Source organism: Rhodococcus oxybenzonivorans, from assembly GCF_003130705.1.
Lineage (GTDB): Bacteria > Actinomycetota > Actinomycetes > Mycobacteriales > Mycobacteriaceae > Rhodococcus_F > Rhodococcus_F oxybenzonivorans.
This window is the reverse complement of record NZ_CP021356.1, coordinates 229,223-286,893: the sequence shown is the minus strand read 5'-3', so window position 1 is coordinate 286,893 and position 57,671 is coordinate 229,223. Positions and strand designations below refer to the sequence as shown.

Below are 57,671 nucleotides of genomic sequence, written 5' to 3'. Positions count from 1 at the left end.
TCCCGCACCTGGTGAAAGCCACCACCGCGAGACCCTCCTCTGGCCATTCGGATTCGGTACGACCCCATTACGCGACGGCCTTGGCGATCGGATCGCGGAAGTGGTTGGTCATGTCCTGCAGGGCGGTAGTGCCTGATGCATCGACGACGAGCTCCCCGTAGTTCTGGTGAGTTCCGGACCCGATGAATGAGGCGAACTTGAGCCCTTCGGCACCGATCTGGGAAAGGGCGTCTGCACCGTCAGAGGCTGCCAAGGTGGTGAGGCTCGAGGCGAGGCCTCCAAGGTCCCCAGCCTGTGACTGCTGAGTGATCTGCTGTCCGGTCGTCGTAGACGCAGACACCGAACCGAGCTTGGACGCCTCGGTCTTCTGGCCACCGCTGAGTGTGCCCACCGCGATCTTCGCGAAGTCGAGGATGTGGGGGAGTGCGCCGAGGCCGGCTCCGATGATGTCGCCGGTCTCGATGGCGTGCCAGAGCTGCTTTTGGAGTTCGCCGGCGGTGTTGGCCAGACCGATGATGTCGAGATTCCCGACGAGGCCGACGATCATCGAGATGATCTGTGCGGCGCCGGACGGGTCGGGAATCATCGCGATTAGGGCCGCAGCCGTCTTGTAGTCGAGTCCGGCGGCGAGCTTGATGAGTGGCTCGAACAGGAGGTTAATGCGGTCGAACTCGACGTGGACAGCCTTGACCTTGGCCATCGGATCGAGACCCGGATCGAGAACAATGTGCGGGATCCGGTTGAACAAGATGTCGAGGACTGCAGGGATGTTGTTGGCGAGGTCGAATGCGTTCGTCCCGATCTGCGTGATCTGGTTGATGAGCACGCTCGGCTTGATGATCGAGAGTGCGTCCGCCGCGAGTGACAGACCATCAGCCGGAGTGGCGGCCAAGGGGGAGACCTGAGTGGACAAGGTGTCCACCGATGTCTGCAGCTGCTGCACCTGATCCGGCGTGGAGGCATTCTGAACCGTCCGCGCGATGGTGTCCGCGGCCTGAAATGCACTCCTCAGGTCGATGCCTTTGACCTTATCGATGATCTGGCCGGCGGTGTATTCGGGAGTCGAAGCGTCCGCAGTCTTGAGCGTCTGTTCCACGGCCGGATTCTGGGTTACCCAGCTGGTCGTATCGGCCACCGGAACAAGGGTGTTGGCTACATCTGTCGCTGCAGATTCCATGCTCTCCAGGTCCGGAGCGCCGGACTGCAGCTGCTGCTGCAGGGTCTCGATGTTGCCGGCCAATCCCGGAAGATTGACCTTCGAGTAGTCGGACACCAAGGCGTTCTGCAGACCCGCGGTGGTGGGCTGAGATCCATCGCTCTGCTGCGGACCGGAAGCAGTCGGAGGCTGCGCAAGCACTCGCCCAAGTCCTGCGAGCAATCCATCCTTGCTGGCGTTGGTCGAGCAGTAGAGGTCGTCGGGGGCGCAGTACGAACGCGTGACTGCAGCTGTCTTTCCGAAGCCGCCCGGCCTGGCCCCCGCGATCCCAACACCGTCGACGGGAGGACCGACGAGAGTGTTGTCGCCATTCGAACTCTGCCGTGGGTCGGCGACAAGACCGACAGCGATCAACTTCTCTGCCGGGATCGGTCCCTTGTCGTGTCCGATCAACCATGCCAAGTCGCCGGCCACGTCCGCACCCTGGCTGTAGCCGCCGAGTGCGAAGAGAGTGTTCGGGCATTGCGTTGCACGAGTCTGCATCACGCGCGCGCCGGCCGCGATGCCAGATGCCTTACTGGTGCCATAGGTCTTGCCCTTGTTGAAGGCGGACGCTTCGTACGCCGGATAGGTGATCGTGATGGAGCTGCCGAACAGCTGGGAAAGAGGATCGGTGACCTGCTTGAGCAGACCCTTCGCGACGTCAGGATTAGCGGTCGAGTCCGTTTCGAACGTTCCCGGCATCATCACCACTTCCACTGCCGGGCAGCCCGAGGATGCTGGCGCCGCCCCGGCCTGATTTGGCGACACAACCGCGATGAGCGAGGAGAGGAGTGCAGCGAGCAAGGAGGCGACGAGCAGGGCAACCCGGCCGCTGTAGTTGGCGCGACCGTCCTTAGATGTTGGCGTGTAGAGGTTCGTCATGAGTGTTCTCTTTCGTCAGCGATACAGCGCCGGCACGAGGACCCGACCGCTGTCGATATGAGTGGTGATGTCGCGGGGCAGAAAGTCAGCGACAGTGAGAGCGACTCTGCTCATCACATGCGAGGACTCGGCGAGCAGTCCGGGACGAGCGATCGTGGGGTGGGTGAGTGCAGCATCGAATCCTCGCGTCGCTTCGAGGAGCAAGGACGTTTCGGTCAGAAGAAACGCCGCCGCGATGAAGACCATGACGGTGAACAGAGGCGCGAAACTACGGGTCATCAGATCGCCGCAGTAGTCGTTGCAGCCCGACGACGACCACGTGCAAACCGGGGTCGAGAAGTCGGCTGGTTGGAGGCGACGACACTTTTACGAATGCGTGTGACCGCGCGGTAGAGCCGCTGGCGAAGCGCTGCCGGAGTCATCCCAACCTCCGCGGCAATCACGGCCAGGTCGCAATCGGTCTGCTCGAGGTATGCCCGCTGAATCAGGGTGCGATCGAGGTCGTTGATGACCTTCTTTTCGAGCGCCCAGGAGAGCAGCACCGGAGCAGAGATATCCGATTCCGGATCGTTCTCAGCACTGTCGGACTCGTCCATGACATCGGAGGCGGGGATCTCCTGGGCGAAGGTTTCCTCGCGCGTGATCTTCTTCAGCGTGTGCAGGAAGAGCGCCGCGTAGACGTTCGCACCGGACGGCCTGTAGGTGGCGATCAGAGACATGAATGTGGCCACAGTGGAGGCCGCTCTCTCATCGCACGCGTGATACCGATCGTGCCCACTGACCCGTGCGTGGCGCGTCAGGGAGATGAGCTTGCCGAGCATCAACTGCAGTAGCGCTCGCCCGGCAAGGGAGCTTCCTTCCTGATGCAGTGTCAGCAGCGCCAGAAGCACACCATCACGATCTCGGCGGTGCGCCGCGGCGAGATCGTTGAGATTCGCCACCTCCCGGAGCGCGTCCTGGCTCACCGACCACGTCAAGACTTCGGCGGCGGCTGCGGGGCGAGCGCAGAGGTACATCCACTCGGTGTTCAAGCGGCTGTACAGATTGCTCTGCGCGGTGCTGCGAACCGGCGTTGCCGATGACGCTGTGGTGGCGGTGGGTGCGTGGGTGGACGTTTCCACGATCGGTCTCCTCTGGGCGCGGGCGAGGTGGTCTCGCACCCAGTACAGCAACCGGATATTGCCTCTGACCTGCGTGTTTGTTGTTGCCGGAGGGGTGCCGTTATTGCCAGGGCGTTGTTGCCGTGAAGGTTCCGGCTGTGCGGCGGTGGGCAGGGAGTGCCCCTCACGTGCGCTCTTTCGGCTGAGGCAATAACCCCTTGGTGACGCAGAAAAAACTTCAAAAAGTTTCGCGAGCGATGTCACTCAAGCCCCCGGACCCGGATCTTCCTCCAAGTAGAAGCCCACTTTTTCTGTGTGGCGCTCTTCCACACCCCAGTCGCCAGGAGGACCGGATGCACGAGCTCGACAACTCGCTGCAAGCCCAGCTGCACGATCTCGGCTACGTGCACGCCGTCACCGAGGAGATCCGCCGAGTCGCGGCAGCCCTGGCGGTGAACCCTCTCGATGAAGAGGCGAGCACTTCGCTGTGGCTGTTGGTGTTCGTCGAAGCGCCAGCCGCGCGCGCCGCGCTGTCGCGGGCGTCCGCATTCGACATCGCGGATTCCGTCCCCGATTGCAGAACGTCCGACCCGACGACAGAAGCCGGCATCCGATGAAAATCGACCTCGCGAAAATCAACAACTTCGGCCGCAGCCCCAAGAGCAAGACCGATCCCGCGACTGAAAATAGCGTCGACTCCGTTGTCGACGAAGCCGAGGAGTTGGCGCGCGCGGAGCGCGCACAGTGGGGCCTTCGGCAGGTGTGGACCACCCGACTTCTCAAGGCAGGAATCGTCGCCGCGCTCGGCGCCGGAATAGTTGCCCTGATCCTCGTCGTCTTCGGATCCTCGCCCACCCGGAGCCTCACCGACAACGCCACCGAAGACACCGCAGACGTCGACACAATCGGTCAAGCGAAAGCCGAAGATCTTGCTCGGCAGTTCGTCGTTGCCTGGCTCCAGGCATCGCGTGGGAATGAACAAGAACTCGATCATTTCGTCTCGGGAAAACCGAGCCTTCCGAGCGCGCCGTTGTTTGCCGCGACTGATCCGGCCGTCGCGTCGATCGACTACGAGCAGAAGTCACGGACATACGCGGTGACGGTCTCGGTGTCAGTTCGAGCCGCCTCGGATGCGAATGCGGCCACAGTTCGTCGCTACTTTCAGGTGCCGGTTGTGGTCACCGAAGCGGGCGTGAGGGCCGCCGCACTCCCCGCCGAAGTAGCTGGCCCGTCGACCTCGATCGACGTCAAGCTCGGCTACAAGTACCGGGTCGCCAACCATCCCATCGCCACGTCCGCGCACGAGTTCCTGTCCGCGATGTTGACCGGCAACGGGGAAGTAGCCCGCTATCTCACGCCGGGGGTTTCGATCGCACCGATTGTTCCGGCGCCGTATCGCAGCGTGGCAATCACCGATGTCTATTCGTCGGAAGACCTGAGTGCTGCCAGTGCATCGGCACCGCTGCCTGACGGTGATGTTGTGCGCCTCCTGGTGACGGCAGCGCAGAAAGTCACCGAGGTCGATTCGGTTAGTGGGCAGTACGCGCTGACGATGACCTCCCGCGGCGGCCGGTGGGAGGTCAGCGCAATTGACGCAACGCCGTTGTACCCGCCGGCGGCACCCCGAACACCATCCTCCTCAACGACCGCACCGAGCTCGATCACACCAAGTACGGGTGCCCCGGAGTCCGCATCGTCTGATTCAGGTCAGGTTCCCGCATCGTCTGAATCAGGGCAGACTCCCGCACTTTCAGTGCCGACTGCCGGCGAGGTGCCGTTGTTTTCCCCGTCAGGAACCGATCCTCATTCATCCGGAAGGTAACCCATCATGTCCATTGCGCTCGCAGCCACCGATCCCAACAACGCGGTCCTCGCCGTAGGGCTTTTCGACAAGGCGCAGGAGTTCACCAGCGACGGCAAGCTGCTCCTCCAGTCGGCCGCCGGCTGCCTCGTTTTGTTCTTCCTTCTCAAGAATCTGATGGCCTCATTCACAGTTGCCCGACTCATCACATCCGCGCTCATCGGCGGTGCAGCACTGTGGGTCGTCTTCAACATGGACGTCCTGAAGGACTCGACAGGTGAGGAGTTGGAGAGCGCTCCCGCCGCGGTGCACCTCGTGGCCGAACCGAGTTCCGGCCTAGACCTTCGCGTGTGATCTCCGCTCGTTCGCACCGGCTGAAAGACGCTTGTCGGCAATGACCTTATTGCGCGACCGACCTCTACAAGGAGGACTCCAATGTTCGATGTAGCTAGCACTGCGGAAGCGGGTTCGCGGCTTCGCCGGCATGAAGTCACGAGTGGGCCGGTGCTGCGATGAGCGACGAGCGCACCACCGGGGAAGTCATCAAGAACTTCACCCGCGCTCGCAAGGTGCCGCAGCTGATCGGGCGTACACCTGACGGAAAGAAGCTGCCGTTCGGTCCCTATACCGTTCCGCAGGCCGTGAGCGGCGCAATCGTCGGTGGGCTCCTGTGGCTCCTGCATCCCCTGTGGCTTCGGGACAGCATTTCCTGGAACGTCGGCTTCTTCGCCTTCTGGTCACTGGGCACCGTCTTTGTCGTCGGCAAACTCCGGTTTGCCGGCCGGAGCCCCGCCTCAGTGGCACAGGGAATCTGCGCCGTAGCCTTCGCGCCGGCCGGTGCCAAGATCCAGATCAACGGCCGGCGGGTGGCCATCCGGCCACCCCACCTCGTGCGTCCGAGTGGCTACATCACTGCCGACCCCACGGCCGCCGAACTCAGCGCCATGGTCGTCCCGCAGGCCGTGCACATCGCCACCGCCGAGGTCACCGAAACCGCATCGGCGGAACCTGTCGCACCACGACCGCAGACCTCCGCTCCGGTGCCCCCACCGGCAAGCGGGCCCACCCATCGCGCCGGCCGATCGAGCGTCAAGGAACTCCTCGCTCTGGCTGCTGCAGGCACCTCCGAGTAGAAAGAGCCGCCACTATGGAACAGCCGACACTGTCAATGGCCGCGAACATCCGGTGGACGAAGTCCGGCGTTGTCTGGGCGGACTACGTGCTCACGGGCATCGACTACGGTTACCGCCCCGACGTGGACAAGCGCACTGCTCGTACCCTGCACACGATGCTCGTCCGCGCCCTTCCGGGCGAGTCACTGTTGATGGGCATCGCAGCATCGTTGAGCGCCGAAGCCGTCGTTTCCCGAATGACCGAAGGCGTCGATCTCGATGCACACCCGGACTGGGCAACCGAATGCGAAGCGACTCTCGACTCGATCGAGCTATACCGCCCGGGGCAGAGGATCTACTGGCTGAGCATTCCGCTGACCACACCCAAGGTCGTCGATCAGGTCAAGGCCGCGGCTCATTCGGCCTGGACCACACTCTCCGACTACATCGGGCTGCCGCGGACCGCAATTGATGATGAAGAGATCCGGGCCCGGGTCCGGCAGGCCAACCGGATCATGGCCGACATCCCCGGTGTCTTCGATGCGCAACCTGCCACTCCCGCTCAGATGGTGTGGCTGTGGCAGCACGCGATGACGCGCGGACTGCATGTCGACCCTGACCTGCCCGACGCAGCCGTGACGCCAGGAGCAAAGTCAGGTGCCGCCCTATCCGCATGCCGGATCGACGAGGGCGCCCAATCGGATCGAGAGAAGGCGCCGGGTTGGCGAGGCAAGGTCCCGACGTTCAGTCGGGTCCTGAAAGTCGACCAGCCATACGAATTCGTCGACCAACCTGCCTCCTACCAAGTGCTCCTCGCGCTCGCTGACACCCCCGCCGGTGGCGTCTATTTCCCCGGCTCGGAGTTCTTCACCCTCGCTGACGACTTCGGCGATATCGATGTCGATTTCGCCGTACGGCTCAAGGTCACCGCCGGTGCCGATGTCATGCGAGCGAACAAGCGCGCGCTCGAGAACCTGAAGGAGCAGTACGAACAGCGGGAAGGAGAGTTGGCCGGCGGCCAAGGTGTTCTCGACCTCGCTGCCGCCGCGTTGACCGAATACACCTCGTTGCTCGAGACGAACCGCGATGAGGTCGAGGTTGCCTGGACTGCGTTGTTCGCGGTAGGAGCTGATTCCGAGGAGCGTGCACTCGCTGATGCAAAGGCATTGGTGAAAGCGTTCGAACAGCAGGAATACAAGGTGGTCGCGCCGGTCGGCTACCAGGAAGACCTGTGGTGGGCGATGTTGCCTGGCGTTCCCACCTCGAAGATCGTCCGCGAGTTCGCGCAGATCACCACATCGACGCATTTCGCGGCGTACATGCCGTTCATTCGCAACGATCTCGGCGATGGCAGCGGTCCGCTGTTGGCACTGAACATCACCACTTCTCGGATCGGTGTGGTTCACCACGACGTCGCCGGAAAGTCCCTGCGCGACCAGTCCGGATCCTTCGCGGTCACCGGTGAGCTCGGATCGGGCAAGTCGGTCACCATGAAGGTGATCGCCGGCCAGGTCGTCGACTGCGGGGGGCAGGTCATCGGTATCGACCAAAGCGATCTCGGCGAGTACGCCAATTGGGCCCGCGCCGTCACCGAGGCAGTCGTGGTCGACCTCGTCGAACCCGAATACAGCATGGATCCACTAAGGATCTTCGAGGCCGGACTCGCAGCAGAAATGGCCCAGTCCGTGTTGTTGACACTGCTCCGGATCCAGCCTTCCTCAGACCTGGGCATCGCATTGGCGAAGGTGCTCGAGCCCGAGTACCGCGCAGAGCACCCCTACCAAGGTTTGGGCGAGCTGACCGAACACCTCCTGTCCGGTGCTTGCCCGATCGCCCACGCCCAAGATCTCGGCGAAGCGATGAACGTCTACGCCCGCCGCACCTACGCCGCGGCACTGTTCGGCAAAGATCTACCCCCGCTGCCCATTACTGCTCCCGGCATCATTTTCCGCACCCACAAGGTCGACTTGCCGACCCAGCTGCAGACCGAGAAGCAGCACCTCTATGAGAACCTGCCGCTGGAGAAGCGGTTCGGTCACGCGGTGTACACCCTGATCGCGAAGGTCGCCCGCGGACAGTGCTTCGCCGACCCCGACCAGATGGCGTTGTTCCTCGTCGACGAGGCACACCACCTCCTGGGCGCCGACGACGGAGTCGACATCGTCGAGGACTTCGTGCTGCAAGGCCGCAAGTCCTCTGCCGCCGTGGGACTCGGCGACCAGGACTGCGCGTTCGGCACCCCGAAGCTGCGCGGACTGATCAAGACCCGCATCGCGCACCGTCATACAGACGAAACCCTCGCCAAACGCGCCATTGAATGGCTCGGCCTCGACCCGGACGACTACGGACTGGTCAAGCAATACATGGAGCAGACAGCTCCGGTAACCGGAAAAGACAAGTACGTCGAACCGCACCGCCGCGGTGAAGGTTACATGCGCGATGGCAGCGGAAACGTCGGTCGTATCAAGACGCTACTGCCGGCAACCGAGTCTCGCCGAATTGCAGTGTCGACCACTCCGAAGGACAACAAGCTGGTGAAAGCATGACCGCGGCCGCGGCGTCCTCCCGTGAACGGGAGGTGGTCGGCGCCCCCGAACCCCGGGAGTACTTCAGTGTCCGCGCCGCGGCCAAACGCTCACTGCTGTGGCTTGTCACCGCATGGATTCCGCAATCCTGGCTGACCGCACTGATACACCTGACCCGCCCAGTAACCCGCTGGCTGTGGGCACGCTGGTGGAGCCGGCTACTCATCCGCCTCATCGCCGGCTGGCACGCGGCCGGCGCCATCTTGATGATCGTGGCCACCCCGGCTCTCGCCGATCCCGCCGGCGGCGGCGGTGCGAGCCCGTTCTTCGCCTGGATGAATCTGAAAGACTCGCACGGCATCGACGCGTGGGGCTACTTCCTGTCCATCGACAAAGGCAACGCCTCGGTGGGCGGCGGCTGGCGCATGATCTGGGCGTACTTCATCACCCTCGAATTCGAGGTCTTCCGCTTCCTGATGGCAACGGCCATCTGGTTCATCACCTGGGTGCTCTCGTTCGAATGGCTCGACCTGATCCTCACTCCCGTGCGCACCATCGCCGACTCGGTCACCTCCATCACCGACCAGTTCGCGCTGACCCCGCTGATGCTCACAGTCGCCGGACTCAGCGTCGCCATCTGGATCATCCGCGGCCGATTCTCCACCGGAATCTACGAGCTCCTCATGTCCTGCGTCATCGCGGCCGCGGCCGTGGGCGTTCTCTCGAACCCGGTCGATCGAGTCCTCGGTGACGACGGACTGGTGCTGTCGGCGCGAGATGCCGGCCTGGAAGTCGCCTCAGGGCTCGCGAACGGCGGTGATACCAGCGGAAACCCGCAGACAGAGATCGAGACAATCGAATCGAAACTCATCGACACGTTCATCCGCCAACCAACGCAACTGATCAACTTCGGAGTCGTTCTCGATGCCCCGGAAAACAACGGGAAATGCGTCAAAGAGTTCGACGCCGCGTACCTCGCGAAGCCAAAGGAGCCTGGACTCGCGGCCAAAGCGCAGGACGTCGTCTCCGAGATCGCCCCTGGGGCAGGCGTAGCCCTTGACCTGATCAATCCCGACGCGAAACCGGAAGACCGCGTCAAAGATGCCATCGCCAAATGTGAGGGGGAGGACGGGCCGATGAAGGCCTATGCCGACAACCCCGGTCCCGGACAAGCAATGGGCCTGTTTTTCCTGATCTTCGCCGGCGCACTCCTCATGGCCTTCGCGATCTACCTCGCCGGCCGATTGATCATCGCCGCAGGTGTCTCGATCGGCAATGCCATCAAATCGATACCAGGAGTTGTCCTCGCCATCGCCCCCTCGATGCGCGGGCAGTTTTGGCGGACCATTGCCAACGTCGCAATGGCGTTGCTGCAGATGATCTTCGCCATCGTCTTCCTCGTGGGATACGTCATGGTCGTCGAGGATCTCTTCGCTGCAGACGAATCGAACCTGATCCGCACGGTGTTCTTCGTCGACATCTTCCTGGTCACCGCACTTCTCCTCTTCCGCCGAGCGGTAAAGGGAATGAAGCGAATGTCGGACAACCTGGCAACAATTCTGGCTAAACGGCCCAACGCCGCACCGACCGCCATTAGTCGCTCAACGCCCACCACAGCGCGCGACATCGCTGCGATGGCCGCCAACGGACGCCACATGTACCAGGGCGGAAAGGCCGCGGTGAAGGGGGCAGGAGCACTAGCGAAGAAGTCCGGCACTGCCGCGGCAACGACCGGAAAAGTCGCAGCCGGAGCCACGTCGACCGCAGCAACCGGCGGGGCAGCTGCAGTGCTGGTTGCCGGACGGGTCCTCTCCTCGACGGCGAAGCGAGCGAAGAACAAGGTCGACTCGATCGCCGATCCCGACAGCTACCCGAAGTCCACCTCAGGCACGGTCGGTGCCCAGACCAGTCGTGGAACCGCCGCTACGAACGCTGCTGCCGACGCTGTCCGGAGTCGACTGTCGAAAACGGCGGTGTCGGACAAGGCCGGCATCAAGCACCCCATCGGGGTCGCCCCGTCATTGCCGGTCGCCAATCCTGGCCAGGTCCGCGCCTCGGCCACGACAACTAGTAGCCCTGACGGTCGCCGATTCCGCGAATTCACCACCACGTCTGGGGCGCCGGTGATGTTGCCGACGACACCGAGCCGCACCCCCCTGCGACCAGCCAGACCCGCCTCTCCTGAAACAGGGATCCCCAACGGTTCAGCGTCGAAGACTGCTCAGCTGCTCGCTGCCGCCGCGCAGTCCGGATCCGCGCCGGTAGTCAAGCCCAGCGCACTGGCCCACCGAGCTCGCTGATGACGCTCCTCGACACACCACCGTCGACCCCGGACACACAGGAAGGCAGCTCGAAAAAGTGGTGGTGGTGGCTGCTCGCCGGCATACCCGTCTTCGCCATGGTCATCATGATGGCTCCGATACTGGTCATCCTCGCGACGACCGGTAGTGACACGAACTGCGGTCAACCTGTGCCAGACGCCGGGGGCGGCAGCCTCATGGGAATCAAGCCCGGATCCCTCGCGGTCCCGATGGCCGAAGGCACCTACACAATCAGCTCGCCCTTCGGTATGCGCGAGGGAGGCATGCACGACGGCCAGGACTACGCAGCACCACTGGACACCCCGTTCTACGCCGCCGGTGACGGCGAAGTCATCGCCGCAGAGCCCGCCGCCGGCTACGGACACTGGATTCGGATCCGGCACACCATCGAGGGCCAGATCGTCGAATCCCTGTACGGGCACATGCAGGCGTCCGGGGTCCTCGTCCACACCGGAGACAAGGTCAAAGCGGGCCAACTGATCGGCAAGGTGGGCAGCGAAGGACAGTCGAGTGGACCGCATCTTCACTTCGGCATCTACCCCGGAGGCTGGTCACTGGGCGGGGGAGTAGATCCCATTCCGTGGCTCAAACAACAAGGAACCATCTCGCCCAATGAAGGACCAGCAGAGCTGGTCGCACATACCGATTCCACCGGTGGCGATCTACCACCGCTGCCCGCCGACAAAGGCAGCGAAGCGCACATGCAGGTCGACTCCATCCGCGTCATGCGCACAATCGCGGCGGCCTTCCCCGAGATCACAACCATCGGCGGATGGCGCCCCACCGGCGACGTCGCCCAGGACCACCCCGACGGCCGCGCGGTCGACATCATGATTCCCGACTCCGCGAGCGCCCAAGGGAAGGCGCTCGGCGACAAGCTCGCCCTGTACCTCCAACAGAACAAAGTGGCCCTCAACGTCGAGTACTTGATCTGGCAACAGCGTTACTGGGATGGCACCGGTGACTGGTCACTGATGGAGGACCGTCACGGCTACACCGCAAACCACTTCGACCACGTACACGTCACACTCAAGGGCGGCGGCATGCCGACCACCGACTCCCACTACGGCAGCGCTCCGGGCGCAACGACCACCACCGGGCCGTGCCCGCCAGAAGACGGTGATCAGACCGAGTTCGCCCCTGGCAGCATCCCGCCGCAATACACCAACGCAGTCTCGGCCGCTGGGTCTCTGTGCCCCGAGGTGAGCCCGGTTCTGGTTGCCGGCATCGTTCAACAAGAGTCCGGGTTCAACGAAAAGGCCGTCAGCAAGGGCGATGGCGTAAACCAGGGCGGCGCCGAAGGAATGAGTCAGTTCATGCCGGAGACCTGGAAGGCTTTCGGTACGGATTCCGGTCTAGATCGAAGCGGAAAAGCGGAACCGCCTAACGCTGCCGACCCGTTCAATCCGTATGACGCGATCGCCTCGGAAGGGCGCTATCTCTGCCACATCGCCGACTACCTTCGACCGCATCACGACAGTGGAGCCGTGAAGGGCGACTTCACCGATCTGATCATCGCCGCTTACAACGGCGGGGAGGGTGCCGTCGTCACCTACGGCGGGATTCCGCCATTCGGCCAGACCCAGGCATACGTGCCGGCCGTGCGTGGGCACATGAAGAAGTTGGCGGCCTGACACTCGCTCGGACGTTATTGCCACACCGAAGATCGGCGCCTGGCATAAAGGCCGGCCTTTCCACCGCGCGGTGATAGTGGAATGTGCGCACTCGGGTAGGGTGAGGCGAATTCATGCCGGTCCCGGGTGACGTCCGACCCCTTGGCAATATAAGAGGTAAGCGGTCCCGCCTCGGGATCAGCGCAGACGTTCAGAGACACGAAAACCCCCTGGCGGGGGTGTTTTCGCGAGGAGGACTTGGCAGGTCCTCCGCTTATGGCTTTGGCCGGGCCGTCACTTTTCTCTGAGGTGAGTGTCGAAAGTTGGCGCTTTCTGAAACTCGTACTGCATCCCAGGCCCAGGGTAACTGACTGCTGCCGGGCCAGCAGCGTTACTCGGACTGGAGGAGCAACCATTTCTTCCGCCCCTGCCGCGAGCGAGCGGTGTCCTGACTCAATGAACCTGATGCTGTCTCGATGGATCTGATGCCAGCGGTGGTCTATCTGTGCCTGGCTCAGCGAATCTGATTCGAGGTCACCCAGGTCACGGCCGACGCCCTCGTGCGTCGGACCTGCCGACCGAGTGGCATTGGTCGGGCGGCACGCCAGCAGATTCCACGCGCATCAGATTCAATGAGTCGAAGTCGAACATTGCGACTCAGACAATCTGATGCACCGCAGGTCGCCGGCATCAGATTCATTGAGCCAGGACAAGCGGCAACGTCGAGCTGTTCGTTCAGAGGAGCTCTGTCGGCTGAACCCGTACCGGATGCGACGGTGGCGGGACGGCGTTGGGACGGGTTCGCGATCGGTGTGCGAGACCAGCGAGATCAGTGGCATCGCGCCGAGGACAGGTACGCAAGCGAGCCTCAAGGAACGATCAACACGCGTGAGATGGGTTGTTGCCTGAGCGGAAATATACCCCTACGCGGGGGCTTCGCTCCGATCCATGCTCTCTTCGTTGCGCTGATCGGAGCGTAACCCACGTGTCAAGGGGGTGGTGGGTGTAAATCGGGGTGTCCTGACTCAGTGAAGGTGGCGACGACTCAGTGAATCTGGCGAGTGTGGCGGTCTATCTGGCGGACGGCTCAGCGAACCTGGCGAATCCGAGGTGGTCACCCGCGATCGGGATGAATCGAGGCACCGAGTTCCATGCTCGCCAGACTCTTTGAGCCCGAAGTTGCCGCGGCGACTCAATAGACCTGGCGAACAGCAGGTGCAGCCTCTGTGATCTCGCCAGATCCACTGAGCCAGGACGGGGATTGCCGTACCGGCATGGCGGTGTCGCAAGGTCGGGTTGTCCTGTGACAGTTGATCTTCCTTTTTGCCAGTGAATCTTGCGTACCCGGCGTGTCTCGCCACTGAAGTTTGCTCGGTTCGAGATCGCCCCAGTCTGGGCGGCAGGCAGTTCGCAGGGGCCGATGCGAATCACCACAGCCTGCCGATGGTGCATGAGCAGACGGCAACACACGCCGGTTCAAGCAAGATTCACTGGCAACCAGCGCCCGGCGTCCATGCCACCATCCCCCGAAACGCTGACCGGCACACCCGAATCCCGCCAGTCAAAATTCCTCGGCCCAGGTCACAGCTCCACACCGAGGACAATCCGGTGTCACCGGACACGGGTCAATGGGATGAGGATGGGACGCCTCCCAGAGGACTCCAACATGAGGCGATGAGCGCTGTGGAGCCAGTACGGACCAGAAACTTGGCCAGCGCGTGTCACACAAGCTCCCCTACCGGGATCTTCCTCCGAGTAGGAGAGATCAATTAGCGGCGAGGTGGTGTGCTCGCTCGCGCAGGAGGGAGCAGCGTGAAAATGCGAACTGATCAGCGAACTGCGAACGCAAGGTGGCCGCGGCACGGATCGGCAGTTGGATACGCCGAGTCAGGAAGTACGAATCGGCGAGCGCAAGGCAATCGCAGTGCCGGCACGCTCGTGCTCTCCTCGCCGACTGGTGAAGGCGAGGCCTGGCGATGACAACCACACCTCCGCAGCAAAGTGGTGCGCGGTTCGCACGCTCTCCCCGAATCAGTTCCTTGCCGCCGCGGCCGCACACCTGGCTTCGCGACAGTTTCTGCTTGGGTACCACCGCGGTCGGTGCCAGCGCCGCCGCTCCGCTGTTCGGATACAGCGCCCTCGCGATGCCCGCCGCGGCGGGCTTGTCGATCGCTGCCGTCTACGCCGGAGTAGCCGGCAAACGTAAGCAGCTTCGCGATGTCGACATCGACGAGGTGATCGATAGGCTGTGCCCGATCGTGGGGCTGCCGGAGGCCACCCGGGCGGTGCTGTCGACGTCGAAATGGAGCCGTGGATGGCCGGGACTTCCGGGGAAACTCACCGTGCACTACGACTCGACACAGGCACTGAATGACGAGACGTGGCTCGCTGATATCTGCGGGGTCTTCGAAGATCAAGGGTGGGGTTTCTTCGAACTCGACAAGCACGACCCCGCCCGCCGGCGCCTGATCTTCACGCCCGCTGCCGAGCCGGAACGAGAAGTCTCCGACAGCGACCAGGTTGTGCGCGCGAAGCGGATCATCGCCCAACTGTTGGGCCCGACCGCGACCGTAACCGCGATCGACGTCGCCGCCGAAACCGGCGAAGTGACCTCAATGGAAGTACGTCACGAACTTGGTCCGAAACTGGAATCGGATGGCTACCGGACCCGCGTCGAACGAGGAATGAGCGCGACGTTGCCCGGTCGCTGGAGAGCACGGTGGAACCTCGAAACGGATTGGGTTCGATTCGAGCAACGCACAGCATTCCCGGACAGCGTCTGGTTGCCGGCACCGGACCTCGACCCCGGTGCCGATCTCCTGGCCAGTTACGACTCGGTGGAAATTCCCTACGGAATCGACGAAGACGGCAACGAGGTTGTGTGGCGGCCGGCGATCGACCCGAACCTGATGCTGATCGGCCCACCCGGAAGCGGTAAGACCGTGACCGCACACAATCTGTTGGTCAACTTCTCGCGACGTGGATGGCCGATCTGGGTCCTCGACGGCAAGTACGTCGAATTCCTGGGATTCCAGGACTGGCCCAACGTACAAGTCGTCGCTACAACCATCGAGCAGCAAGTGGCGTTGGTCCACCGCGCCCGCGATCTCATGGAGTTCCGATACCAGAAGATCGTTACCGGCGAGGCGACAGAAGCGGACTTCGAACCAGTACTCGTCTTTCTCGACGAATGGGCGGAGTTCCGCGGCAACGTCGAAGATTGGTACTCCAGGGCCAAACCGAAAGGCGGCGCCCGACAGCCACCGGTGCTCAGCATGCTCGCGTCGATGGCACGCAAGGCCCGAACCTCGCGAGTGCATCTAGTCTTCGGAACTCAGCGTCCCGACGCGCAGTACTTCCTCGGCGACATGCGTGACAACTTCGCCATGCGCATCTCCATGGGCCGGCTCTCACCACAAGGGGCGCTCATGATGTGGCAATCACCGACGATCGGTACCAGCGTGCCCCGCAAGTGCCGCGGCCGCGGCACCACCGTCACCGACAACTATCAGCCCATCGAGATCCAGTGCTACCGCGTACCCGACCCACGCAAGACGCACGCCGGCACCTTCGAGTCCGATCTGCTCGACACCCTCCGCCCCCCGATAACACGCCATCCACGATTGCTGATCGTCCCACCGGACGAACTTCCGGACATCGACGCCACCGACGACACGTCAGAACCGGCGCCCCTGACATACTTCGACTACATCGAAGCCGAATGGGTACTGGCCAGCGACCGACCCGACCTCGATCCGGTACTCAGAAGAGCGAAGATGACCCACGAAACCGATCGTCGTCTCGCGTCACCGACTGCGCTCCTCGGGCTACTCGGGGGCCGCGCCGAGCCCACCAACGAAGCGGCGGTAGAGCTCGACGACTACCGCACCCCGACGGCCGCCGGTGCCACCGATGCCGCCTCGTTCCTCGATCAGCTCTCTGCTCCACAACTCGGTGAATCCTCCGCTGCGCGAGGGGAGTCCTCACGCGCTCGACTAGCCCTGGTCAAAGAACCAGCAGCAGCAACCGAACCAGAGATACCGGCGGACGGCGGAGCCGAGGTCTTCGACATACCGGACGATTCACCCGACACCTACGAGGACCAGTACGGGCCGGTCCGCGATGTTCGCGCTGCCGATGTAGCACTCGGGGACCTGTTGCTGATGGAGGACATTGACGAGTGGGTCGTCGTAGACACCGATCCCGAACCGGACATCATCGAAGACTCATTGCTGTCACTGACCTGGCGCAGCGACACCGATGAGTTCGGCGATCTTGCCTTACCTGACAGTTCCTACGTATCGATTCGCAAACCCATCCAGGTGTCGGGCTGAAACTTGGCAGAGAACGCCTGTCTGAGCCAGTGCGAAGATCCCCCGCAGATCTCGTTCTGCTCGGACAGCTCATTGCGAGTAGCTCAATACTCTGTGCCGGGACCGCTCACTCGAAGACACTGGACATACACGCCAGCAGAGTGACAGAACGGGGATCGGTGGAACCGATGGATTCAGCGACTGTTGCAGCGTATGCCGCAATTCTGGCAGCCGTCTTGTCTGCATGGACGGCGCACAGCGTCAACAAACGCAAGGAGAGCGCCGACGCAAAGCAGTTCCTGCGCGAAAGTCGACAGGAGGCATATGCAAACGGTCTTCACGTACTGAATGACGTTGTACAAGCACTTCTTCGACTCAAAACGGCGTTGTTGAAGCCTCAGCCGGATCGCGAGGACGTCCACTCAAGGATCTCAGACATCGACGTGAAGGTGGGATTTGCCGGTCAGGCGATGACGTTGATCTACCTGGTCGGAAGTCCGGAAATGCTCCCGATTCTCGATGACCCAATCAACAAGTTCAATGAGTTCAAGAACGACCACCTGGACCCGTTCCAGCATAGGCACTTCCCACCGACTGGACCCGGTGAGAGTGAATATCCAGGAACTGGCGTGTGCGAGGCAATGGTGCGAGATAGCCCCACATTGGTGGCAGAGCTCGGCGGGCTTATCCCCACCCTGGAGACCTTCCTCCGCGACTTTCAACAACAGGGACGACGAGATCTCGACCCCGACCAACACCCCCGCAGGATCCGGCGACTGTGGGGCGCATCCCGGAGTCGGTTAGTGCGCCTGTGGGGCAGAATCGTGAGTCGAAATCCCATTCGGGAGGGGCCCTAAATCGCGGTCACTGGCAGACGCGTACGAGGCACGACGACTTTTGCTGGGCTGGATGCACCCAGGCCCAGCAAAAGACGCCGTTCGCCACTGCAGTCGAAGTTGATTCCTGCGTATCGGGCGGCGGAACCGAGGCGGCACGATCGAGCTTGAGGGGAACGAACGCTAAACGGTCGGCGGTCGTCGTACCCATTAGGCTGTGATCGCTCTGTCGTAGGAAGCCACCGCACGGCGCACTTCACTGGAGATATTGTCACGGAGGACTTCGGCAAGCTTGTCCGCATTATCCGACCTTGCAAGTCTTTTGAGGTCGACAGCGACCAGGCGCGCCACCAGAGTTCCTTCACTCGACAGTAGACGCATCAGGAGAGGCAAGAAGCGGTCGTCTGTATCGGCCTGAGACGCGGCGACGGCGACCTGATTGGCGATCGCAGCCCGCACCCACGGATCACTGTCTCTGGACATCGCCCAGAGCGTGTCGCACCCTTGGCTGACCCCTCGGGCAGCGATAAGGCGTACGGCGGCTTGACGTTGTTCGCTAGTGTCCGCGGTCATCAGATCCCAAAGCTCTTGATCAGAAATTGCACTGGGTCGGATCGCCACCAGGGCGGCCGCAGCTTCGCCGCGGACATCCTCGATGCCGAAGAAGTACTGGTTGCGAACACCGTTCAGCATCAGCAGTCGAAGCGGCTCGATGAGTGTATCTGCAATTTCGGGGGGAAGGCGTCTACTGACTTGGCGCAGCTTTTTCAGAGGATTTCGGAGGTGGTCAGCGAATGGGCAATCGAGCGAGAGGAGCCGGACGATAGGCGCCCAACAAGCGGCCGACGGGTGCCACGCATTGATCATGACCAGTGTCCCTGCGACGTAACCTTCGTGGTCGGTGCTCGTCGCGAAGAAGTCTTCATGCCCAGGGCTCTCAAGGCCTTGGAGTTCCTCGATCTGCTGATCGAGTTGAGCAGAAAGGTTTTCCAGCAGCTTTTGTACGGTGGTCTGGTCCAGATCACGGATGTCGCCAAAGGCGCGTAGCGCTCCCAAGTCTCCTTCTCGGATACGAGCTTCTAGCGCTTCGCGGTTTTGCTGGTCCCTATCTGCGAGGACCCTATCGAATACATTTCGAAGGTCCGGGGCGTCTCGAGAATCAGGGACATCTGGATTTTCCGGGGCGTCTGGATGTTCCGCTGAGTCGACGTCCACTGAACTGCGGCGTTCGAATATTGCGCGTCTGTCGTCGTCGGTCCATGCATCGTCCGGGATTTGTGCCACCACATTTGCCCAGTCGTGTGCTGTGCTCTTGTTGGTTTGTGGTGGGAGAGCCAGAACGGTGTCAATTAGCTCTCGCCGCACGGTGGGCGAGACCACCTGCACGAGGACCCTAAGCGTCTCCAGCAACATGTTTGTCGCGTAGAAGTTGGGCTTGAACCGCATCTTGAATTTAGCTACGTCGGCCAGCGTCGACAGGATCCACCGGGCGTGGACATCGGCTGTTTCGGTTTCGAGGACGTCAGCGGCGTCGGCAATCAACTGGAGATCGGCACGGATCGACGTTGTCGAGGCGGCTTCGAGATTGACGAGGGATGCGGCCGCCCGGACGGCAGCGGCAGGTCCAGATTGCAGCAACCGATGGCAGGCCTTCTTCAGGGTCTTGCTATCGCCGACACGGCGCAAAAGGGTCAGGGCACCGATGATGTCGTCCTGATCCCCCGCGGTGAAAGTAAGGATATGTTGTGCGCGGAGACCCGACGTATGTCGCCACGAAGAATGATCAGCTGCCGTGCTGGCGAGCAAGGACGCAGTCCGCAGCTTCAGCCAGGTGTCATCACCGGCATCGCCAGTCGGAGTTGACCCCTGCGCCCATGCATTGAAGTGATCGTCGAAGTGGTTTTGAAGGCCCCATGCAACTTCTTGACCTCGCCACCATGCTGCGAGCGTGTCTCGGCCTGTGATCACTTGAGACAGATCGCTACTCCATTTGCCTGCGGTGAAGATGATGTCGGCTCCAGAGCCGGCAATTGCCATGGCGGTGGGATCCTGGGGAGCGATCGTCCGCAGACGCTGGACTTCGAAGGCGAGTCGCCGAGCCTCCTCCAACTCGCCGAGTTCGACGAGGCACCGCGATTTGTGCAGAAGCAGCCAGTCGTGATCGATGGGATCGCACTTATCCTCGGTGAGCACACGATCCACAAGCGCCAGTCCGGCTAATGGATCCTGACTCTCGACTCGCATCGCGCATGCGAAGACGGCGGCGGCGGCGCTCTCATGAGGCTTGCTCGCCGTTTCGATCAGCGCTTCGAGCGCTTCACGCCCCTTCTCCTCGATGAGTACATCGTGTAGAGCTGCGTAGAACTGCCATCGCCAGGCCTTCGAAGTGCGGCACTCCGCGAGATCCGGTACGGCACCCTTCTTCTTATGGAGTGGTGTCGGGTCGAGCTCGTGCAATCTCATCTTCACCAGTAGTGCGATGGCCTGGTCTGGACGTAATTCGTCTACTGGTCGATTGGGATGTGGAGCGATCAACCGAGGCGTCAGCAGGGCGTAGCGGAGCTGGTCGGGCGAGAGAATTGACCCGCCTTCGTCCCATGCGCTGCCCTCCCATCGGGGGCCGACACGGCCGACGGTAGCTACCTTGAAAAGTTCGTCGGCATGTTCCGCATCGACGACAGAAGCCTTGGGAACAAGAATCTTCGCACCTTTCCCCGTCGATTTAATCCTTTCGGCCGTTACGTGAACCCAGTACGACTTCTTTTCTGATGCATCGTGTAGTACCACGATGTGAGGCACGGTGTGGTCCCGCCAGTATTTGAGATACTCGCCGTTCGGATCTCGGAACCACCAACCGACTACGTCCCCAGCGTCATCGCTCTCTGGCGTATCGAAGAAGGATGGGCCCGACTTGACCTGAGCACCGACAATTGCGCCGAGATCGAACCGGCGCGCATCGCGCGCTTGAAGCAACAGATCAGTGCCGACCTCACCAGCTGGGTTGGGCGCCACGTGCCACTGCAGCTGCTGGAACTCAAGCGTTACTGCGGTTTCGCCGATATTTCCGGTTTGTTCGGTCTCGCTTCCACGCCGGCCCATGCTCCGCCTTACTGCTGGTCGTTCAGGTCACGCCCCGTGCAGGTACGGATGCAAGCGCACGTTGGCTGATTCACATTAGCGGGTGAGTTGCCATCACCTGGTCGGATGCCCTTCCGTTTTTCGTTTGTCGAGTGTCCGGCCGGGCTTCGTGACTCCGAACCGGATAGCTCCTTCATTGCGCTTTGTGTGGGACTGCCACGGCTTGCCCTTCCGGGGGACTGGTGCCTTCTTCGGTGCCCGGACGGCTCCGCGGGATGGGACCTGGTCGAGGTCGGCGGACATGCGGGCGCCGACGGCTTCACTGTCAACGCCGGCGGCAGTCATGTCTTGGGCGAAGGCGGCGCGGTGCTCGGCCGAGTCGTCCGGCCGCGCCGCGGTATCGCGCAGTTCGGTGTTCTTCTGTTCGTTCGGGGCTGTGTGGGTGGCCTGCTGCCACTACTGACGTCGCATCTCCCTTGCAAGCGTCGAGGCTGCCACGCCTTGGGCGGCGGAATGCAGTGCCGCTGGGCATGGACCGGATATGTGCATCTATGCCGCGTGGCCAGGCTGCGCAGGCGTTCGTCTGACCCCGGCTCCGAGTCTTCGCAATCTGAGTGGCAGGGGACTCAAAGGCTCTGGAGCCTTACGAAAAAGATGCGGACGTCTGTCACACAAGCCTCTTCGAACGGATCTTCCTCCAGATAGAGCCCACTTCAGGAGGAGATCCCATGCACCCCAGTCAACCTCAGCGGCCCATCCAACCCGCGCAGAATGCAGCAGGCCTGTCCGACGAGGACCAACTGTCTCTGTTGATGGCGGCCCCATTGATTCTGGGCCTCCTTGTCGCGGCACTTCCAGTGATGTCGACCAAGGCAGCTGCGTGGCTGCTCGCTCACGATCTCATCGTTGGGGCTTCGGCATCACCGTTGGTGACTATCCCTGGCACGGAAGGTGCCGGCCTCGATCTTCGGCGGCTGATCATCGTCGTGGCAGTTCTCGCGCTCGCTGCGACTCTGGCTCTCAGCGGAGTGTGGCGCTCCATCGATCGTCGCCGCCAGCAGCGGTTGCGCCGCGGGGACAGTGTGTGAGCGCGGCGGTGATTGTTGCCGAGCTAGCGAGTAGGAAGCGGTCGATTTCGTGCGCGGATGAATGCGTCACGGATTGTGCGTTCTTCCAGGTGCAGAGCCTCAGCGAGTGCTGTGGCGTGTCGATCGGACAGGCTTCCTTCGCCCCGTTCGATTCGGCCGATGGTGGTGGTGCTGAGTCCGGTTCGGTTTGCGACGTGTTTCTGCGTCAATCCCGCGAGATTCCGCAGGTCGGCGATGGTCCGACTGTCCTCCGGGACGACGACGAGACGGTCGAGGGGTATTCCCAGCTTCTCGGCGGCCCGGGCGAGATGGTCGGGCTGAGGGTGCGTTCGCGAGGTTTCCCAGTTGTGGATGGTGGTCGGGTCGACACCTATTGCGCGGGACAGGTCGCCGCGCGTGATTCCGGCAGTAGTGCGCGCGTCTTCGAGGGCCTGGGGCTTGAAGCCGTTCAGGGGCGCTCTCACTGCGATTTTCCGTTCATCGCTGGACATCCTATTGAAGATGTAGATACCATCGTTGCATACCGGGTTTAAATTCCAGTGATGAATGCGAAGCGGTGCAGCGCTGACGATCACTTGCTGAACTCGAACCCGGTGCGCTCGAGTACGAACAGTTCCCACGTACATGCGGCCTGACCAGCCGCTAAACGGAAAAGAGCATCCGATGACGACTACCGTTTCAGCTGCCCCACCCTTGTGTCAGACTTCTGCGCATCGACGCGGCGCACGCTCGTCCGTATGCGCCGCTCAGCTAGCTAGACTGAATGCAGCCGGATTCCCCGCCCGGTCTGCTTTGCCCAGTCGCGACGACGGGTGGTTCCAGACATCGCGACAGTCGGGTTTAGGGGGACGTGACGGGCAGGCTTGGACACCTGCCCGTCACGTCGATACATCTGTCGATACGGTTGATGTGCGCTACCACATCAACGCCCTGATGTGCGCCGGGATGACGACCGCTCTGATCGCTGACCTGGCCTCTGTGCCGGTCGCGACAATCCGGTCGCTGAGGAGCACTTCGACGCGCACGACCACCTCCGCCATCGCGGACGCGATCCTCTCGATCACTTTTCACCCGAGCCGTGGGCGTGATCTGACCCCAGCAGTGGGGGCTCGCCGCCGACTGCGTGCACTCAACGCCATGGGCTACGGCGATCCGAGCCTCGCTCACCGGTTGAACGTCGAGGTCGACGTTGTCACCTCGATGCCGGAAAAAGGTCTCATCCCGAGCGAGCTGTGGGAAGCGGTCGACGAGATCTACGACGAGCTTTCCATGCGTCCCGGACCCGACGCCGACCTCCGTGAGCAAGCACGCGCAGAAGGACTGGTGCCGCCTCTCGGATGGGACGACGACGAGATCGACAATCCTAAGGCGCGTAGTCACGAGCGCGAGCGGGCCACGGGAACGGTTGCGGCCGACGAGGTCGTCATCGTTCGTCGCCTGAGCGGCGAACAAGTCCCCATGCGCAACTGCGAACGACGAGAAATCATTCGGATGGCCTACGAGCAGCGCTGGTCACCGAGCCTCCTCGCGGACAAGCTCGCCATCAAGTACGACTCGGCCGTGACGGAGCTGAGCCGGTACCGCCGAGCTCTCGTCCAGACGGACGTCGCCGGTTCCGATTCCACGGCGGAGACGTCGACCCCGACCGACGCGCCTACGGGGGAGCGTGGAAAGGGCGAGACTGCCGCAGTCGCTGCCGCGGCCGATCTGACAGACGCACCCGATTCTGACTCTCCGCGAGAAGCAGCAGCTACGTCGGATGCCGCCGAGTCACAGTCGCCCGTCGGCTCCAGGGTGAACGCGCCGGCGCGGGCTTCCGCCAACCGAGTGAGTGCGATCAGGCGCCGCTGGACCGGCGCCTTCACGGCAAGCGCACAGTTCCACGATGCAACGATCGACTGTGCTCGTTCAGCGCCGGAAGGTGGGGTGCCAGGGAGCTGGCCGATCGCCCGGCGCTCGAAGCTATGGCGGCCGGCCTGCCGGTCGGGTTCAACGAGAGCCGTAGGTGCCGAGCAGAATTGGCCTGACTCAGATGAGCGATGGCGGCTGTCGTCGGGGTTGCCCCTCTTCGCGTCAACGATGGCATCGCCTCGCCGAACAGGCATCGGCACCCCGACCCGGTCGACCAGGCAGGCCTTGTTCCAGTTCGCTGATACCTGTTGACGCCGGCGACCGTGTGAGGCATTGCTGTGCACCCCAGAGATCACGACCCTTTTGAAGGAGACCAGACCCGATGGCCTCATAGAAATCCCCGAGGACTTCCACACGGCGTTCATTGCGGCCGCCCACGACGCGAACGATCACAACGACCTTGACCTCGCCGTTGACGAGGACCGCACATACATCGCCCTCAGCAACCTCTGCCCCGGATTCGTCCCGGCTCTTCGGCTCATCACCCGCGGTGAGCATGAAGCCACGGTCGAAATCTGGTCCATCGTGGACCACCAACGAGACGACGGCAGCTGGGAGCGCACCGAGGGGGTCGATGCCACCACTGCGGTCGACCTCGCCGATCCAACCGACGCTGCCAGGCGCGCCGTCGAGTGCTGGTTGACAACGCTCTGACCTCGGTCGGACTCGGTCGTGCACGCTCCGCAGTGCGGCGTTTGGCAATTACCACACCAGGTTCCAACCCTGCGCTTGATCCTCACGTCCCACTCACGGGACACGTTGAACTCGCGCTCGAAGACGCGCCCGAGTTCGCTCGCTGGTGCTGGTTCGCCGACGTGCTCGACTCAGACTGGGGCTTGACCGGCCGGCTCCCGGCCGCCGGCGACGATGTACTCCACGAACTCGAGCGCGTTGCCGGTATGTGCCGAACATCGGAAACGAAGGCGCTCAGCCCTGACGCGTGGCGCGCGGCGTACGAGGCCACGGAGAGATTGGCCCACAGCTCGGCTGTAACCAGTTCAGAGGCCGCCTATCTGGCACTTTCGGCGGCGAACGACATCGCACTCGAATGCATCGACGAAACGCACCCCGAGTTCACAGTCGCGATAGCGCTGGCATTCGAGTCCCTCGCCGCCTGTGCGGCGGACTCCGCGGTAGTGCGATGCTGGATCGCCCGCGCTCTGACCGAATGGACGAACCGAACGCACCCAGTCGCGGGCGGCCCTCGAACGGGAGAAGCCCCACCGATGACGGACACTCGGCAGACCGCGTCGATAGTCTCCGCAGGTTGTGGCGATGGACTTCTCTGCTACCGACTGTGGTACTTGGTGGCAGTGATGCTGCGTTCCGTAAGCCCAATAGCGATGTCCGCTCCATGTCGACCGAGCGAGTGAGGGGCATGCAGAAGTTCCTACTACGCAGCCTGCCCGGCGCTAGGAATCCAATGCGTCAGCTGCGTTCTTTCGCGGCGTGTGCATTGGCGATCACGTTGTCAGCCCAGGAGGTGAGCCCTGTCCTGAAGGGCGGGCGCAACTCAGGTGACTGCTGATGGATGACAGCTCGAACCCCCTTCTGGCCGTCGAATAGCGCGTCGAACTCCCTTACAATTGCGCACAAGTCGTCAATCTCGGGATAGAGGATTGCCAGCAGCTCTCGATTCGTCTTAGCCAGGCGCGGCACTGCCTCGCCGACCATTTCGTGAATGCTGGGGTCGCCAGGGAGACTCCTGAGTTCCTCCTTAAGGGGCGCGTTCAGGTGGTCCTTCATATCCAGCAACGCGGAGCGATCCATCTGCATGTCGACGAAGGCAATCTTTTCGCCCTTGTACAGCTGGGCTTCTCCCCTCATGGCGGCGGCCTCCATCGTGTAATGCACCATCGTATTGCGCAGCTTGTACAGGTACCGATAGCCGAAGCAGTCGTCGTAGATTTCGGCGAACGCAGCCTTCACTTTGCGGTGCTCCGGCGAATCCTTCCCGAACTTGCGCTTGACCTCGATGTAACTCTGGTCCTGGTGATGATGGATCGACGAGCAGACAGCCAGGATTGCCGTGCGAAGGCGAGTTCCCCATTCGACCATGCCATCAGGCTGCATCGGCGAGATCTCCCCGTCACGCATGGCGTCGGACGCCTTCTTGATTGTTTCGAAGAGATCGATCGAAGACTGCTTGACATAGGTGAACATGTTCGCGACCATGATGTCGAACATGACCTTGTAGGCGCCCGAGTAGCGTTCGTAATCTTCGGGAGCCAGGTCGCAGACCCGCTCCATAACGCCAGCCGTCTTTCCCGTCGGGTCCTTGCGAAACAGCAATGCACCGTAGCTGTCAGTGGCTGCGTTATCGACGTGAACGGCCTCTTTTGCCGTCATGGACACGAGGGTAGGTCTCGGGGCCGACAACCAACTGCCCTCGCGAGGGGAGTTGGTTGTCGGCCCGTCCGTCAGGACTTGTCATCAATGGCTTCCAGTTTTCGTTGAAGTTTCTTGGCTCGCCCGATTGCGTCTTCGACGTCGAGCTCTGGCCCCTTTGAGGGCCGTCCGTGGGCGATGCGATTTCGCAAACGTAGAAGTTCATTGAAATCGGCGGTGGATTGTTCGTCCAAGATTCTGTTTGATTCGGCAATATCCAGCAGTTCGCGTAAAGCAGAATTACCAGCTCGTGAATCACCGAGCTGATTTGCGATCACTCGCCTTAGTGTTGACTCCAGTAGCCCCCACTCGCGGAGGAAGAATGCCTCTAAATCTTGAGGCGTTGGGCTTCCTGTTTTCCCATGAGCTGGGATCCGTTCTTGGCGCCGCGAAGCTGAATAGATGGCGATACTCATCACTAGACCTACGAAGCTTGTGATGACAGAGGCAATCAAGATAACCGTTTGTATTGATTGCGCACCCGAGAATGTAGCTTCTGGCGAAAAAAATATTAGGACGGTGAGCAGCCCGAGAAGCCCGGTTGCGACGTACAGCACTGCTAGTTGGCGTAACCTCAACGTACGCTTACTGGCTCGTACAGCCTGGGGACGTTCCCTATCGTCGATAGCCTCCGTAAGATCAGAAACTCCAATTTCGCGAGCGTCTCGCCCGCCCTGAGACTGCGAAAGAGCCCGGTTCAAAACCTGGTCTTTCACGTCCGCGAGATACGCGTTTAGGGCATTTTTCGCCGCCGGGGTGAGATATTTTTCAGGATTATCCGACATCATTCGTTCCTCACCCAGACAATCGCGCCAACAAGGACTGTTATCATGACGCTGGCCACGAAGAGAGCGATTCCCCAGTTCTTATCCATATTGTTCGATGACCATCCTGTCAACGCCGCGGCCACAACGGTAATTAATTGCAGGGCTAGCGTTAATTTCGATCTTCGAGGTTTAGTTAGTTTCCGACGAAGCATTATGTTTGCGTCGTGGACGTGAGAAGCTGTCACCTCAGGTACGCCGCTCGCACTATTTCCTGCGGCCTCAAGGCGGTCCGCTTCATTCAACAGATCCGTCTTGAACTGGTCGACGCACTTATTTAGCATCTGCTGGGCCGGTTGGCCGAGATTGGACGCCATCACACCGTCCAGAGTGTGTAGGTCTCTATGGCTGTCACTGGGACAGCATGGCCGACGGCGATCGGTTGATCAACTCCCAGCGTGACGCACCGTTTTATCTCGCGGGTGCCCGGAAGGCGGATGAGATCGCCTCCAGAACGTCGAGCTCCCCAGCTTCCGCGACTGGTACTCGTCGTCGGGGTGATCTCTGCCCTGAAGCGTGTCAGCGTGGTGGTCACGCCCCTTCGGGGTACGGCAGGGGACGCACCATCTCGATGACCGAGCCGAGGATCTTGACGCTTGCCCCGTCGCGTCCTTCTTCTCCCAGACGGGGTGCGCAGCCGCTCGCTACGCGGGATGTTCTTTGTAACGCTGGTCGCAGACTGGCGACCGCGTTCCTCGAGGCTCGCCTGGACCGGGGATAGTCACCTCACCCTAGGATCGGCTACGTGCCGACAGTGACAACGCCCGACGCCGACATTTTTTACACCGACAGTGGGGGAGAGGGGCCCGTACTTCTACTCGGGCACGGGTTCTTCATGGACTCATCCATGTTCACGCCCCAGGTGCGCGATCTATCCCCGGACCTCCGGGTTGTGACCTGGGATGCGCGCCGCCACGGAAAGACCACCGATGCGGGTATGCCGTTCACATACTGGGACCTCGCACGCGACGCCCTCGCCGTCCTCGACGACCTCGGCGTCGAGAAGGCAATCATCGGGGGAATGTCCCAGGGCGGCTATACCGCGCTGCGCACAGCACTCCTCGCACCGGAGCGCACGACGGCTCTGATCTTGCTCGACACGGAAGCCTCAGCCTGTACACCCGAGCAGAAGTCCGGATACCGCGTCCTGTTCGATCAGTGGTGCAGCACAGAGCCACTCGAACCGCTCACCAGCGCACTTGCCCCCCAACTGATCGGTGGAGAACCTGCGGATTGGACGTCGTGGATCAGCAAATGGAACAGCAGCGATCGCATGGCTGTCCGGCCAGCCGCGGAGTGCCTTATCGAACGCGACGACGTCGTGGACCGACTCTCCGACATTGACGTTCCGGCGTTGATCATCCGTGGGGAAAATGACCTGTCAGCGCCCGCAGAGAAGGCGGACGAGCTCAAAGCAGGTCTTCCCGGTGCTGCGCCAGTTGTCACGATCCCGGTGGCCGGCCATGCCGCAAACTGGACACACCCCGAGCCGGTCAACGCGGCGATCACTGCGTTCGTCAAGGCGCTCGGCTAATTCAGGAGGCGGGGAGGCGCACTCCGAGGTACATCTGCAGCGGATACTTGCCCCGCATCTCCGCGTGGACCTGCACGTGCACGCTGTATTGCTCACCAGTCTCGGCGTCGCGGAGGTGCATGAACGGCTGGTGCCGGCCGAACCGGACTTCTTCGCGTGACCACAATTCGCGGAAGAGAGGGAACGCGCTCAACTCTTCGAGGGTTTCCACCGCCCAGTCGGGGTTGTAATAGCGACCCATCAACGCTCGGAACCAGCTGACGGTCAAGGCGGCTTCCGCCTCCCACTCCACCATGACCTTCATTGATGCCGGAGTCGAGAAGAACCAGCGCAACACGTTTCCCTCGTCGACCAGTCCAGGGAACGCCTTGTCGTACGCCGAGTTACAGTCGATGACATTCCAGCGTTCGTCGAGGTACGCCACCAGATGCGGGTTCAGCGCCGCGATGGCGGTCTTCATGTCCGGTGTAATCAGTGTCCGATAGTCGGCGATCGTCCAGGGTGTCGTGGTGTCCTCACGCTCAGTCTGTGTTCGCCGTGCCAGATTGAATAGGTGCCGACGTTCTGCATCATCGAGACAGAGTGCGTTGGCGGTGGCGTCGAGAACCTGCGGAGAAGGACTCGCGTCCTTAACGTTTCCTTCCAGCCGCGCGATGTAGCTGACACTCAAATAGTTCTCTTCGCCCAGTTGGGCCCGAGTCATACCATCCGGGTGCGTCGGCGTTGCCCGGGTGCGCCGAGCACGGATGAAATCACCGAGACTCGGCGGACTGATCGAGTCCATTGGTTGGCCTTTCCGATAGCGAATACAGCGGCACTACCCTACTCCCGGGGAATGTCAAGCCTTGTAGGTAACACTCTTGAGTGTTACCCCCCTGCTGGACAACGCAGTTCCCGACCTGATGGAATGTTTTCCCAGAAGGCTCACAGCTGCGTGGCAGGCAGACGAGTGCGGGTCGACAGTCGCGCCGAGGGGGAGGGCCCAGGCGGGTTGCGGAGGGGAAAGCGTTTATGCCACGTGCAGCACAATGGGGTTCGCATGTGCGATCGACGGGGACGGTGCTCGGCGTTCGGCTCCTCGTGCTCGACGTGGCACGGCACGGATCGCTAGTCGTGCTGAGGCGATGGTCGGCCCAAGCAGCGACTCCCGAAACGGGCCGCAGGAATGTTTACAAGGACCATTTCGAACCCGACTGTCCATACGGGGCAATAGAAGTAGTCGGTCAACGGCATGCCGCGCAGTTTGCCCAACGCCGGATGGTTGGAACCGTCGTTTCCGGCACCCGAGGTCGGGATATCGCTGGACGCACAGGTTTTCATGTACATATCGGCGAAAACGTAGCGGCGTGCACAACTGCCATGGCGAGCAACACGGTCGCCGCCCCACCGAAATCCGCCACGCAACGCAGCTGGTTCACGCGCCCACGGCGCCGTCACACGCACCGGACCAGTCGCACCGGATGGCGTCACCAGTCCGTCGGAGCTTTGCAGGTGACGTGGTCGCAGCGAACTTGTCCAGGTCGCTCTCTACTGTTCGCCGTACGAAAGTGTCCGACATGTCCACACGTCCACTGTGAAGGACCACCACATGGCATCCCTGCTGACCAAGAAAATCGACAAGCTCCGCTCGTCCGGGGATGACCTGCCCCCGGCGCACAACGGCGCAGATCAGGACGACCCACCCGATCTGAATACCCGCGCGCGCGTCCGTCGACGCCCCATCTACCTGGCGATCGGTGTAGCACTCGTCGTGGTGGCAGTGATCGGCATGCTCACCGCGGTCAACGCCATGCGCGCAACCACCGATGTGCTCGTCCTGACGAACGAGGTGCAGCAAGGCGAGACCATCGAGTCCAAGGACTTGGCCGCCAAATCGGTCAACGTCGATGCCGATCTCGGGGCGCTGCCCGCCAGCGAACGCGGCCGCGTCGTAGGAATGAGTGCCAGCACCCGGTTGCCGGCCGGCACCGTCCTGCTCCCGTCCGCGATCACCGATCAGGTTGTTCCCGGGGAAGGCCTCACGATGGTCGGCATCACGGTGAGCTACAGCCACCTCCCCTCCGAGCCGATCGTCCCCGGTGACATGGTCCGTGTCGTGGACACACCACGCGACCAGGACGACCCGCCCGTACAGGGCCCGATCAACACGAAGGCGCAGGTGTACTCGACCAAGGAGATCCCCGAAGCCGGCGAGACAACGCTCAACCTGCTCGTGCCCGAGGCAGAGGCCAACTGGGTCGCCGCCCGCGGCGCAACCAAGCGTGTCGCGATCGTCCTCGACAACCGAGTGCGGTGATCGGCGATGTTTCTCGCACTGACATCCGCCTCACGCTCACCCGGTGTGAGCACCACGGCGCTCGCCCTGGCCCTGAACTCACCGACCGACCGGACTCTGCTCGTAGAAGCGGATGCCATCGGGTCCTCGCCGGTCCTGGCCGGATACATGCTCGGAAACCACTATCACGATCGTTCCTTGATCAATCTCGTCGACGCGAATCGTCACGGGCGCCTCAAGGCTGCTCTGACCGAGCAACTCATCCAGATCCCGGAATCGTCGGTGTCATTGCTCCCGGGGCTGATCCACTCCGCCCAGGCAGATGCGATGCGGCCAGTGTGGGGACCGTTGGGTGTCCACCTGGCCGGATTGAGCGTCGACGACACCAACGTGATCGTCGACGCCGGCCGGATCGGGCAACGAGGCGCTCCGATCGAACTGATCGTCAACGCGACAACGATCGCAATCGTCACCCGCACTGAGCGAACGGCAATCGCAGCGTTACGCGCCTCGCAGAACGCCCTGCGACAGCAGCTCTCCGCGGTGCAATCACGGGCAAGTCTGGGGTTGATTCTGATCGGTGAGTCCCCCTACAACGCAGAGGAAGTCACGAAAGTCACCGGACTTGACGTGATCGCGGTCCTGCCCGACTCCGATGACGCCAAGGTCTTCTCGGACGGGTTGTCCATCAGCAAATGGCGGCGTCACCGTTCGATCTACCTGCACACCCTGCACCGCAGTACCTGGCCGAAGATCACCAAATTCGCGGTGAGCCATCAGGCGGACTGGAAGTCCGGTCCCGCGCTCAATGCTGCGCTGCCGACACTGACAGGAGAACGTCGTTAACGGTTCCTCGGCGTGAGCCGAGGATTTCAAGCTCAGACTGCACTGACAACCGACCCGAAGGAGGGCTGCAAATGTCTCACATCGTCAACGCGAGTGTGGCCCCGTTCTGCCACAGCCAAGATCGTCCTGGCGGCGTTCCTGTCCCTACTGTCGGTGTGACCACAGTGGTGGCACAGGAAGGTACGTTCGGCGAGACCCAGCCGGTGCGTGGCTCTTGCAAAGCAGCGGGAACACGTCATCGTCGTGTACGCGGACTGAATCAACACCACCTTCCGGCCAGCCCGCACACCACGGTCGATCAGTTCTCGTTTGGCGGCACCAATAGCAGCGTCGCCGGCTTTGCGTGCCATCGAGGAGCGGGCCAGGAACTTCGGTGTAAAGTCCTCGACTGCGATCAGCGCGTTGTTGTCGACGATGCGCTTGGCCCACACCCGGGAATCGTGTTGGTTTTGGCGGCACGCCTTCTTGTGAATTTTCGCCGCAGATATCTTGGCTTTACGGTATCCCTTCGACTGGGCTCCGCGTCGACCGCTGCGTCTCCGCGACATACGTCGTTGCGCTTTTCCCAATTCGGCGGCACACCGTCTCCGGTGTCCGAGGTGGGGGAAGTCGAATGCGGAGTCACTGGCCGTGGCTGTGGTGCTTACGCCCCAGTCGATTCCGACGCCGCCCTCAACTGCTGGTGCTGCGACCATGTCGCGTCGGACGACGAACGAGGCGTACCAATGTCCGACAGAGTCCCGGGTAATGCGAACGCTGGACGGTTCGGACGGCAAGTCTCGGGACCATACCACCGGGATGGTGACGCCTTTCGGCAGAACCAGCCGCCGGTTCTTGATCGTGAATCCGCGCAGTGTGTACTCCAGCGACGGCAAACTCTTTTTCCGAGACTTGAACGCGGGTCGGCCTCGACCTTTCACCTCAAACGACTGCGTGAGTGCCCGGGCGTAGGTGCGGAGCATCTGCTGCTGAGGAACCTGCGATCCGCCGCGCAGCCACGCGTTTCGACCCCGCACCTCAGTGAGGAGCTTTCCGAGCTTGCCGAACGTCGGCTTCTCGCCCGACTTCTGTTGGTGAACAGCTTCATTCCACAAGAAGCGGCATCGGTGCCACTCAGACATGAGTGCGCGTTCGGCATTGATTCCAGGCCGAAGCCGGTAGTTGTACCGCACCGTCTCTTTCACACCGAAAGCCTATCCAGGAGCACTGACATGCATCCGAACTCACAGTCTGCACACCGTGACCTCGCCGAGACGCCGGGTCATGACCACCGAGGCGGCGGTGCCCGGTGAGCTCCGACGACTCGACACAATCTCGGCAGAGCAAGATGATGGATCTTCCCTTCTTCTCAGCTCCGATCCCCGACACCGACCTCGCAGGTGGGGGCCGCAGATCGGTATCGGAAATCACCCTCCCCGACACCGATCCGTTTCGATCGCTTCGCCTACACGAACTGCCACCGGCCAGCACCAACGGGCACACCGACACTGCGCGCCGGTCCGTGCCGCCGCCCGCGAAGGTCAAGGTCGATCGCGCCCTGGTCCGCGCTCTGCAGAAAGAAGCTGCGGAACTGTTGCGTGACTACCGGTCAGCGCGCGACCGTGAGCGCCACGACCCGAAGAACGCCGGCAAATATTTCGCCCCGTTCACCGAGGAAGAAGAACGCGAGTTCGGCCGTGAGACGATCACCGGCCTGGTCAAGAACCACGTCCAGAAGACCATCAACTCCGGCGGCGAAGCCTTCACAATCGTCGAAGAAGAAGCCCTGATCAAGGCCATCTTCGACGCGCAGTTCAACCTGGGCCCGCTGCAGGAACTCGTCGAAGAGCCGCACGTCACCGACATCTTCCTCAACGGCGCGGCCGTCTACGTCAAGTTCCCCGACGGACACTATGAACACCGCGACCCAGTGGTCGACACCCCCGAGGAACTCCTCGAGTGGATGGGACTGCTTGCCTCACGCGCCGACAACGGCGGCCGGCCATTCTCCCGGCTCAATCCGTCACTGCGTCTGACAATGCGCGGAGGCCACCGACTGTCGGTCATGGGCTACTCGGTCAAACGGCCCTCGGTGGCAATCCGCATCCACCGCCTCAAGAACATCGCCCTCGATCAGCTCGCCGTCGAACATCGGATGATGCCGATCGAGCTCGCGACCATCCTCTCGTGCGCGGTCCGTGGCGGTGCCTCGGTGGTCACCGGCGGCGGAATGGGCTTCGGAAAAACGACCTTCACGCGTGCACTGGCCAATGCGCTTCCTCTGCAGACGCGAATCGGAATCGCGGAAACCGAACGGGAACTCTTCATCGACGAACTCCCCGGCCGCGAGGATTTCGTGGTCGACGCCGAGACAATCCTGGGCGGCGGAGAACGCGGTGCAGACGGCGAGCTCGCCGGCAGCTACACCCTCTCGGACATCCTGTACGAGTTCGTGCGACAGCAGCTCGACTACATGATCGTCGGTGAGGTCGCCGGTCACGAGATCCTCGCTCTTCTCAAGGCACTGCAGACGGCCAGAGGAGGGCTATCCACAACCCACGCTTACACCGCTCGCGGTGTAGTCGACCGTCTGGTGAACCTGGCGACCGAACCCCCGATGAACGCGACGGTGGACTACGTCGAACGCCAGCTCGCAGAGCACATCGACCTGATCGTCCAACTCGGCACGAAGGTCCGCGTCGATGGCGAAGGGTCGCGCACCTCGGTCCGCTACGTCGACGAAGTCGTCTACGTCGAGCCCGGCGACGACAAGAAGCCGTCCTTCTCCACGATCTACCGGGGATACTCGGACGGCACAGGAGAATTCGGATCCATTCCACAACCTCTGCTCCGCAAGCTGCTCGCCGGCGGATTCAAGCGAATCAACCTCCCCAGCGACAGCCTTCGCCACTTCGACGAAGAACGCGACCTCTACGACGATGAAGAGGTGGCGTGATGTATCAGCAAATCGGCATCTTCCTGGTACTGCTGCTGTGCGCCGGGGTCGCCTGCATCATCATGGGATGGAAAGACCGCCGCGATCCCACCGCGCCCACGCGTCAGCGCCGGCGCCGCAGCTCGTCGAAGATCCCGCGTAGCACCCAGATCCTGCTCGTCGTGGGCTTCGCCGCTGGCATCGTCGTATCGTCCCTCTCGGGTTGGCTCTTCACCCTCTTTCTGGTCCCGGCGCTGCTGGTCGGCTTGCCGTACCTGCTCGGCCGTCCCGAAGCAGAGCAGCAGATCAGTCGGCTGGCGGCCATGGATGAGTGGGCCCGCAACCTGTCCAGCAGCATGAAGGCTGGTTCGGGAATCGAGCACACCATCATCTCCACTCCGATCCCGGAGGCGCTACGGGAGGAGATCACGGCGTTCATCAGCCGCCTGCGCAACAACGTCCCTCCGGTGGATGCGATCACACGTTTCGCTTCGGACCTCAACGACAGTGTCGGCGACAAGATCTGCGGCGCCTTGCTACTGAGCATGCAACTGCGGGGCGTGGGACTTGCAGCCGTGCTCGAAGGCCTCGCCGAAGACGTCGGTGACATGGTCGCGCGCCGTCGCCGCACCGAGGCCGACCGCAAATCCAGCCGTACACAGGCGAAATGGGTCACCATCATCGCGATCACAACACTCGCGGCAGCGTTCCTGTTCACCAACTTCATGGAACCGTACAAGTCGGGCGGAATGCAGATCGTGCTACTGATCCTGCTGACCCTGTTCGCGGCCGACCTGTACTGGATGAAGCAGGCCACCAAACCGCCGACCTACCCCCGCTTTATCGGCACCAATGATCGCGTCAACCGCACCGACCTCGTAGGAGCGCAGCGATGAGCATTCAGATGACAGTCATCCTCTACACGAGCGTCGGAACAATCGGCATCTACCTGGTCGCCCTCTACTTCATGCGCGCACAACCCGCACTCAGCGATGCCATGTCGCGCCTGTCCGGACCGGCCCCGGAGCGCACGTCGACAGCCGGAACCTCCCTGATCGACGGGATGGCGAACAAACTCGGCATCCGGGTCCACCCCTACCTGCAGGACAGCAAATTCTTCACGCTCCCCAACGCCGATCTCGCCCTGCTGCACCGAGATCCCGCCCACGTACTCGGGGAAAAGCTCGTCGCAGCACTGCTCGGACTGCTCATCTTCCCCTTCCTCAACCTCGTCCTGACTGCATTCGGGGTCGGCCTGGGATGGTCCATCCCGGCCATCCTGTCGATTGCGACCGCCTTCCTGCTCTTCCTCATCCCCGACATCGAGATCCGACGCCGGGCAACCGCGGCACGAGCGGAATTCGCGCAGGCACTGAGCTCCTACATCGATCTCGTCGCGTTGTGCCGACGCGGTGGCATCGGCACCACCCAGAGCCTCGAGCGCGCTGCGCAGGTGGGAGATTCATGGGTGTTCCTGCGCCTCGACGAGGAACTGTACGAAGCCGGGCGCTCCGGCGAAGCCCCGTGGAATGCCCTGACACGCGTCTCCCATGAGCTCGGCCTTACCGAGCTGGGCGACCTGGCCGACATCATGAACATGACCGGAGACAAAGGCGCATCCGTCTACGCATCACTGCGGGCAAAGGCCGCGGGCCTGCGATCCGCTCAGGCCAGCGCAGAACAGGGTGCAGCCGCCGAGGCCACCGAAAAGCTGGCTATGCCGCTGGCCGGACTCGCCGGCTTGTTCATCATGCTGCTGCTCATCCCGGCACTGACCATCATCACCGGCTAGTCCGATTCGATGGTGCGCCGCCGGCGCCGCGAAAGGAGCGAGACGCCCAGACCGCCGAGCCTGGCCGGTCACGATCATCCAGTCCAGCTCACCTGCTACACATCGACCAAACACAAGGAGCCCACCATGAGCATCACCACCGTCGCTACCGCCACCCGGCGCACCGCCCGCGAGGCCGTGACCTCCTACATCACCCTCACGATGATGTTCGTCGCCGCACTGGTCGGCACCCTCCTCCACCGCGCCGGCGGCAAAGACTCAGACCGCGGACCCTCCACCCTCGAGTACGTCTTCCTCGCCGTCTTGGTCGTCGGCGCCGCCGCCGCAGCCGGAGCGATTATCGTCCGCAAGATCATGTCCCGCGCAAACGCGATCCCCGACTGAAATCAGACAGCGCTGCATCGATTGGAGAGACGGTGAGTACGTGACATACCTCGTGAGGGTCTTCCAGGCCGCTGCGATGGTGGCGGTCGCTGCGGTACTTGTGCAGCTCGGAATCGACTCCTGGCCGTGGCCGTATATCCCCATTCCGTCCTGAAAAGCCAGCCGTCCAACAACTATCGGAAAGCAGACCATGGTCACACTGGAACAGTTGATCGACCGATGGCGCCGCGATGACCGAGGCCCGGCGACGCTCGTGACGGTCATCGCGATGGTCGCATTCCTTCTGATCTTTTCGGTCCTGCTGCAAACCGCTCTGTTCTTCCACGGCCGCGACGTCGCCAACAGCTGCGCCGAAAAGGCACTGAAGAACACAAGATCCCAGTACGGCAACCAAGCGCTCGGAACAGCTGCCGCTTATGCCTGCATCACCCAGGCAGGCACCGGTGACCTGCAGATCCCGGTTGTCCTCGTCAGCAAGAACATCCGCGAAACAACCGTCAACATCACCGGAAAGGCCCCTTCCCTCGTCCCGGGTCTCGAATTCCCCATCGTCGTCAACCACACCAAACCGACTGAACGCGTCACCAACCCGGGAGGAATCGGATGAGACTCACCCGATGGATATCCCGCGCCCGCCGAGATGACCGGGGCGACGTCACGATCGAGCTGTGCCTCGCAACCGTCATCCTGATCTTGCTCCTGGGCTGGATGTATGCGTACGGCGTCAACCGACAGGCGCACCAGAAGGTTGAACACGCCGCCACCGAGGGTGCCCGTGCAGCCTCACTCGCCCGCACCATCGCCACGGCCACTCCTTTGGCGTACCAAGCAGCGGCCGGCAGCATGGACGGACAAGGTCTCAAGTGCGCCACCATGAACGTCAACGCCGATACCAGCGGATTCCGCACCAGACCTGGTGTCCCCGCCACGGTCGAGGTCACCGTGACCTGCCAGGTCTCCTTCGACGCTCTTGGATGGCCCGGAGTCAATGGTGCCCGCACCGTCACCGCTACCGCAATCTCGCCGATCGATACCTACCGGGAGCGCACACGATGACCAACGCCCTGCGTAAGCGACTCGCCTCCCGACTGCCGGAGGAGCACCGCGACAAGGGTGCCGTCACCCAGATGACGGTGGTCTTCGCCCCTGTCTTGATCTTTTTCGTCTGGGGACTGATCGTCGACGGTGGCGGCATGCTCACCGCCGACCAGCGAGCCGACAACGTCGCCGAGGATGCTGCCCGAGCAGCCGGTCAGCAGATCATTGGATCGGTGAGCGCCCGCGGCATCGACACGGTCGTCGACCCGGTCCGCGCGACGGCAGCCGCCAAGAGATACCTGTTCGAGGCCGGCGTCGACGGCGACGTGATCCCCACCGGCCCGCGCACCCTCCTGATCACGACCCGCATCGTCTACAACTCGAAACTTCTGCCATACCCCAGAACGAAACTGCTCGTCGGTACGGCCGCTGTGAATCTCAACCGCACCAACGCCGGGGAGGTGTACATTCCGTGAGCGCAAACGCCGCGCGGTCCCGCCTTGCCGGACTCGGCTACCTCCTGATCCTGGTGATGCTTGTCGCCGGGATCCCGGCCGCGCTCTGGGCGCTGCGCGGCAATCCGCTCGACATACCGTGGTCGGATTTCGAAGGTTTGCTCGCGAGTCCAGATGACGGCAGTCTTCTCATCGCCCTTCTTCCCCTTGTTGGCTGGGCTGCTTGGGCCACCTTCACCGTCCCGATTCTGCTCGAACTCGCGGCGACACTGCGTGGCGTCAAAGCGCCGAAGCTGCGCCTTCTTCGCTCACAACAGCGGACGGCGACGTTCCTCGTCAGCGGCGCCCTCTTGCTCCTGACCGCCGGAACCGCCACCGCCGCACCCGTCCTGACCCAGCCTGCGGACGTGGGAAGCACCTCTCCGTACGCGCCGCACTCGCAGCAGGAAGATCCGAGCGCGTCACCGCAGACCCAGGTGGATCCGCGGGCTACCCCGGTGGCGGTACAACCGGCGGGGCCGACAGTGACGACCGTGCGCGGAGACACCCTGTGGGGATTAGCCCAGCAGCATCTCGGAGAGGGCCGCCGCTACACCGAGATCCTGGACCTCAACCGGACTGCTGTCCCCGAGCCAGGGTTTCTGGCCGAAGGGTTGACCCTGCAGCTGCCCGCATCCCAGCCCGAGGTGGTACGCGGCGCCTATACGGTCAAGCAGGGCGACACCCTGTGGGATATCGCCGAGCGAGAGCTCGGCGATCCTTTGCGTTTCATGGAGATCACGACTCCCGACGGCACCCCGGCTGGCGAGCTGATCACGGTCGGTCAGCAATTGATCATGCCCACCGCCGCCTCCGCGGCGGCTGACGCTACGCCGGCGCCGGCCTTGGTGCCGCCGGCTGATGCTGTTCCGGCTCCGGCTCCGGCTCCCGCGCCGGCTCCGGAAGCTGTTCCGGCTCCCGCTCCGGCGCCCGCGCCTGTGGATGTCGCCCCCAACTGGCAACTCGACCCCGTCGAGCCTCAAATGCCTGCCGACCTCGTCACCAATGACGCGCCGGCAGAGACCGATACCGCAGACGGCTCATCCGACGTCGTGTTCATCGGTCTCGGAATCTCAGCGGTTGCTGCAGCTGGACTCACCGGGCATCTCGCTCTTCGTCGCCGCAAGCAACAACATCGCCGCCGCCGCGGCGAGCGCATCGCCCTTCCCGCCGAAACCGCGATCCAGGCGGAGCAAGCACTCACGGCCGCCGCTGATCCGCTCACCACCACCCATGTCGACATCGCATTGCGACACCTCGCGCACCACTGCAGGTCCACGGGTATCGCTCTGCCGGGCCTGCTGGCGGTCTTCGTCGGTGACAACGACATCGAGCTCGGACTTGTCGAACAGGTCTCACTCCCCGCGCCTTGGACACAGATCGACGACACGACCTGGTCAGTAGATCCGAGAGCGTTTCCGCGCAGCGTTCCCGAGGCCGAGATCAGTCCGTACCCGGCGCTGACGGCAGTCGGAACCAGCGACGACGGTCGCGACCTCTTGCTCAACCTCGAACAGATCGGCCACCTCGCCATCAGCGGCACCCCGACTGCAACAGCCGGGGTGCTGCGTGCGCTCGCCGTCGAGCTCGCAGTCTCGCCCATCGCCGACAGCCTCCACCTCAACCTCGTCGGATACTGCGCCGACCTGCCGGAGGCAATCGACAACGGCCGCATCACCCACTCCAAGTACGCCGACACGGTACTGACGACACTCGCCAATCACCTCGAACTCGACTCCGAAATCCTCGCGGACAACGACTTCGAGTCAATCGCGCAGGCACGCACGTCGTACACCACCAGCGAGCTGACCGCACCCGAGATCGTTCTGATCGCCGATCCGGTGACCGAGGCACAGGCCGGGCTACTCGCCGGCATCGCACGGCACGCACCCCGAATCGCGTTCGCCGCAGTGACCACCGAGAGCGCACATACCAACGCCAAATGGACCCTCGAGGTCAACGACAACGGCTCGGCCGTCCTTGCTCGTCCAGGAGCCGCGTCGGCCGACATCACAGTGACCACCCTCAACGAGGAGAGCTACGCGTCCGTCCTAGACCTACTGACCACCACCTCACGCGAACCTCGCATCGCCCACACGGGCGATAACCCTGACACTCGATGGGAAGCAGCCCGTCTCGACAACGACATCTCGACCGACGAGTTCATCACCAGCTCCGATCCCGCAACCTTCAGCGTGGTCGGGAACGAGGACCTCGACCACGCCGTCGACCGACCAGAGCCGTCCGATTCAGACGAGATCACCGCAGAACGCGAGCTGCCCGAGGCGGATCACATCTGGATCAGGCTGCTCGGCGAACCCGCCGTCACACCCCCGTCACCAGGGCCAGCCGAAGGCCGAGAGAAGAGCCTGACCGAAATCGCCGCGCTTCTCATCACCACTGATGGCGGAGTCCTCGCCGCGGACATCGACAGCAAAATCTGGCCCCATGACGTCGAAGCCGCCAGAACCGGCACAGCCGAGCAGGAGAAAGAAGCGAAGGCCCGGCTCCGCCGGCGCCGCAACGAAGCGCTCTCTCGCCTGCGTAAGTGGCTCGGTGACACCGAGACCGGTGAACCCGCCCTCACCAAGTCCGGAGATCGAACTGGCCGGACCCCGCAACGGCTCCACGACGCCGTCACGACCGACTGGGACTACTGGCAGGAACTCGTCAATTCCCATCCCGCTGACGTCGACACCGCCCGGCTATCCGCCGCACTGGCCCTGGTCACCGGTCAACCTTTCAGTAGCGATGACCCCACCGCCTATGGGTGGGCCGACCACACCAAGCAAGACATGATCTCCGCCGTTACCGACGTCGCCGAGGAGCTCGCCACCCGCTACATCCGCGGCCAACAAGTTCGCCAGGACCTCGCGGCTGCACACGCCGCCGCGGAGAGGGGCCTCAAGGTCGACATCGTCCACGAAGGGTGCTGGCGTGCGGCGATCATCGCCACCCACTTCTCGGGTGACACCGAGACCACCCAAAGGTTGATCGATCGCATGATCACCGAGCTCGACGCCCTTGAAGAAGAGCCCGAACACGAAACCAAGATGCTCTTGAGTCAGCTCGACTCCACCTACGGGAGCCACTACCGGATCGGAGCAGCATCATGACGCGCCGCATCGCCGCACTGGCGACACTCACTGCTGCGATGTGCCTGACAGCCAGCTGCAGCATCCTGACCCCAGAACCGGTCACCCTCGAAACCAACACCGGACCCACGTTCACCGGACCGCCCGGCTCCGGAAAGTCCCCCGAGCAACAGGCCGGTGAAGCCGCACTGGTGAAGGTCAACGAGTACTACACGATGCTCGCGCGACTGAGTGCCGATCCCGCCGCCAACCCCGCAGATCTCGACAATGTCGCGGCCGGCAACTTCCTTCAATCGACGAAGCGGGACATCACCGCGCATCGCATCGAGGCGGACGCAGGCGAGGTCAAGGTTCTCAAGAACACCATCACCCGCCACAACATCCCGATCGACGAAAACGGCATCCCTACGCCCGGCACCGCGACCATCGAGATGGACGTCTGCCTCGCCCGCGCTACCGACGTTCTCGAGCTGGGGAAGCCGATCCTGACGAACACCGCTTGGCCCGACCCAGCAGGATGGAGAGTCACAGCCGACTACACACTGCCCGGTACGCCCTGCAATGCCGGACTTTTCTAGGAGATACGACTATGGCACACAACACCATCCGCCGAACCGCCGTCGCCGCCTTGGCTGCGACGACCCTATTGGTCGGCGTGACCGCCTGCTCCGACACCGACGCGGCGGATCCGGCGGTAGAGCTCACTGCCACCGGCGACCCGGCGTTCGAGGGTCCCGACGGGGCGGACACGTCGAACAAGACTCCTGACGAGTTGGCACGGGAACAGGCGCTTGCGAAGGTCAACGACTTCTACGCTGTCGTGGGCAAGCTTGATGGCGATGCCGCTGCGCCGATCGAGCAGCTCGACACCGTTGCCGGTGGTCCCGTGCTGGATAGCTGGCGGGGAGATATCACCCTGCGCCGCTCGCAGAACGTGGTCGGAGCGGGCGACGTCAAGGTTGTCGATGCGAAGATCACCGACGCCGGCATACCTGTAGGCGACGACGGCAAGGCTATCTCCGGGCCCGCCTGGGTCCACGTGCGCGCCTGCACCGACATCTCCGGTATGACCTGGACGAAGTCAGACGGTAGTCCCGCCTACGACGTCAACCGGCCGCAGTTTGTGCTCGCCCAGTTGACCGTCCGGAATGCGGATTGGCCCGATGCAAACGGCTGGCGAGTCACCAGCGATGCAGCAGCCCGATACGCACCATGCGATGCACCATAACCAAGGAGAACACATGCCAAATCGTCGTCGTTTCCATGCGGCCGTGATCGGCGCGCTCGTTCTGGGGAGCCTGGTTGCGTCGCCACACTCAGCGCTTGGACAACCCGGCTTCGGTTCTGGAGGAATAGACGTCGCTCCCGGTTCCGCAAATCTGGGTGCGAACATCGTCGTTCAAGGCAGCTACGTCCAGGTACCTTCAGCGTCACCTGGCACCGGCGGTTCCCCAGGGGCGAGTGCAGCCGGGACGGGCGGCGGCGGGTCTGGATACAGCGGTGGTGGCAGTGACGTCGTATCAGCCCCCACAGGACCTCCGATTAGGGAGCAGCTGAAGGCATGCGGCCGATTCGCGGACTGCGTTCCGCTGAGCCCGGACGTGGGTATGCCAGCCACCCCGGTAAGCATGGCGCAGGTCATGAACGTGGTGGGAACAGCCGTGACCGGCATGCAACTCGAGGAACCCCCGATGTGCTGGACCCCCGAACCCGCCAACTTCCCTGGCGGGAGAACCGGTTTGGTCGGAAAGAACGCATGGGCGTGGGTTTGCCCGGATCAGATCCGGGAGAGCACCGTCGGCCCCGTGACACGAGTCGTCCCTGGTCCGGGGGGCGTCGTGGTGACCGCCACAGCTGTCAACTCAAGTGTCACGATCAACTGGGGGGACGGGTCCCTCCCGACAATCTGCCCGGGCGCGCTTCTGCCGTTCACCCCCTACAACGACCTGATCGACGCCAGTCCACTCACCCCACCGAGTGGATTGCCATCCCCGACATGCGGTCACCACATCGAGAAGACATCGATCACGCAGCCCGGCGGCGTGAACAACGTATCGGCGACGTCGGCCTGGATAGTGAACTGGACGGCAGTATGGCCAGGTGGAGGCGCAGGTGGAGTTGTGCCTGTTCCCTTGACCTCCAACTATCAACAGCGAATCGGTGAGCTGCAGGTGCTGGTGACGCCCAATTGATCGACGTTGGGGAAGGCTGACCCGACTCTGGTGGCCCGTAATCCATTCTCGACGCGGCTCGAATCAAGTTGGCAGCCAAGTGCTCATGCGGCCAGAACTACCTTGAGCGGATTCAATCAGTTCTAAGGGCGCGGAACTGACGACAGGCCCGCGGCATTTCACTCGGGGGGGAGTCACGTCGCGACTTGCGCGGATGAAAGACACAGAAGCCCGCCACCAGTCCTTTGGTGGCGGGCTTCTCGTCGAGGTTCGGTCAATCTCGCGAAGGTGAGAGCGGCGCAGGTAGGCCGGAGCGAAGTTCTCCACGCCAATCGGCTTGCCCGTGTACGGGGGTCGTGCACGACCAGAAATACTCACAGCACGGGGTACCAGGGGTGCGGTCGGTACGATGGTTTGGTCCGGTGAGGTGAGGAGGCCATACCGGATTGCTTCGAAGCCGCGTCCCAGGGTTCCCCGATGCCGGGGCACAATATGCGCACCGGCGGACGAGAAGAGCGAGGGATGACGGAGTCGAGGCCAGGTCGGATCCCGGTGGGTGATCCCATCGCGCTGCGCTTCGACCCAGAGACGAAACACCGACTCGACGAGATGGCCGAGGGCATCGGACCTCGCCGGTTCGGGGCGCTGATCCGCGTCGCCTGCCGACGACTGGTCACCCAGCCCAAAGCCGTCCGCAACCGTCTCGAGGAAGCGCGGCGACTCTCGGCAGTCCGGCGGGCGATCCCGCTGGTCATGCTCACGCTCAAACTGGAACCGGACACCGCGCAGAAGTTCACGGCGCTGGCCGCCCAGTACGACACCACGATCAGCGCACTCATGCGGATTGCCCTGCACCGATTCCTGGAAACCCCCGGCCGCTACAAACATCCGATGCTCCGCGAGGCCGAGCGGACCGGACTGTCCGACAAGGTCGAGGTCATGGTCAACCCCTCAGCGAAGCAACAGGTCTGGCGCCTCGCCGGCCGGCACGGGACAAGCTTGGGCACCGCGCTTCTTCGGGTTGCGCTTCGGCGCCTGCTCGACAAGCCGGGTGATCTCTCCGCAGACCTGGAGGCCATCGCACCGTTGCGCGATCTTCGGCCCGATATCTTTTCCGCCAGGGTCAATGTGCACTTCGACGCCCCGCTGCGGGACAAGCTCGACGCCTTGGCCGCACAAGTTGGGTCCGATCGTGCCGAGTTGATGCGGCTGGCCGCTCAGCGTGTGCTCGAGGCCCCCGGAATGATCGAGCAGGCGGTGAACCACGAGATCTTCCGCAGCGAGAAGAACAGAGCGCATCTCATGGCCCGCCACGTCCGTCGTCGGGCGCGGCGCCGCACGCAGCCGGACTGATCACTCCAGTCATCAGTTCCTGACGGTAAGTCAACCCGCGGTGCCGGTCCTCTCATGATTGGAACTCTCCTCGCAGTCGACCGTGAAGCTGCCGTCGGCTGGCCAGGCTTTCGACCCACACAGGGGTGTTGGTCACCAGACCGCCAGTAGGTTGTACAGCGCATGGCTCGCAATTGAGGGGAGCAGCGACTTTGTCCAGATAGCGAGGGCTTGTCCGTGGCCATGGAAAAGTCCCCACTGGTGGCCAGGTTGAGGTCCCCGGTGGTGGCCAGGTAAAAGTCCCCACCCCTTGCTCGTCGTGTCGATCAGGAACTTTAGGCCTGGGCGGTGACGGTGAAGGTGCCAACCAGTCACCACACCGCCCAGGGAGTTCCATTGAAGGGGGTGATGCCCCTGTCGGGACGCTCGCGGGTGGTTGAAACTTGGTGGTGCGTCATCCGCTGACGTCGGTGCAGATTGGCATCTTCGAGTCCGAATTGAAGAGTGACGGTGGAGTCCGCACCTGGAGGTACTCCGGGTTGCCGCTATGAGCGCGTGTCTGAGTTTCTGGTTTATCAGCGGGCTCCGCGGGTGGCGCGCGTTTGGTTTGCCGAAACGTGGAGGCGGTGCGTCGTGGAGATCGTATTTTCGAGGGTTGCCGGCATCGATGTGCACAAGCGCCAGGTGACGGTCGCGGTGCGCGTCCCGAGCGATCAGTCCGGTGATGACGAAGTGCGCGCTCAGCGCGTGCGCCGGTTTGCGACGTTCTACGGGGCGTTGCTCGAGATGGCGTCGTGGCTTCGCGCCGAACAGGTTACGCATGTGGCGATGGAGGCGACCGGTGTCTATTGGCGGCCGGTGTTCCACGCCTTGGCCGAGGCCGAGGGGTTGGAGATTGTGTTGTGCAATGCCCATCACGTGAAGAACGTGCCGGGGCGCAAGACCGATGCCAACGATGCGGTCTGGTTGGCGCAGTTGTGCGAGGTGGGGCTGCTTCGGGGCAGCTTCATTCCGCCGGCGGAAATCGCTGCGGTCCGGGAGCTGACCCGATACCGGCGCAAGTTGACCGAGGAGCGCACTCGGGAGACCCAGCGGCTGCACAAGGTGCTCGAGGACGGCGGGATCAAGCTGGACTCGGTGGCTTCCGATTCACTTGGGGTCTCGGGTCGAGCGATGATCACCGCGTTGATCGCAGGTGAGCGGGATCCGGCGGTGTTGGCCGATCTGGCCCGCGGGGTGATGCGTAAGAAGATCCCGGACCTGACGATGGCCCTGGCCGGGCGCTTCGCCGCGCATCATGCGTTACTGGCCGGTTTGCATTTGGCCCATATCGACCACCTCAACGAGATGATCGGCGCGTTGGAGGTCCGTATCGATGCGGCGATCGCGCCGTTCGCCCGGCAACGGGATCGCCTGATGACCGTCCCCGGGATCGGAAAGCGAGCCGCCCAGACGATCATCGCCGAGATCGGCGTGGACATGTCCCGCTTCCCGACTGCCGATCATCTCGCGTCGTGGGCGGGGTTGTGTCCGGGCAACAACGAGTCCGCCGGGAAGCGGAAGAAAACCTCCACGCGCAACGGCAACGCGCAGCTCTGCAGCGTGCTGGTCGAGGCGGCATGGGCGGTCGCACGGACACAGACCCGCCTCGGGGCACGGTTTCGGCGCCTGCATCGTCGTTTCGGTAAAGCGGGCGGAAAGAAGGCCGCTGTCGCGATTGCGCACACGATCCTGGTCATCGTTTGGCACATCCTGCACGACGAGGTGGACTACACCGACCTCGGTGCCGATTACTACACCCAACGCGATAATCCTGAAGTGCGAAAGAGGCGGCTTCTGCGCCAGCTCGAAGGACTGGGCTACCGCGTCGAGATCAGTCCAGCGGCCTGACACGGCGAAAAGGACCGGCGGTCAGACAGTCACGTTGTCTTCTCACCTGGCAGTTTCGTCTGAGTTTCGTCTGAGTCTGCGAGGGACCGTATGGACATCATTTCCGCGTATCGAGAGGTCGGAACATATCGAGGTGCCGCCGACCTGTGCGGGACCACCCACAAGACCGTCAAACGGGTCGTCGAGAAGTTCGAGGTCGGCGACACTACACCCGAACCGGTTGAACGCACCCACAACTACGACGCGGTCTCGGACCTGGTCTCTGAACGGGTTGCGAAGTCGCAGGGCAGGATCTCCGCGAAACGGTTGCTCCCGATCGCGAGGGCTGCCGGTTACGAAGGGTCGGACCGCAACTTCCGGCGCCTGGTCGCTGACGCGAAAGCCGAGTGGCGCAGGGACAATCACCGCAGCCGACGCCCGGCGGTGTGGTCGCCGGGCGAGTACCTGGTCATCGACTGGGCGGACGTCGGGCAGGGCCTGCATCTGTTCTGCGCGGTCCTCGCGTTCTCCCGCTGGCGGTTCGTCGCCTTCGCCGCCGACGAACGTGCCACCACCACGCTGGCGTTGATCGCCGAAGCGTTGGCCGCGATCGGCGGGGTCCCGATCAAGGTCCTCGCCGACCGGATGGCCTGCCTCAAGGGTGGCGTCGTCGCGAACGTTGTCGTTCCGACCCCGGACTACGTCCGCTTCGCCATCCACTATGGCTTCCGGCCGGACTTCTGCCACGCGAACGACCCACAGTCGAAGGGGATCGTGGAAAACCTCGTCGGTTACGCCCAACGTGACCTGGTCGTTCCGCTGCTCACCGAGGCGAACCTCGCCGGCAGACCGGTGGATGTGCACGCAGCGAACACTGCCGCCAGGGTGTGGTGTCTCGAGGTCAACGCCGCCACCCATTCGGAGATCTGCGCGATCCCCGACCAGCGGATCGTCGAGGAGCGGGCGGTGCTCGGACCGCTGCCGTCGCTGCGCCTGCAGATCGGCCCGCCGCCGGTTACTCGCAAGGTCGACCGTCTGTCCTGCGTCCGGTTCGGCTCCGCCCGCTACTCGGTGCCCACCCGACTGATCGGCACCACCGTCACCCTCGCCCAGGACAGTGGCCGCCTGTTGATCGTCGACCCGTCGGGCGGGGAGGTCGTCGCCGACCACGCACTCGCCGCGCCGGGCACCGCGTCGGTCCACGACGCCCACTACGACGGACCCAGGTCAGCACCCAGCCGTGGTCCGAGACCGAAAACAACTGTCGAACAACAGTTCTGTGACCTCGGATCGGCGGCTGAGGCGTTCTTGGTCGGGTCCGCCGCCGCCGGAAACACCCGATTGGGCTCCGAACTCGAGGTGCTGCTCGCGCTCGGCGCGGCGCATGGCACCGACGCACTGGTCGCGGCGTTGACCCGGGCTGTCGCGTTCAAGCGGTTCCGCGCCGCCGACATCCGCTCGATTCTCGCCGCCGGCACCGGGACCCCGCAGCCCACCCCGGCCGGGGACGCATTGGTGATCGACCTGCCGACCGCCCCGACTCGTTCCCTCGACGCCTACGCGGTCCCGGCCCGCACCGACCGACCCGGGGGCACACCATGACCAGCACACCCACCAACACGACAGATGCGGTGGCGCCGCAACCTGTTCCGGACCTCTCTGCTGATCTCGACCGGGGGTTGCGCAGGTTGAAGCTCGCCGCGATCCGTCGCACCGCACCGGAGGTGCTGCTCACCGCGAAGACCCAACGATGGACCCCCGAAGAGGTGCTGCGAACCCTCGTCGAGGCGGAGATTGCGGCCCGCGACGCCTCCAACACGGCGACCAGACTCAAGATCGCTGCGTTCCCCGTCGCCAAAACCCTCGACAGTTTCGACGTGCCCGCCTCGTCGATCCCTCAGGCCACATTCGATTACCTCGCCAGCCTCGAATGGGTCCGATCCCGAGCCAATCTCACGGTTATCGGGCCACCCGGAACCGGCAAGTCGCACACCCTGATCGGGTTGGGGATCGCCGCGGTCCACGCCGGCCACAGGGTCCGCTACTTCACTGCCGCCGACCTCGTCGAGACCCTCTACCGAGGTCTTGCCGACAACACCGTCGGTAAGGTCATCGACACCCTCCTGCGGGCCGATCTGATCATCGTCGACGAGGTCGGATTCGCGCCCCTCGACGACACCGGCACTCAACTGCTGTTCCGGCTCGTCGCCGGCGCCTACGAACGACGATCGCTAGCCATCGCCTCGCACTGGCCGTTCGAGCAGTGGGGGCGGTTCCTGCCCGAACACACCACCGCCGTCAGCATCCTCGACAGGCTCCTGCACCAAGCAACCGTCGTCATCACCGACGGCGAGTCCTACCGGATGCGTGAAGCCCACCAGAGCCGAGGTGACCGCCCCTGAACCATCCGCATCACCCGCAAGGAGCGGGGACTTTCACCTGGCCAAAATCGGGGACATCAAACTGGCCATTGACAGGGCTCCCCATAGAAGGCCGGCGACCACCATGAGCGCTGCGTTCAAAGAGGAGAAAGTGTCGTGTCCGATGCCGAATTCATAGCCAAGGAAAATCCAGAGACAGGCCATCAGGATGCGAGCTGCCCATTTTGGCCAGCCGCTGCGAAAGTATCTGCGGGCAAAGACGACCGCGGCGACGAGTGGTCCTCGAAACATGAGTTCCTCAGTGACGACCCCGGACACCAGCGTCAGACCAGGAATGTGGCCGGCCCAGCCCGATGTTAACCAGGTGGACCTATCATCGTCCGCGGCACGTTGTGCGGGTGATTGGTCCGTTCCCACTGCCTCGACCACGAGGTCGAAAATCGGGCCTCTCAGCAGTGCTGTGACTGCCAGGGTGGCAATTGTGACAGCAAGGAGCATCGCGGCAGTCCGAGGCTGTGGGAGTGTGCAGCCGATGCTGCGTGCCGCCCAGCGTGTCCGGGCGATCGTGGCCCGGACGCCGTGGGAGCACCCCAACCGAGCAAGCATGCAAAGCAGGAAGACGCCCCAGAGGAGGGCAACAACAAGAAGCCCGAGTCCGACCGTGTTCCCTTCTTGAGCAGATGTGGCCGGTACGCCTATAAAGAATATGAGGAAGGACCCCAATGAAAGCGCCAATAACAATCTCTGTGTGCCGGTTTCGAGTGTGGCGAGCCGTCGTGGAGTTGTACTTACTATGAGTAGGTCACCCATTGATGTTCGAGGCTTGTCGTTGGACAACGAGAGACCTTTCCAGTAAATGCGTTGGTGCAGAAAGTCTGCTGCATTCTGTGCAACGTGCGCAGTAGCCAGCTGATGAGGGCAGTGGGGACGTGGATGAGCTGCCCAGCTCGACAGTTTTGTCCCGCGGCACACCAGGACAGCGGAGATCGTTTCGTTCAGAAATTCAGGTGGCGTGCGAGACGGCCGATCGGATGGGTTTCGACAATCGCGGGTCGACGGGGCCCGATGATGCGCACGCTATCGCTCACTCGGACGTGGGCTTCGCCATCGATACGGACCGTGGTGGTATCGGTGGCGGCGACAATAGCTTGACCGTTGGCTTGGACGTGGCAATGACTGTGCGCGAAAACAATGGCGCTGTCTTCTGCGCGGATCCAGGCGTTGTCAGTGCCGACGATATGACTCTTACCGCGGGCATCGACGGTGCTGTCGTCGAACGCTTCGATGTGAGCATGTTCGTAGGCAGTGACCCTGGCGTGGTTGGACGCTTGGACGAAGCACCGGCCAGAAGCTGCGATGGATCCGCCGGCGATTCCCGCGCAGGTTTGCCCGACAATTTTCACCTCGACTTGGCTGGGGATGTGACCAAGGTCCAGCCAGTTCTCCGGGTCGGCGTCGATGACGACGCTTTTCGCTCCAGTGGCCAGGCGCTTGGTGTATTCCGCAAAGCTGCGGACCGGCGATGTGGAGCGGCCACGATGCGGCCGACGTGAGTTGCGCGTGGATTTCTTCACTGGTGCCCCCATGGAATCAATAATGCCTTCGTCTGGTGTCGCTCGAGCGAGCGCCGATGTCGGCGCGTCGCGCGTGGACTACACGAGGTCCGGTGTGCCGCGGTGTTCTGTGTCAGTCGCCGATCTTGACGGCATTGCCGGTCGAGTCGACGCATTGCAGATAGGAGTCGGCGTGTGATCGGTCCGGAAGGTAGGGCCAGCTGCAGTTCCAACCGTCGATGACAGCGAATCGCCCTTGTCCTTGTGCGGCGACCGTGCGGTCGTTGAGGTACCGATCACTGATGCTCAGTGCTGCTGGGCAGCTCGGAGTTCCGGCGATGATGATTACAGGTGCAGTCGCACCGTTCAGGTTGTTCGTGACGATTCCGCACTGAGCGCTCGTGGGCGGCAATGCGGCGGCAGCGGTGGCCTGCGCAGCAGTCGTCGCCGGCTGTGTCTCGGATAGCCGGGTCTGAGCGTCGGTCACGCCGGGCTGACCTTGATCAACGGTGGGGTTCGTCGACCACTCGACGTGTGTGGCAGCAGCAGCTGGTTCGGCTGACGGGGATACGGTCTCGGCTTCTGTGCTGCTGCACCCGGTGAGGATGGCGGCCGTGATGAGGGACAGTGCAGCAATTTCCGTGGTGGTTCGTCGATTCACGAGTACTCGCTTCTATTCCAGTCCGACAGGGAGGACGCAATGTCGAGCCCAGTGATATGTGATGACCTGGACAAAACGACGCCCGGCGGACCACCGCCGCACCAGCGGGTCAAGCTGCGGTTTCTCGAAGGGCCCTTCCAGTGGGCGGGCTCCCGCATCGGTTCGGTGGTGCTGAGACTGTCCAGGTGGACGGCTAGTGTCGATCTATCCCTTATGTCTGTCGCACAGTTGCGGAGGAGTGCCCAAGATGACCGAACCGACGTCGGAACTGGCGGGCAGTGGTCCCAGCGAGGAGCCACAATCGCCGGCCGTCGGTGCTGAAAATGCGGCAGGGCAACGCAGTGATCATCTGTCGGCGACGGTGTACGCGCCTGCTGGGATTGTCGTCGTCGCGAGTGTGGTGGTGTGGTTCGCGGTTCGGTGGCTTGATGCCGAATACGGCACAACAGGGCTGTGGTGGGCTGCAAGCGTCTGCGCTGCAGTTGGTGCGGCGTTGAGTGCGGCAATAGCGCCGATGATGGCCCGGTTGTGTAAGGCGGTCGATATTCCATTAGAGGCAACCGGCCGGCGGATCGTTCCTGCGGCTACGACCGCGGGATTGTGGTTTGGCGCCGTGCTGCTCGCCGGCGGCGACGCGATCTTGACGGCCTGGCTTGCACTGAGCCTGCTGTGCGTGTGGGCAGGGTGGATCGATCACTTCACGCTGCGGTTTCCGCTGACCTTGATCAGGCTGACCACCGCAGGGGGCCTGATGTTGGGGGCGTTCGCGGTGGCGGTGGATCAAGATCCAGCGTCAGGTGGGCGCGCACTTCTCGCCGGTGTGCTGGTGTTCGCATTCAACCTTGCGTTCGCGATCGTCACCCGCGGCTATCCCGGGCTCGCCGACGTGCGGCTGAGCTTCATCCTCGGGGCAGCGCTGGGGTGGGTCGGATGGATGAATGTGCTCTCGGGCATGTTGCTACCGAACGTCCTGGCCCTCTTGGTGATGGCGGGGGTGAAGGCGATCCGGCGTCAGAAAGACCTGGGTGAATTCGGCTTCGCACCTTTTCTCATCGCTGGAGCCGCCGTGGCAATCGCGGTCCCACCGCTGTGGTTTCTCGTCTGGATCTGAACGCCTTTTGACGGAAGGTGTGGAGGGATCGGTTGCATACTGGTCTCCAGAGAGTGGGGAGGTGCAACGGTATGGACGAGGTGGCTCACTCCGCCGCGGTGCCATCGATCGTTCAAACGGAACTGCCGTGTGAGTTCTGCGCGGAGCATCCCCAGTACTTCACGGGGGACCCCGTTGGCTTCGTACGTGCGGCCCGCTGGGCGGCGGTCGTCAAGGACTGCTGTCACTTCGACGCTCGCGTGGACTACCTGCTGTGTGACGAGCACTGGGCAATGATCCGACACCAACGGCTGCCCGGCCAATGCCCTCGGTGCGGGGCCATCGCCTACTCGGTCGAGGACATCGTGTGCACCGAGATCCCTCTGGGAAGAACGGCAGACGGAGCATGGCCGTTAATCGGAGGGCGGGATAGACCGCGACTCTGCTGATCTATTCGGTCTGAGCGTGGCTCTCCGTACGATAGTTGGGTGTTGAAGAATCCCGACCCCAAATCAGATTGCTTAGAGCGTTACGAGACACTTCCGCCCGCGCTACAGCACCGCGAAGCTCTCACGCTGATCGATCCGGAGCCTACGCAGTGGATCACGGTCCTCAGGAGACAGGGCGATGGGAAGAATTACAGCAGTCTCAAGCCGCTTCTTGTGGCGACGGCACACCAGGACAAGGTCCTCGCCACCACCGACTGGTCCATTAACGACCTCGGCGAACCGAGCTACGGTACTGATCGCGACCCGGCTTTTCACGATGGTCTGACCAGCAATCCTGACGGTTACGACCTGCATTTTTTCGCAGACGCGCTGTGGCTGCCGACCGGAACCTCGCACCCATTGATCGAGTTCACGCCCTCGTTCAGATGGTGGTTGGGGCTAGTCACTCGGCCGGACGAAAGCATGTATCGGATCAATGACGCCGGCCGGGACGAGGAGGTCGTCAAGGTTCACCGACTCCAAGAGGGCGAGTACGAGGTCCAAGTCAGCGCTCGCCATCTCCGCAAGTACCTTGCGGCACGAGGTATGAGCCTGGTGGTGCAACACTCGCACTGCCGCACGGTGGACACCCATCAGAGCGACCGAATCGACCTTGGGCTCCACACGAAGGTCGCATCGTTCGATTACATCGCCTGGGGTGACTCCGCGCTCGGTGGGTACGTGGCAACCCTGACCGGGAAACACGTGGTCCTTCCATTCGCGGCTGCAGGAGAGAATCCCGACGACACCAACCGGCCGGAGAAGTTCCAAGAGTTCATCGTGGACGTCGATTCGTCCACAGGCGAAGAAATTCGTCTGAGCTGTCAACGGGAGGACAGCACTTACCTGACTCCGGTGTTCTTCGATTCTGACGTCCTGACCCGCTACCGGGAGCGTCCATCCCGCTACCTTGTCCAGCGAACCAGCGTGGCGTGCCACGGGCGGTGGTCGATGGACATCGATATCAACGATGAAGGTCTGGTCCAGGTATGGCTTGGCGATCTGGGGAGTCTGCCCGAAAGTGAACGTGAGTACTGGCTTACCCACAACGTTCCCCCGCACGGTGGGATCACGATTACACGGGTGCTCCGCGACCTCGCAGGCAGGTGGGTAGAAGATGAGCGCCCCGACCCTGATCGTCTCAGAAGAGCACGGGCCGACCTCATCGTGGCGTTCAAGGATCTCTTCGGCGACACGCTCTATAGGCCTCTCGGCGCATCAGATGCTACTGACTTCGCCGCTTTGGCGTTGTGTACAAACTCCACTGAGGGGCAACGTAATCAAGGCATAATCACTCTCGCCATTGGAATCGTCGAGGCGCTCGATGTAAAGGTGCTCCGGCAGGTTTCGGGGGCGGACGAGCAGCAGTCCCTCAACTGCCTTCAGCAACTTGTCGAGAAGCTAGGTGGCAATACGAGCGAGCTGATGGGTCCTCTTCGCCTACTTCAAGGGCTTCGCTCGAGTGGGGCTGCTCATATGAAGGGCTCGAAGTTCGACGAGACGCTGGCACGGGCAGGCCTGACCTCGATGCCTCCAGACAAGCAGTTCGAGGAGATCGTGGATCGGGTCACGAAGGCCCTGCAGGGTCTTACCGAGCTGTGCCGAACGAGCCGAAAGGATTGAGGCTGTAGGACTGATCCCCCAGTACTGCTTTCTCAGGCGAGAGACCAACGCTGTAGTGGCCAATCAGGTCCGGCACCGGGTGACCACCGCGTGGGTGGATGGACCGACTCCCAGAAGGTTTCAGCCTTCTGCGGGTCGAACGCTGGGCGTCTGGGGACGGTTATATTTCTCGCGATGTCGCTCCCATCTCGCTCGTAGACATACCGCATGGCCGCGGCCGCTACCTCGAAGTTGACCGCAGCGGTATCGGAGTCGTCGAGTTCGAATGGTTGGGCTGGATGGTAGGCCGCACCTGCGAGAATCAGGAGTCGATTTGGACCGATCGGGAACGCCAGCAGGGGTGCACTTCCCAGGGCGTACGCCTCAGGTGAGTCCCGACCCTGTGTCGCCCCGAGATAGATCACCGGCTCATCGCAGGTGGCGAGGGGTATGTTCGTTGAATACAACCACCAGGACCGCTGGATCAAAAGGTGGGGTACTACCGAGTTGCGCCAGAGGCCAATTGTGCTCTCGATGGCGCGGGCTTGTGCTCCGTTCTCGGCGGAACTGACAAGCGGGCGGCTGAGCAGTTCGGCGGCGATCTCGTCAGCCAATGCGTCATGTCGAGCGGGGTCGTATCGCCGACCAGTCGCCACGCAGACGCGGGGCAACACTTCCGGTGAGCCGATCACCTCGCGCGCTCCAAATCGCCTGATACCTGAATCGATGTCCAGTTCTCCCTGGCGTCGCCGCACAGTGCGTTGACTTTGTAGACCGACGAAGACGGCCAAGTCTGTAATCAACTCTCGGTCCAGCAGTCGACCATTAGGCAAATCATCGAGTGCGGCGAGCCACCGCTTGGCGTCGTTCTCCACGCGCGACATGTGAATCTCGAACCACAGGTCAGGGACATCCTCCGAGTCGACGTCATCACCGGAAATCCGGTAGAACCACGGCGCGTTCGCGAGCGAATCCGGATTCCGGAGCTCAGTTTCATGGGTGTCTATATCTGTCATTCGAATCAGCCTTGAGGAAGCGCCGGCAGACTGCCATCGGCTTACGTACATCTGCGGCACGTGGTGATGGCGTCGCGGACGGTCTCTTGAACGACGGGTCAACTCCTTCGACTTGTCGATCTCGACGTCGGAGAGCCACCTGTGATCAATACGCACGACCTCACACTATTCGAGCAGCGTCCGATCGGTGCCAGCTGGAGTGGGCGCTGCTCGCATAACTCACCATCGCGGTTGCCGGCAAATGTTCGAGGTGCCGAGATGTCACACAACGCAGATGCGATGGATCTTCCTCCAGGAGTGGCGGTCGCTTCCGTGCCTTTTGGAGGTGCCTGATATGGCGGGGCGGGAACGGCACGTGACTTTGACGGAACGGTCCAGGTCAGAACCTATCGTCCTCGCAATTGCTGTTGTGAGGCACAAAGGAGTGGTACCGATGATTGTTGAGGTTCGACGTATCCACCCGATAGAGGCGAAGAAGATTCGTGACCGCCAGCGTCTATGGGCGCCGTCGGACCCTGTTCCGGCCGACCGAGACGGCGGTCAATCTCCCTTCCACGGGCACACAGAAGAATGCCGTGACCTGGTGGTGCAGCTCCGGCGCCCTGCGGGTCTCGACGACGGCGAACTCGATGAGTCGACCGCCTCAGGGTTCCGCATCCCGCGCGACCAACGAGACCAGCCTGAATGCTGGTTGGCGCCCCGAGGTCTGGATGGCTAGCGATGAGGACCCCCAGCGATCGCCCATACCTCGTCCTCACCGCCGACGGCACCTCTCTTGCGGTTGGTGAGTTCGGAGTCCGGACGGCGCCGGTCACTGTGATTTTCGCGCACGGATTCTGTCTCCACATGGACGCGTGGGCACCGCAACGGGCCTACCTGGCCGAGGTCTGGCGCAAGCGTGCCCGGTTGGTGTTCTTCGATCACCGCGGCCATGGTGGATCCGGCGCGGCTGACACCGACAGTTACACGATCAGCCAGCTTGGACGGGACCTGGATGCGGTGATTCGCACGGTGGCGCCAAAGGGGCCGATTGTCCTCGTCGGGCACTCGATGGGTGGAATGGCCGTGATGTCCTACGTGGCCCATCACCAAGAGGCCGCGGCCGCGCAAATCGTGGGAGTCGGGTTGATCTCGACCGCCGTCGGCAATGTCGCCAGCGCCGGCATCGGGCGCGCTCTGAATACGCCGGCGGTGACGTTGCTGCGGACGGCATCAGCTCACGCCCCAGGGCTCGTCGCGCGCAGCTGGAATCTCTCACGTCGCATCTTGTCGCCAGTGGTCGGCGCAACTTGCCCCCTTGCTCCGAGCGCAAGTGTCCGTGCCGCCGTCACGTCCTACGGGATGGTCCACGCGACTCCGATCGCCACCGTGGCCGCCTTCCTGCGTGATCTGCGGATATACGACGCTTCCCCGGCGCTCGACGTGCTTGCGAAGGTGCCGGCGTCGATCATCTGTGGAACCCGGGACAGGGTGACCCCGATCGGGCACTCAGAGCGACTCGCCGCGGCTCTTCCCCTCGCCGAACTGATCCCAGTGAGCGGAGCGCGGCACATGGTCGGTCTTGAGCGCCCCGATGTGGTGAGCGAAAGTCTCAATCGACTGCTCGGCCGCGCGGTAGGGCGCCGCGAACAGGACACCACCCGCAGATCCAAATCCGACCTCGTCGGGGCATGAAATCTGCGCGTGCCTGACACCCGAGGAGACAACCACTGATGGGAGAAGTGTTGAGTATTCACCAAGATGTTGACCTGTCGTCCGGTCAGGCGCACCACAAGGGACGAGCTCGTTTACCGCGGGAGGTCGTACACCCGCCATGTTCTGAAACGGGTGGCAGCGCGTGGTGTGCAGGTCGGGGAGCGGCACCGGTGCATCGATCTGCATCACGAACCGAAGACCTACAATCCGTGGCAAGACGCCACCTACTGCCGCTGCGGTCACATCCGGTGGGCCGGCGCGCATGCGCAGTTCGACACCGCCGTAGAAGCATTCGAGGTTTTCCCTCATCACCCCTCGGGCCGGCCGGATCCACGGACCTATCCCGGAGAGAATGGCCCCGAACCGCGGCAGGTCAGCGAGCAGCGGCCCATCGGGCGAAGCGAGCTACGCCGATGATCCCGGCAGAAGCGGGCGACCGCGCGGCCCGCGT

General features: G+C 62.8%; 48 protein-coding genes (1 of these 48 cut by a window edge). 34 read left to right on the top strand and 14 right to left on the bottom strand.

Annotated elements, in window-relative coordinates; all coding sequences use genetic code 11:
* Window positions 1-67: 67 nt before the first annotated feature.
* The 3 genes from CBI38_RS36980 to CBI38_RS36970 are packed head-to-tail and all read right to left on the bottom strand — an operon-like array spanning window position 68 to window position 3,201.
* Complete coding sequence (locus tag CBI38_RS36980; protein ID WP_109336342.1) at window positions 68-2,080, bottom strand: cutinase family protein; 2,013 nt, start codon at window positions 2,078-2,080, stop codon at window positions 68-70.
* A gap of 15 nt (window positions 2,081-2,095) precedes the next feature.
* Window positions 2,096-2,359 carry a hypothetical protein gene (locus CBI38_RS36975; RefSeq protein ID WP_109336341.1) on the bottom strand — a complete coding sequence of 88 codons (264 nt, stop codon included), beginning with the start codon at window positions 2,357-2,359 and terminating at the stop codon, window positions 2,096-2,098.
* Complete coding sequence (locus CBI38_RS36970) at window positions 2,359-3,201, bottom strand: sigma-70 RNA polymerase sigma factor region 4 domain-containing protein (protein ID WP_109336340.1); 843 nt, start codon at window positions 3,199-3,201, stop codon at window positions 2,359-2,361. Before CBI38_RS36970 ends, CBI38_RS36975 begins: the two co-directional genes overlap by 1 nt.
* 332 nt (window positions 3,202-3,533) lie before the next feature.
* On the opposite strand from CBI38_RS36970, the gene CBI38_RS36965 reads away from it, so the two are divergent.
* The 9 genes from CBI38_RS36965 (at window position 3,534) to CBI38_RS36925 (ending at window position 17,722) form a co-directional block, all read left to right on the top strand.
* Window positions 3,534-3,797 (top strand): hypothetical protein, encoded by a 264-nt coding sequence (locus tag CBI38_RS36965; protein WP_109336339.1) that lies wholly within the window; start codon window positions 3,534-3,536, stop codon window positions 3,795-3,797.
* Window positions 3,794-5,002, top strand: coding sequence for a conjugal transfer protein (locus CBI38_RS36960; RefSeq protein ID WP_109336338.1), 1,209 nt, complete (start codon window positions 3,794-3,796; stop codon window positions 5,000-5,002). Before CBI38_RS36965 ends, CBI38_RS36960 begins: the two co-directional genes overlap by 4 nt.
* Window positions 5,003-5,008: 6 nt before the next feature.
* Window positions 5,009-5,335 (top strand): hypothetical protein, encoded by a 327-nt coding sequence (locus CBI38_RS36955; protein WP_109336337.1) that lies wholly within the window; start codon window positions 5,009-5,011, stop codon window positions 5,333-5,335.
* Between the two features lie 158 nt (window positions 5,336-5,493).
* On the top strand, window positions 5,494-6,114 hold the full coding sequence (locus tag CBI38_RS36950; RefSeq protein WP_109336336.1) for a hypothetical protein: 621 nt from the start codon (window positions 5,494-5,496) through the stop codon (window positions 6,112-6,114).
* A 14-nt stretch (window positions 6,115-6,128) separates the two neighbouring features.
* Entirely contained in the window at window positions 6,129-8,639 is a 2,511-nt protein-coding gene (locus CBI38_RS36945; RefSeq protein WP_109336335.1) for an ATP-binding protein, read from the top strand.
* Window positions 8,636-10,918, top strand: coding sequence for a hypothetical protein (locus CBI38_RS36940; RefSeq protein WP_109336334.1), 2,283 nt, complete (start codon window positions 8,636-8,638; stop codon window positions 10,916-10,918). The genes CBI38_RS36945 and CBI38_RS36940 overlap by 4 nt, the downstream gene beginning before the upstream one ends.
* Window positions 10,918-12,573, top strand: a complete 1,656-nt coding sequence (locus tag CBI38_RS36935) for a M23 family metallopeptidase (RefSeq protein WP_109336333.1) — start codon at window positions 10,918-10,920, stop codon at window positions 12,571-12,573. The genes CBI38_RS36940 and CBI38_RS36935 overlap by 1 nt, the downstream gene beginning before the upstream one ends.
* A 1,955-nt stretch (window positions 12,574-14,528) precedes the next feature.
* Entirely contained in the window at window positions 14,529-16,886 is a 2,358-nt protein-coding gene (locus CBI38_RS36930; protein WP_109336332.1) for an FtsK/SpoIIIE domain-containing protein, read from the top strand.
* A gap of 167 nt (window positions 16,887-17,053) precedes the next feature.
* Window positions 17,054-17,722, top strand: coding sequence for a hypothetical protein (locus tag CBI38_RS36925; RefSeq protein WP_109336331.1), 669 nt, complete (start codon window positions 17,054-17,056; stop codon window positions 17,720-17,722).
* A gap of 189 nt (window positions 17,723-17,911) precedes the next feature.
* Here CBI38_RS36925 and CBI38_RS36920 read toward each other — a convergent pair whose 3' ends face one another.
* The gene (locus tag CBI38_RS36920) at window positions 17,912-20,800 is read right to left on the bottom strand and encodes a DUF4365 domain-containing protein (protein WP_109336330.1); all 2,889 of its coding nucleotides are present in this window, start codon (window positions 20,798-20,800) and stop codon (window positions 17,912-17,914) included.
* Between the two features lie 707 nt (window positions 20,801-21,507).
* Here CBI38_RS36920 and CBI38_RS36910 point away from each other — a divergent pair.
* Complete coding sequence (locus tag CBI38_RS36910) at window positions 21,508-21,867, top strand: hypothetical protein (RefSeq protein WP_109336328.1); 360 nt, start codon at window positions 21,508-21,510, stop codon at window positions 21,865-21,867.
* Between the two features lie 23 nt (window positions 21,868-21,890).
* Here CBI38_RS36910 and CBI38_RS36905 read toward each other — a convergent pair whose 3' ends face one another.
* The gene (locus CBI38_RS36905; protein WP_230990461.1) at window positions 21,891-22,331 is read right to left on the bottom strand and encodes a helix-turn-helix domain-containing protein; all 441 of its coding nucleotides are present in this window, start codon (window positions 22,329-22,331) and stop codon (window positions 21,891-21,893) included.
* A 481-nt stretch (window positions 22,332-22,812) separates the two neighbouring features.
* Between CBI38_RS36905 and CBI38_RS36900 the strand changes: the two genes are divergently transcribed.
* A complete protein-coding gene (locus tag CBI38_RS36900; RefSeq protein ID WP_230990460.1) occupies window positions 22,813-24,030 on the top strand; it encodes a hypothetical protein in 1,218 nt (405 codons plus the stop codon).
* A 51-nt stretch (window positions 24,031-24,081) separates the two neighbouring features.
* Window positions 24,082-24,432 carry a hypothetical protein gene (locus CBI38_RS36895; RefSeq protein WP_109336325.1) on the top strand — a complete coding sequence of 117 codons (351 nt, stop codon included), beginning with the start codon at window positions 24,082-24,084 and terminating at the stop codon, window positions 24,430-24,432.
* A 774-nt stretch (window positions 24,433-25,206) separates the two neighbouring features.
* Here the strand turns inward: CBI38_RS36895 and CBI38_RS36885 are convergent.
* The 3 genes from CBI38_RS36885 to CBI38_RS38270 form a co-directional block, all read right to left on the bottom strand.
* Window positions 25,207-26,133: a hypothetical protein gene (locus CBI38_RS36885; protein WP_109336324.1), complete on the bottom strand. Its 927-nt coding sequence runs from the start codon at window positions 26,131-26,133 to the stop codon at window positions 25,207-25,209.
* Window positions 26,134-26,198: 65 nt separating this feature from the next.
* Window positions 26,199-26,954, bottom strand: a complete 756-nt coding sequence (locus CBI38_RS38275) for a hypothetical protein (protein ID WP_162603429.1) — start codon at window positions 26,952-26,954, stop codon at window positions 26,199-26,201.
* Window positions 26,951-27,307, bottom strand: a complete 357-nt coding sequence (locus CBI38_RS38270) for a hypothetical protein (RefSeq protein WP_162603428.1) — start codon at window positions 27,305-27,307, stop codon at window positions 26,951-26,953. Before CBI38_RS38270 ends, CBI38_RS38275 begins: the two co-directional genes overlap by 4 nt.
* 428 nt (window positions 27,308-27,735) lie before the next feature.
* Between CBI38_RS38270 and CBI38_RS36880 the strand changes: the two genes are divergently transcribed.
* Window positions 27,736-28,524, top strand: a complete 789-nt coding sequence (locus CBI38_RS36880; protein WP_064079862.1) for an alpha/beta fold hydrolase — start codon at window positions 27,736-27,738, stop codon at window positions 28,522-28,524.
* 1 nt (window position 28,525) lies between these two features.
* Here the strand turns inward: CBI38_RS36880 and CBI38_RS36875 are convergent, their stop codons facing one another.
* Window positions 28,526-29,308, bottom strand: coding sequence for a helix-turn-helix transcriptional regulator (locus tag CBI38_RS36875; protein ID WP_109336323.1), 783 nt, complete (start codon window positions 29,306-29,308; stop codon window positions 28,526-28,528).
* Between the two features lie 804 nt (window positions 29,309-30,112).
* On the opposite strand from CBI38_RS36875, the gene CBI38_RS36870 reads away from it, so the two are divergent.
* Both CBI38_RS36870 and CBI38_RS36865 read left to right on the top strand, forming a co-directional pair.
* On the top strand, window positions 30,113-30,820 hold the full coding sequence (locus CBI38_RS36870; protein ID WP_109336322.1) for an SAF domain-containing protein: 708 nt from the start codon (window positions 30,113-30,115) through the stop codon (window positions 30,818-30,820).
* A 6-nt stretch (window positions 30,821-30,826) separates the two neighbouring features.
* Entirely contained in the window at window positions 30,827-31,645 is an 819-nt protein-coding gene (locus CBI38_RS36865) for a hypothetical protein (RefSeq protein ID WP_109336321.1), read from the top strand.
* A gap of 32 nt (window positions 31,646-31,677) precedes the next feature.
* Here the strand turns inward: CBI38_RS36865 and CBI38_RS36860 are convergent, their stop codons facing one another.
* Complete coding sequence (locus tag CBI38_RS36860; RefSeq protein WP_230990459.1) at window positions 31,678-32,766, bottom strand: RNA-guided endonuclease InsQ/TnpB family protein; 1,089 nt, start codon at window positions 32,764-32,766, stop codon at window positions 31,678-31,680.
* 167 nt (window positions 32,767-32,933) lie between these two features.
* On the opposite strand from CBI38_RS36860, the gene CBI38_RS36855 reads away from it, so the two are divergent.
* The 15 genes from CBI38_RS36855 (at window position 32,934) to istB (ending at window position 49,136) form a co-directional block, all read left to right on the top strand.
* A complete protein-coding gene (locus tag CBI38_RS36855; protein ID WP_109336319.1) occupies window positions 32,934-34,580 on the top strand; it encodes a CpaF family protein in 1,647 nt (548 codons plus the stop codon).
* Window positions 34,580-35,455 carry a type II secretion system F family protein gene (locus tag CBI38_RS36850; RefSeq protein ID WP_109336374.1) on the top strand — a complete coding sequence of 292 codons (876 nt, stop codon included), beginning with the start codon at window positions 34,580-34,582 and terminating at the stop codon, window positions 35,453-35,455. Before CBI38_RS36855 ends, CBI38_RS36850 begins: the two co-directional genes overlap by 1 nt.
* The gene (locus CBI38_RS36845; RefSeq protein WP_007299973.1) at window positions 35,452-36,351 is read left to right on the top strand and encodes a type II secretion system F family protein; all 900 of its coding nucleotides are present in this window, start codon (window positions 35,452-35,454) and stop codon (window positions 36,349-36,351) included. The genes CBI38_RS36850 and CBI38_RS36845 overlap by 4 nt, the downstream gene beginning before the upstream one ends.
* A 126-nt stretch (window positions 36,352-36,477) precedes the next feature.
* Window positions 36,478-36,735 (top strand): hypothetical protein, encoded by a 258-nt coding sequence (locus CBI38_RS36840; protein ID WP_109336318.1) that lies wholly within the window; start codon window positions 36,478-36,480, stop codon window positions 36,733-36,735.
* A gap of 190 nt (window positions 36,736-36,925) precedes the next feature.
* Entirely contained in the window at window positions 36,926-37,342 is a 417-nt protein-coding gene (locus tag CBI38_RS36835; protein WP_109336317.1) for a hypothetical protein, read from the top strand.
* On the top strand, window positions 37,339-37,791 hold the full coding sequence (locus CBI38_RS36830) for a TadE/TadG family type IV pilus assembly protein (RefSeq protein WP_109336316.1): 453 nt from the start codon (window positions 37,339-37,341) through the stop codon (window positions 37,789-37,791). Before CBI38_RS36835 ends, CBI38_RS36830 begins: the two co-directional genes overlap by 4 nt.
* Window positions 37,788-38,249 carry a TadE/TadG family type IV pilus assembly protein gene (locus tag CBI38_RS36825; RefSeq protein ID WP_109336315.1) on the top strand — a complete coding sequence of 154 codons (462 nt, stop codon included), beginning with the start codon at window positions 37,788-37,790 and terminating at the stop codon, window positions 38,247-38,249. Before CBI38_RS36830 ends, CBI38_RS36825 begins: the two co-directional genes overlap by 4 nt.
* Window positions 38,246-41,383 (top strand): LysM peptidoglycan-binding domain-containing protein, encoded by a 3,138-nt coding sequence (locus tag CBI38_RS36820; protein ID WP_109336314.1) that lies wholly within the window; start codon window positions 38,246-38,248, stop codon window positions 41,381-41,383. The genes CBI38_RS36825 and CBI38_RS36820 overlap by 4 nt, the downstream gene beginning before the upstream one ends.
* Complete coding sequence (locus tag CBI38_RS36815) at window positions 41,380-41,940, top strand: hypothetical protein (protein ID WP_109336313.1); 561 nt, start codon at window positions 41,380-41,382, stop codon at window positions 41,938-41,940. The genes CBI38_RS36820 and CBI38_RS36815 overlap by 4 nt, the downstream gene beginning before the upstream one ends.
* Window positions 41,941-41,951: 11 nt before the next feature.
* Window positions 41,952-42,590 (top strand): hypothetical protein, encoded by a 639-nt coding sequence (locus CBI38_RS36810; protein WP_109336312.1) that lies wholly within the window; start codon window positions 41,952-41,954, stop codon window positions 42,588-42,590.
* Window positions 42,591-42,969: 379 nt separating this feature from the next.
* Window positions 42,970-43,554, top strand: a complete 585-nt coding sequence (locus CBI38_RS39960; protein ID WP_230990458.1) for a hypothetical protein — start codon at window positions 42,970-42,972, stop codon at window positions 43,552-43,554.
* Window positions 43,555-44,055: 501 nt separating this feature from the next.
* Entirely contained in the window at window positions 44,056-44,886 is an 831-nt protein-coding gene (locus CBI38_RS36800; protein WP_109336310.1) for a CopG family transcriptional regulator, read from the top strand.
* Window positions 44,887-45,498: 612 nt separating this feature from the next.
* Complete coding sequence (locus tag CBI38_RS36795; RefSeq protein ID WP_109336309.1) at window positions 45,499-46,755, top strand: IS110 family RNA-guided transposase; 1,257 nt, start codon at window positions 45,499-45,501, stop codon at window positions 46,753-46,755.
* Window positions 46,756-46,845: 90 nt separating this feature from the next.
* On the top strand, window positions 46,846-48,336 hold the full coding sequence (gene istA, locus CBI38_RS36790; protein WP_109336308.1) for an IS21 family transposase: 1,491 nt from the start codon (window positions 46,846-46,848) through the stop codon (window positions 48,334-48,336).
* Window positions 48,333-49,136, top strand: a complete 804-nt coding sequence (istB, locus tag CBI38_RS36785; protein WP_109336307.1) for an IS21-like element helper ATPase IstB — start codon at window positions 48,333-48,335, stop codon at window positions 49,134-49,136. Before istA ends, istB begins: the two co-directional genes overlap by 4 nt.
* A gap of 33 nt (window positions 49,137-49,169) precedes the next feature.
* Here istB and CBI38_RS36780 read toward each other — a convergent pair whose 3' ends face one another.
* The 3 genes from CBI38_RS36780 to CBI38_RS36770 all read right to left on the bottom strand — a co-directional run bounded on the left by CBI38_RS36780 (window position 49,170) and on the right by CBI38_RS36770 (window position 51,329).
* The gene (locus CBI38_RS36780; protein ID WP_162603427.1) at window positions 49,170-49,613 is read right to left on the bottom strand and encodes a hypothetical protein; all 444 of its coding nucleotides are present in this window, start codon (window positions 49,611-49,613) and stop codon (window positions 49,170-49,172) included.
* Between the two features lie 497 nt (window positions 49,614-50,110).
* Complete coding sequence (locus tag CBI38_RS36775; protein ID WP_109336305.1) at window positions 50,111-50,701, bottom strand: hypothetical protein; 591 nt, start codon at window positions 50,699-50,701, stop codon at window positions 50,111-50,113.
* Window positions 50,702-50,801: 100 nt separating this feature from the next.
* On the bottom strand, window positions 50,802-51,329 hold the full coding sequence (locus CBI38_RS36770) for a hypothetical protein (RefSeq protein WP_109336304.1): 528 nt from the start codon (window positions 51,327-51,329) through the stop codon (window positions 50,802-50,804).
* Between the two features lie 247 nt (window positions 51,330-51,576).
* Here CBI38_RS36770 and CBI38_RS36765 point away from each other — a divergent pair, with 247 nt between their 5' ends.
* Both CBI38_RS36765 and CBI38_RS36755 read left to right on the top strand, forming a co-directional pair.
* On the top strand, window positions 51,577-52,440 hold the full coding sequence (locus CBI38_RS36765) for an A24 family peptidase (RefSeq protein WP_109336303.1): 864 nt from the start codon (window positions 51,577-51,579) through the stop codon (window positions 52,438-52,440).
* A gap of 467 nt (window positions 52,441-52,907) precedes the next feature.
* Entirely contained in the window at window positions 52,908-54,530 is a 1,623-nt protein-coding gene (locus tag CBI38_RS36755) for a hypothetical protein (RefSeq protein WP_109336301.1), read from the top strand.
* Window positions 54,531-54,562: 32 nt separating this feature from the next.
* On the opposite strand, the gene CBI38_RS36750 is transcribed toward CBI38_RS36755, so the two are convergent.
* Window positions 54,563-55,576 (bottom strand): DUF4238 domain-containing protein, encoded by a 1,014-nt coding sequence (locus CBI38_RS36750; protein ID WP_204165063.1) that lies wholly within the window; start codon window positions 55,574-55,576, stop codon window positions 54,563-54,565.
* A 669-nt stretch (window positions 55,577-56,245) separates the two neighbouring features.
* Between CBI38_RS36750 and CBI38_RS36740 the strand changes: the two genes are divergently transcribed.
* Both CBI38_RS36740 and CBI38_RS36730 read left to right on the top strand, forming a co-directional pair.
* Window positions 56,246-57,199: an alpha/beta fold hydrolase gene (locus CBI38_RS36740; RefSeq protein WP_109336298.1), complete on the top strand. Its 954-nt coding sequence runs from the start codon at window positions 56,246-56,248 to the stop codon at window positions 57,197-57,199.
* 434 nt (window positions 57,200-57,633) lie between these two features.
* Window positions 57,634-57,671 carry the 5' portion of a hypothetical protein gene (locus CBI38_RS36730; RefSeq protein WP_109336297.1) on the top strand. Its footprint extends 1,000 nt past the window's final position, so only the first 38 of its 1,038 coding nucleotides appear in the window; its start codon is at window positions 57,634-57,636; its stop codon lies off the right edge, out of view.

Excerpts from the sequence above, each read along its gene's own strand:
- CBI38_RS36980 (WP_109336342.1), bottom strand. The coding sequence starts at position 2,080 with ATGACGAACCTCTACACGCCAACATCTAAGGACGGTCGCGCCAACTAC.
- CBI38_RS36975 (WP_109336341.1), bottom strand. The coding sequence starts at position 2,359 with ATGACCCGTAGTTTCGCGCCTCTGTTCACCGTCATGGTCTTCATCGCG.
- CBI38_RS36965 (WP_109336339.1), top strand. The coding sequence starts at position 3,534 with ATGCACGAGCTCGACAACTCGCTGCAAGCCCAGCTGCACGATCTCGGC.
- CBI38_RS36960 (WP_109336338.1), top strand. The coding sequence starts at position 3,794 with ATGAAAATCGACCTCGCGAAAATCAACAACTTCGGCCGCAGCCCCAAG.
- CBI38_RS36955 (WP_109336337.1), top strand. The coding sequence starts at position 5,009 with ATGTCCATTGCGCTCGCAGCCACCGATCCCAACAACGCGGTCCTCGCC.
- CBI38_RS36950 (WP_109336336.1), top strand. The coding sequence starts at position 5,494 with ATGAGCGACGAGCGCACCACCGGGGAAGTCATCAAGAACTTCACCCGC.
- CBI38_RS36945 (WP_109336335.1), top strand. The coding sequence starts at position 6,129 with ATGGAACAGCCGACACTGTCAATGGCCGCGAACATCCGGTGGACGAAG.
- CBI38_RS36940 (WP_109336334.1), top strand. The coding sequence starts at position 8,636 with ATGACCGCGGCCGCGGCGTCCTCCCGTGAACGGGAGGTGGTCGGCGCC.
- CBI38_RS36935 (WP_109336333.1), top strand. The coding sequence starts at position 10,918 with ATGACGCTCCTCGACACACCACCGTCGACCCCGGACACACAGGAAGGC.
- CBI38_RS36930 (WP_109336332.1), top strand. The coding sequence starts at position 14,529 with ATGACAACCACACCTCCGCAGCAAAGTGGTGCGCGGTTCGCACGCTCT.
- CBI38_RS36925 (WP_109336331.1), top strand. The coding sequence starts at position 17,054 with ATGGATTCAGCGACTGTTGCAGCGTATGCCGCAATTCTGGCAGCCGTC.
- CBI38_RS36920 (WP_109336330.1), bottom strand. The coding sequence starts at position 20,800 with ATGGGCCGGCGTGGAAGCGAGACCGAACAAACCGGAAATATCGGCGAA.
- CBI38_RS36910 (WP_109336328.1), top strand. The coding sequence starts at position 21,508 with ATGCACCCCAGTCAACCTCAGCGGCCCATCCAACCCGCGCAGAATGCA.
- CBI38_RS36900 (WP_230990460.1), top strand. The coding sequence starts at position 22,813 with ATGACGACCGCTCTGATCGCTGACCTGGCCTCTGTGCCGGTCGCGACA.
- CBI38_RS38275 (WP_162603429.1), bottom strand. The coding sequence starts at position 26,954 with ATGATGTCGGATAATCCTGAAAAATATCTCACCCCGGCGGCGAAAAAT.
- CBI38_RS38270 (WP_162603428.1), bottom strand. The coding sequence starts at position 27,307 with ATGGCGTCCAATCTCGGCCAACCGGCCCAGCAGATGCTAAATAAGTGC.
- CBI38_RS36875 (WP_109336323.1), bottom strand. The coding sequence starts at position 29,308 with ATGGACTCGATCAGTCCGCCGAGTCTCGGTGATTTCATCCGTGCTCGG.
- CBI38_RS36870 (WP_109336322.1), top strand. The coding sequence starts at position 30,113 with ATGGCATCCCTGCTGACCAAGAAAATCGACAAGCTCCGCTCGTCCGGG.
- CBI38_RS36865 (WP_109336321.1), top strand. The coding sequence starts at position 30,827 with ATGTTTCTCGCACTGACATCCGCCTCACGCTCACCCGGTGTGAGCACC.
- CBI38_RS36860 (WP_230990459.1), bottom strand. The coding sequence starts at position 32,766 with ATGTCTGAGTGGCACCGATGCCGCTTCTTGTGGAATGAAGCTGTTCAC.
- CBI38_RS36850 (WP_109336374.1), top strand. The coding sequence starts at position 34,580 with ATGTATCAGCAAATCGGCATCTTCCTGGTACTGCTGCTGTGCGCCGGG.
- CBI38_RS36845 (WP_007299973.1), top strand. The coding sequence starts at position 35,452 with ATGAGCATTCAGATGACAGTCATCCTCTACACGAGCGTCGGAACAATC.
- CBI38_RS36840 (WP_109336318.1), top strand. The coding sequence starts at position 36,478 with ATGAGCATCACCACCGTCGCTACCGCCACCCGGCGCACCGCCCGCGAG.
- CBI38_RS36835 (WP_109336317.1), top strand. The coding sequence starts at position 36,926 with ATGGTCACACTGGAACAGTTGATCGACCGATGGCGCCGCGATGACCGA.
- CBI38_RS36830 (WP_109336316.1), top strand. The coding sequence starts at position 37,339 with ATGAGACTCACCCGATGGATATCCCGCGCCCGCCGAGATGACCGGGGC.
- CBI38_RS36825 (WP_109336315.1), top strand. The coding sequence starts at position 37,788 with ATGACCAACGCCCTGCGTAAGCGACTCGCCTCCCGACTGCCGGAGGAG.
- CBI38_RS36815 (WP_109336313.1), top strand. The coding sequence starts at position 41,380 with ATGACGCGCCGCATCGCCGCACTGGCGACACTCACTGCTGCGATGTGC.
- CBI38_RS36810 (WP_109336312.1), top strand. The coding sequence starts at position 41,952 with ATGGCACACAACACCATCCGCCGAACCGCCGTCGCCGCCTTGGCTGCG.
- CBI38_RS39960 (WP_230990458.1), top strand. The coding sequence starts at position 42,970 with ATGCCAGCCACCCCGGTAAGCATGGCGCAGGTCATGAACGTGGTGGGA.
- CBI38_RS36800 (WP_109336310.1), top strand. The coding sequence starts at position 44,056 with ATGACGGAGTCGAGGCCAGGTCGGATCCCGGTGGGTGATCCCATCGCG.
- istA (WP_109336308.1), top strand. The coding sequence starts at position 46,846 with ATGGACATCATTTCCGCGTATCGAGAGGTCGGAACATATCGAGGTGCC.
- istB (WP_109336307.1), top strand. The coding sequence starts at position 48,333 with ATGACCAGCACACCCACCAACACGACAGATGCGGTGGCGCCGCAACCT.
- CBI38_RS36780 (WP_162603427.1), bottom strand. The coding sequence starts at position 49,613 with ATGCTCCTTGCTGTCACAATTGCCACCCTGGCAGTCACAGCACTGCTG.
- CBI38_RS36775 (WP_109336305.1), bottom strand. The coding sequence starts at position 50,701 with ATGGGGGCACCAGTGAAGAAATCCACGCGCAACTCACGTCGGCCGCAT.
- CBI38_RS36765 (WP_109336303.1), top strand. The coding sequence starts at position 51,577 with ATGACCGAACCGACGTCGGAACTGGCGGGCAGTGGTCCCAGCGAGGAG.
- CBI38_RS36750 (WP_204165063.1), bottom strand. The coding sequence starts at position 55,576 with ATGTACGTAAGCCGATGGCAGTCTGCCGGCGCTTCCTCAAGGCTGATT.
- CBI38_RS36740 (WP_109336298.1), top strand. The coding sequence starts at position 56,246 with ATGAGGACCCCCAGCGATCGCCCATACCTCGTCCTCACCGCCGACGGC.